The sequence below is a fragment of the Streptomyces sp. NPDC058086 genome, assembly GCF_042885015.1.
GTDB lineage: Bacteria > Actinomycetota > Actinomycetes > Streptomycetales > Streptomycetaceae > Streptomyces.
Map to the genome: position 1 here is coordinate 1 of NZ_JBHVST010000094.1, position 43899 is coordinate 43899.

General features: G+C 69.0%; 41 protein-coding genes. 19 read left to right on the plus strand and 22 right to left on the minus strand.

The features are described 5' to 3' along the window. On the plus strand, positions 1 to 1644 hold a 1644-nt coding region (locus ACFVWD_RS44355; protein WP_389603736.1), incomplete at its 5' end, for a S8 family serine peptidase. Between the two features lie 540 nt (positions 1645 to 2184). Here the strand turns inward: ACFVWD_RS44355 and ACFVWD_RS44360 are convergent. Both ACFVWD_RS44360 and ACFVWD_RS44365 read right to left on the minus strand, forming a co-directional pair. Next, positions 2185 to 2679 (minus strand): DUF4291 domain-containing protein, encoded by a 495-nt coding sequence (locus ACFVWD_RS44360; RefSeq protein ID WP_389603738.1) that lies wholly within the window; start codon positions 2677 to 2679, stop codon positions 2185 to 2187. 250 nt (positions 2680 to 2929) lie between these two features. Continuing rightward, the gene (locus ACFVWD_RS44365; RefSeq protein ID WP_389603739.1) at positions 2930 to 5707 is read right to left on the minus strand and encodes an ATP-binding protein; all 2778 of its coding nucleotides are present in this window, start codon (positions 5705 to 5707) and stop codon (positions 2930 to 2932) included. Between the two features lie 535 nt (positions 5708 to 6242). Between ACFVWD_RS44365 and ACFVWD_RS44370 the strand changes: the two genes are divergently transcribed. Together ACFVWD_RS44370 and ACFVWD_RS44375 are read left to right on the plus strand one after the other, a co-directional pair. Beyond that, positions 6243 to 7439 carry an epoxide hydrolase family protein gene (locus tag ACFVWD_RS44370; RefSeq protein ID WP_389603740.1) on the plus strand — a complete coding sequence of 399 codons (1197 nt, stop codon included), beginning with the start codon at positions 6243 to 6245 and terminating at the stop codon, positions 7437 to 7439. Further along, on the plus strand, positions 7440 to 7691 hold the full coding sequence (locus tag ACFVWD_RS44375) for a hypothetical protein (RefSeq protein ID WP_389603742.1): 252 nt from the start codon (positions 7440 to 7442) through the stop codon (positions 7689 to 7691). Positions 7692 to 8382: 691 nt separating this feature from the next. Here the strand turns inward: ACFVWD_RS44375 and ACFVWD_RS44380 are convergent. Then, a complete protein-coding gene (locus tag ACFVWD_RS44380; RefSeq protein WP_389603744.1) occupies positions 8383 to 8880 on the minus strand; it encodes a hypothetical protein in 498 nt (165 codons plus the stop codon). Between the two features lie 292 nt (positions 8881 to 9172). After that, complete coding sequence (locus ACFVWD_RS44385) at positions 9173 to 9538, minus strand: hypothetical protein (protein ID WP_389603745.1); 366 nt, start codon at positions 9536 to 9538, stop codon at positions 9173 to 9175. Between the two features lie 325 nt (positions 9539 to 9863). Here ACFVWD_RS44385 and ACFVWD_RS44390 point away from each other — a divergent pair, with 325 nt between their 5' ends. Beyond that, positions 9864 to 10457 (plus strand): DUF4291 domain-containing protein, encoded by a 594-nt coding sequence (locus tag ACFVWD_RS44390; RefSeq protein ID WP_389603747.1) that lies wholly within the window; start codon positions 9864 to 9866, stop codon positions 10455 to 10457. A 38-nt stretch (positions 10458 to 10495) separates the two neighbouring features. On the opposite strand, the gene ACFVWD_RS44395 is transcribed toward ACFVWD_RS44390, so the two are convergent. Continuing rightward, positions 10496 to 10714 (minus strand): DUF4291 family protein, encoded by a 219-nt coding sequence (locus tag ACFVWD_RS44395; protein ID WP_389603749.1) that lies wholly within the window; start codon positions 10712 to 10714, stop codon positions 10496 to 10498. Positions 10715 to 11004: 290 nt separating this feature from the next. On the opposite strand from ACFVWD_RS44395, the gene ACFVWD_RS44400 reads away from it, so the two are divergent. The 4 genes from ACFVWD_RS44400 (at position 11005) to ACFVWD_RS44415 (ending at position 14890) form a co-directional block, all read left to right on the plus strand. Then, positions 11005 to 12456: an amidase gene (locus ACFVWD_RS44400; protein WP_389603751.1), complete on the plus strand. Its 1452-nt coding sequence runs from the start codon at positions 11005 to 11007 to the stop codon at positions 12454 to 12456. 532 nt (positions 12457 to 12988) lie between these two features. Beyond that, positions 12989 to 13831, plus strand: a complete 843-nt coding sequence (locus tag ACFVWD_RS44405; protein WP_389603753.1) for a PhzF family phenazine biosynthesis protein — start codon at positions 12989 to 12991, stop codon at positions 13829 to 13831. 143 nt (positions 13832 to 13974) lie between these two features. Then, positions 13975 to 14358 carry an amidohydrolase family protein gene (locus tag ACFVWD_RS44410; RefSeq protein WP_389603754.1) on the plus strand — a complete coding sequence of 128 codons (384 nt, stop codon included), beginning with the start codon at positions 13975 to 13977 and terminating at the stop codon, positions 14356 to 14358. Positions 14359 to 14422: 64 nt separating this feature from the next. After that, positions 14423 to 14890, plus strand: a complete 468-nt coding sequence (locus tag ACFVWD_RS44415; protein WP_389603756.1) for a fumarylacetoacetate hydrolase family protein — start codon at positions 14423 to 14425, stop codon at positions 14888 to 14890. 164 nt (positions 14891 to 15054) lie between these two features. Here ACFVWD_RS44415 and ACFVWD_RS44420 read toward each other — a convergent pair whose 3' ends face one another. After that, a complete protein-coding gene (locus ACFVWD_RS44420) occupies positions 15055 to 15423 on the minus strand; it encodes a hypothetical protein (protein WP_389603758.1) in 369 nt (122 codons plus the stop codon). A gap of 148 nt (positions 15424 to 15571) precedes the next feature. Further along, complete coding sequence (locus ACFVWD_RS44425) at positions 15572 to 16231, minus strand: LysE family translocator (protein WP_389603759.1); 660 nt, start codon at positions 16229 to 16231, stop codon at positions 15572 to 15574. Between the two features lie 229 nt (positions 16232 to 16460). On the opposite strand from ACFVWD_RS44425, the gene ACFVWD_RS44430 reads away from it, so the two are divergent. After that, positions 16461 to 17342, plus strand: coding sequence for an alpha/beta fold hydrolase (locus ACFVWD_RS44430; protein WP_389603761.1), 882 nt, complete (start codon positions 16461 to 16463; stop codon positions 17340 to 17342). Positions 17343 to 17461: 119 nt separating this feature from the next. Here ACFVWD_RS44430 and ACFVWD_RS44435 read toward each other — a convergent pair whose 3' ends face one another. Further along, positions 17462 to 17602, minus strand: coding sequence for a hypothetical protein (locus tag ACFVWD_RS44435; protein WP_389603763.1), 141 nt, complete (start codon positions 17600 to 17602; stop codon positions 17462 to 17464). Positions 17603 to 17958: 356 nt separating this feature from the next. Between ACFVWD_RS44435 and ACFVWD_RS44440 the strand changes: the two genes are divergently transcribed. The 4 genes from ACFVWD_RS44440 to ACFVWD_RS44455 all read left to right on the plus strand — a co-directional run bounded on the left by ACFVWD_RS44440 (position 17959) and on the right by ACFVWD_RS44455 (position 22600). Further along, complete coding sequence (locus ACFVWD_RS44440) at positions 17959 to 18741, plus strand: hypothetical protein (RefSeq protein WP_389603764.1); 783 nt, start codon at positions 17959 to 17961, stop codon at positions 18739 to 18741. A gap of 1004 nt (positions 18742 to 19745) precedes the next feature. Next, a complete protein-coding gene (locus tag ACFVWD_RS44445) occupies positions 19746 to 20720 on the plus strand; it encodes a zinc-dependent alcohol dehydrogenase family protein (RefSeq protein ID WP_389603765.1) in 975 nt (324 codons plus the stop codon). Positions 20721 to 20927: 207 nt separating this feature from the next. Beyond that, entirely contained in the window at positions 20928 to 21560 is a 633-nt protein-coding gene (locus tag ACFVWD_RS44450; RefSeq protein ID WP_389603767.1) for an NADPH-dependent F420 reductase, read from the plus strand. A 35-nt stretch (positions 21561 to 21595) separates the two neighbouring features. Beyond that, the gene (locus ACFVWD_RS44455; protein WP_389603768.1) at positions 21596 to 22600 is read left to right on the plus strand and encodes a zinc-binding dehydrogenase; all 1005 of its coding nucleotides are present in this window, start codon (positions 21596 to 21598) and stop codon (positions 22598 to 22600) included. A gap of 232 nt (positions 22601 to 22832) precedes the next feature. On the opposite strand, the gene ACFVWD_RS44460 is transcribed toward ACFVWD_RS44455, so the two are convergent. Continuing rightward, positions 22833 to 23465 (minus strand): TetR/AcrR family transcriptional regulator, encoded by a 633-nt coding sequence (locus ACFVWD_RS44460; protein ID WP_389603770.1) that lies wholly within the window; start codon positions 23463 to 23465, stop codon positions 22833 to 22835. A 432-nt stretch (positions 23466 to 23897) separates the two neighbouring features. On the opposite strand from ACFVWD_RS44460, the gene ACFVWD_RS44465 reads away from it, so the two are divergent. The 6 genes from ACFVWD_RS44465 (at position 23898) to ACFVWD_RS44490 (ending at position 27259) form a co-directional block, all read left to right on the plus strand. Continuing rightward, on the plus strand, positions 23898 to 24077 hold the full coding sequence (locus ACFVWD_RS44465; protein ID WP_389603772.1) for a hypothetical protein: 180 nt from the start codon (positions 23898 to 23900) through the stop codon (positions 24075 to 24077). Positions 24078 to 24339: 262 nt separating this feature from the next. After that, positions 24340 to 24897, plus strand: coding sequence for a TetR/AcrR family transcriptional regulator (locus ACFVWD_RS44470; protein ID WP_389603773.1), 558 nt, complete (start codon positions 24340 to 24342; stop codon positions 24895 to 24897). Then, entirely contained in the window at positions 24894 to 25787 is an 894-nt protein-coding gene (locus tag ACFVWD_RS44475) for an aldo/keto reductase (RefSeq protein WP_389603774.1), read from the plus strand. The genes ACFVWD_RS44470 and ACFVWD_RS44475 overlap by 4 nt, the downstream gene beginning before the upstream one ends. A 35-nt stretch (positions 25788 to 25822) precedes the next feature. After that, complete coding sequence (locus ACFVWD_RS44480) at positions 25823 to 26383, plus strand: alcohol dehydrogenase catalytic domain-containing protein (RefSeq protein ID WP_389603776.1); 561 nt, start codon at positions 25823 to 25825, stop codon at positions 26381 to 26383. Positions 26384 to 26427: 44 nt separating this feature from the next. Next, positions 26428 to 26646, plus strand: coding sequence for a hypothetical protein (locus ACFVWD_RS44485; protein WP_389603778.1), 219 nt, complete (start codon positions 26428 to 26430; stop codon positions 26644 to 26646). 16 nt (positions 26647 to 26662) lie between these two features. Further along, on the plus strand, positions 26663 to 27259 hold the full coding sequence (locus ACFVWD_RS44490; RefSeq protein ID WP_389603780.1) for a DJ-1/PfpI family protein: 597 nt from the start codon (positions 26663 to 26665) through the stop codon (positions 27257 to 27259). Between the two features lie 7 nt (positions 27260 to 27266). On the opposite strand, the gene ACFVWD_RS44495 is transcribed toward ACFVWD_RS44490, so the two are convergent. The 13 genes from ACFVWD_RS44495 to ACFVWD_RS44555 all read right to left on the minus strand — a co-directional run bounded on the left by ACFVWD_RS44495 (position 27267) and on the right by ACFVWD_RS44555 (position 43493). Then, on the minus strand, positions 27267 to 28073 hold the full coding sequence (locus ACFVWD_RS44495; RefSeq protein WP_389603781.1) for an ABC transporter ATP-binding protein: 807 nt from the start codon (positions 28071 to 28073) through the stop codon (positions 27267 to 27269). A gap of 55 nt (positions 28074 to 28128) precedes the next feature. Continuing rightward, positions 28129 to 29103: a FecCD family ABC transporter permease gene (locus ACFVWD_RS44500; protein WP_389603783.1), complete on the minus strand. Its 975-nt coding sequence runs from the start codon at positions 29101 to 29103 to the stop codon at positions 28129 to 28131. A 74-nt stretch (positions 29104 to 29177) separates the two neighbouring features. Then, positions 29178 to 30221, minus strand: coding sequence for an ABC transporter substrate-binding protein (locus tag ACFVWD_RS44505; RefSeq protein ID WP_389603785.1), 1044 nt, complete (start codon positions 30219 to 30221; stop codon positions 29178 to 29180). Positions 30222 to 30311: 90 nt separating this feature from the next. Continuing rightward, positions 30312 to 34748, minus strand: a complete 4437-nt coding sequence (locus tag ACFVWD_RS44510; protein ID WP_389603787.1) for an amino acid adenylation domain-containing protein — start codon at positions 34746 to 34748, stop codon at positions 30312 to 30314. Further along, positions 34735 to 34992 carry a phosphopantetheine-binding protein gene (locus ACFVWD_RS44515; RefSeq protein ID WP_389603789.1) on the minus strand — a complete coding sequence of 86 codons (258 nt, stop codon included), beginning with the start codon at positions 34990 to 34992 and terminating at the stop codon, positions 34735 to 34737. Before ACFVWD_RS44515 ends, ACFVWD_RS44510 begins: the two co-directional genes overlap by 14 nt. A 32-nt stretch (positions 34993 to 35024) precedes the next feature. Then, positions 35025 to 36587, minus strand: a complete 1563-nt coding sequence (locus ACFVWD_RS44520; RefSeq protein WP_389603790.1) for a fatty acid--CoA ligase — start codon at positions 36585 to 36587, stop codon at positions 35025 to 35027. Between the two features lie 48 nt (positions 36588 to 36635). Continuing rightward, positions 36636 to 37163 (minus strand): FcoT family thioesterase, encoded by a 528-nt coding sequence (locus ACFVWD_RS44525; RefSeq protein WP_389603792.1) that lies wholly within the window; start codon positions 37161 to 37163, stop codon positions 36636 to 36638. Next, on the minus strand, positions 37160 to 38050 hold the full coding sequence (locus tag ACFVWD_RS44530; protein ID WP_389603794.1) for a TauD/TfdA dioxygenase family protein: 891 nt from the start codon (positions 38048 to 38050) through the stop codon (positions 37160 to 37162). Before ACFVWD_RS44530 ends, ACFVWD_RS44525 begins: the two co-directional genes overlap by 4 nt. 53 nt (positions 38051 to 38103) lie before the next feature. After that, positions 38104 to 38343 (minus strand): acyl carrier protein, encoded by a 240-nt coding sequence (locus ACFVWD_RS44535; protein ID WP_389603796.1) that lies wholly within the window; start codon positions 38341 to 38343, stop codon positions 38104 to 38106. Beyond that, positions 38340 to 39467 carry a beta-ketoacyl-ACP synthase III gene (locus tag ACFVWD_RS44540; protein ID WP_389603797.1) on the minus strand — a complete coding sequence of 376 codons (1128 nt, stop codon included), beginning with the start codon at positions 39465 to 39467 and terminating at the stop codon, positions 38340 to 38342. The genes ACFVWD_RS44535 and ACFVWD_RS44540 overlap by 4 nt, the downstream gene beginning before the upstream one ends. Positions 39468 to 39538: 71 nt before the next feature. Then, positions 39539 to 40951 (minus strand): MFS transporter, encoded by a 1413-nt coding sequence (locus ACFVWD_RS44545; protein WP_389603799.1) that lies wholly within the window; start codon positions 40949 to 40951, stop codon positions 39539 to 39541. A 229-nt stretch (positions 40952 to 41180) separates the two neighbouring features. Then, entirely contained in the window at positions 41181 to 41933 is a 753-nt protein-coding gene (locus tag ACFVWD_RS44550) for an aspartyl/asparaginyl beta-hydroxylase domain-containing protein (protein WP_389603800.1), read from the minus strand. A 906-nt stretch (positions 41934 to 42839) separates the two neighbouring features. After that, the gene (locus tag ACFVWD_RS44555) at positions 42840 to 43493 is read right to left on the minus strand and encodes a sigma-70 family RNA polymerase sigma factor (RefSeq protein WP_389603801.1); all 654 of its coding nucleotides are present in this window, start codon (positions 43491 to 43493) and stop codon (positions 42840 to 42842) included. Between the last annotated feature and the right edge of the window lie 406 nt (positions 43494 to 43899).

Here is a 43899-nt window from a genome sequence, read left to right on the forward strand (position 1 = left end):
AGCAAGAAGGGCGCGCAGTCACCGCTCCCCGTGCAGCCGCGCCGGGAGCGGTACATGGTGACACCGCTGCCGCAGCATCTGCTCCCGCCGGGAGTGCCCGAACTCGGCATGGACGCAATGTGTGACCGACTGGACCGGATGCCCGAGGTCAAAGTGGTCCGCAGACTCCGGCCGTCGGAGAAGGCCCAATCGGGCGAATTGCCTCCCTCCTGCCCGGAAATCGCTGTCGTCGAGGCAGCCGAGGCTCAAGTACCGGCGATGCGGTCGCTGCACGTGCACATCGAGCCGGACCTGCCGCTCTCCGGAACCGGCCCCGCCGCCGGGCCGACCACGGGGGTCCTGCCGCTCCGTGATCCGGGGCTGGTCTCACCGCTGGAAGAACCGGTGGCGATCTCGCTGCGCATCTGCGGCCCGGAGGGCGAACCGCTGGCCGGCGCCGGGGTGTTCCTGATCGGGGCGTCATGGCCGGGCCAGGGCCTCACCGGGGCCGACGGGACGACCACCGTCATGATGGCCACGGAGACCCCGCAGTCCATTCAGTCCCTGTACGTCCGGCCCGCGAGCGGCTATGCGGACCGCTGGATCCATCGCCCGGACCTGTCGGTGACCCGGGAGAACCTGGTCACCCTCACACCGCTGGCCAAGGTTTACCCAGGGCTGGAAGAGAGACAGCAGTACGGCTGGGGTCAGCAGGCCATGCGGTTGGACCGGCTGCCTCCCACATTCCGTGCCTTCGGGGTCAAGATCGCGGTCATCGGTTCGGGTGTCGCCGCCGAGCACCCCGATCTCAAACAACGGGTGCGCTCCGGGGCCGATCTCGTACGCGGCACGGAAGAGGGCTGGGCCCACGACACGGTGGGCACCGGTACCCACGCAGCGGGCATCATCGCCGGGGCGGACACCGGCACGGGCGTCATCGGCATCGCGGTCGACGCGGAGATCGATGTCTGTCAGGTCGTGCCCGACGGCTGCTTCAGCGACGTGATTGCCGCTCTGGACCACTGCATCGAACACGAGGTCGACATCGCCCATATCGCGGTGGCGACCCCGTACTCGTCAGCGCTGCTCTCACGCAAACTTGCCGATGCCAACGCGGCGGGTATCGCCTGCGTCGCCCCGGCGGGCGACACGGCTGGACCGGTCGCCTTCCCGGGCTCGTTGCCCACCGTGTTCACCGTGGGCGCCCTGGGAGTCTTCGGGTCCTATCCACCGGACACATCCCAAGCCACCCATTCGGGCCCGCAACTGACACCGGAAGGGCTGTTCGCCGCGCCGTTCAGCTGCTACGGCCCCGGGGTCGACGCGGCTGCCCCCGGCGTGGCAGTTCTGTCCTGCTCGCCGCTCGGCGGATACACGGCTCTCGACGGCACCGGCACGGCGTCGGCCCACGTCGCCGGTCTTGCCGCACTCGTTCTCGCCCACCACGAGGACTTCCACGGCCAACTGCTGCCACGCGGACCTGGCCGGGTGCAGCACCTGTTCGACATCATCGCCGGCAGCTGCCGGCCGCTGGCTGTCCCTGGCACGGTGGAGGCGGCCCGCGTCGGACGCGGCCTCCCCGACGCTCTCGTCGCCCTCGGCCTGGCCGTCCAAGTGCAACTCGCTCCGGCCTTGTCCCCGTACGCCTCGTCCATGGCCGGTTAGGCCCACGCCCACTACAGCAAGCGCACGCAATGGCGCCCGCCTTGAGGGGACGGGCGCCGTTGCGCTTGCCACGCGTCCCGGCAGACCCGCAGTACCGGGCCGGAATCCTGCTGATGTCGAGGCACTGCTGACCACTGATCGGCTCGCTGGAGGCCGAGTAGATCTCCAGGAGCGAGAGGTGTCCGTCCTTCGTGAAGACCATCACTCCGGCATCCTCCGGTTCGGCGTACCAGGCATCCGCGGCCGGATTGCCGTAAGCGGGAGCCGGTGGGACCGCGGTGTGGTCCACCGCGACGTCGACCGTCGCGCAGCCGCAGCCGCGCCTGCCGACGACCCGGGCGTACGGAAGCTGAGCACGCAGCGCGCTGCTCACCGGATCGGAGCCGGTCAGCAGCACGTTCAACGTCGCCGCGACTTCCAGCGGGAGGGGTTCAGCCATCCGCCTCGGCCACGCCGATCGGGCACGAAACGCCCGTTCCGGCGAGCCTGTGCTGCCATGTGACCCGTAGGCGGCAGCCGGCCGCTCGGTGAACTTGCCTGTCACGGCCTCAGGGCGGCCAGTCGTTCGTCCCCGGCGGGGTATGGGTGTTCCTGGGGCAGCAGTGCGGCCGCGGCATCCAGCTCGCTGCGGCATACGAGCTCGTGGACCTCTCGGGCGAGCGGAGTCACGTCACTGATGACCACGGTCCACTCGTCCGCGTAACGCTTAAGGGCCTCACCGGAGAGGCCGAGTTGGAGTGAGCGGTACGTCAGGGGGCGCAGGTGCAGGTCACGCTCTGGGTCCCACTGGATGCGGGCCGGTGCGCGCTTGAGTTGACCTTGCCAGGTGCTGCGGTCGGGGTGCAGGCCGCGCACGTAGCTGGACAGGCAGGCGTGGCGCAGTGCCCATTCGAAGCCGTCTCGGGTGATCTCGATGGCCAGGACAGTCTCCTGCCCGGCCTTCGTCGACCAGCCGCAGCGGTACATCATCCACAGGAAGGACGGCTTGATCCACGTCAAGGCGTGTTCACAGTCCTCTTCGGCGGGCTCATCCACGCTGCTGATTGCCGATGCACCGCGCATTACGGGGCCCCAGGCCCTCGGGTGCCGGCGCACGTGTCACGCGGCATGGACATGGATCGTCGAGCAAGACTGCGATCCCCGGCCGCGAGCGGCGGGTTTCTGCTGCTCACGGGATGGGTGGCTTTCGGTACGGCTCGCTGCGTTCAGGAGTCGATCAACGGGGTGCCCGGCGAGCTGCGGGCTCTGGGGCGTCCGCTGCTGGATACGCCATCGTTGTCGCCGGTTACGGAGGAGAGAGCGCTGAGCGGAGGTGTCTGCGAGAGCTGACTCCGAGCTTGGTGAATACGTTGCCGAGGTGCCACTCCACCGTGCGTGGGCTGATGAACAGCTGGGCGGCGATCTCGGAGTTGGTGTGGCCGTCTCTGGCCAGGCCGGCGATCTGTGCCTCCTGGCCGGAGAGTTCGGCGACGGCGTCGACCGACCGCCTGCGTACGGTTTCTCCGGTCGCCAGAAGCTCCCTGCGGGCCCGCTCGGCAAAGGCGTCGGCTCCGACCCGGCTGAACGCCTCGTAGGCTGAGCGCAGTTGAGCACGGCTTTCCTGACGACGGTTCTGGCGACGCAGCCACTCGCCGTACAGCAGACGGGCGCGGAACAGCTGGACGACGACTCGGCAGCGTCCGAGATGCTCGATCCCCTCCCGGTAGAGCGCATCGGCAGCTTCGCCATCGCTCAGTAGCGCGCGTGAGCAGGCCTCCATGCCCAGTGCCCACTCCGTTCCGCTGGTGTGTGTGCGTTCGGTGAGCTTCTCCAGCGCCGACGCGGCGGCCGCCGGCTGTCCACTGCGGGCGGCCGCCTCGATCAGTTCGACAAGCGCCCAGCCGAAGAAGCCCAGGTCCTCGTATTGGCATGCGCGCGTCGCCGCTGCCAGGGCTTCCTCGTAGTGGCCGAGGCTGTTGTCCAGCACTGCGGTCGCGTACTCGGCCAGGCTGAGAACACGCCCCTCGCCCCGGGCACGCACCTCTTCGATGGTGGTCTCGATGAGGCCCCGTGCCTGGGATTCCTGTCCTCGCCAGGCGGCGAGCACCAGGGACGTGTACATCATGGGCACGCCGCCCGCCGCCTCCGAGATCGCCGTCGCCTCGTTGATCAGAGCCGCCGCGGTGTTGAATTCGCCGGCGTGCACGTGGCAGTACGCCTGGTAGGTCAGCGCCATCGGCAGGATGGCGAGCGCGCCCGCTTCGCGGGCGATTCTGACGGCGCCGGTCGCCAACTCGTGCCACGCGTCGTCGTCCCACAGCTCCGGGGCGAGAGGCTCGGGTGTCACCCGGAACGCCAGCCACAGCCAGCGCTTGTCCGCATCCGTCGTGCCGGAGCTCTGCTCCTGCCGGACGGCGCGCAGGGCGCGCCTGAGAGCGTCGACGCTGGCGGCGTGGCCGTCGATGATCAGGTCGGCCATGCTGTCCAGCAGGACGTCGACCATCCGCGGCGGCGTCGACGGTGGCGGTCCGGCGCGGGCGGCCTCGGCCACCTCGCGCTGCCCGGGGCCCGCGCTCAGGCGGCCGGCGAAGAGCGCCGCGCCGACCGCTTCCAGCAGGGTGTCACGGGCAAGGGTGCTGTCGAGAGGCGCAAGCCGGTGTGCCGCGTCGAGCAGAAGCCGGGGCGCGTCGCTCCCGCGCTGCTGGGAGAAGACCAGCCGGGCTCGCAGCCGATCCAGCCGGGCGCGCTGCAGGTCGTCCAATGGGCCGGCCTCCGCGGCCGCCAGCAGGTTGTGAGCATGGTCGGCCCCGCCGGCGTCGATCTCGGCCTGAGCGGCGGCCAGTGCACGGGTGACGCGGTGCGCGGGATCGGGTGTCAGCTCCGCCGCCCGCCGCAGGAACGATGCTGCCGCGACGGCTCCTCCCCGGCCTTGTGCCCTGTCGGCCGAGCGCTCCAGGTCGACGGCGACGCTTTCGTCGGGCCGGGTGGCGGCGTGAGCGCGATGCCACGCTCTGCGATCAGGATCAAGGCGGGGATCGGTGGCTTCCGCCAGTGCTCGGTGCACCGCCCGGCGGTCCGGCGCGGATGTCCTCTGGTAGACGGCCGAGCGCACCAGAGGGTGATGGAACCGCACCCTGGTGCCGAACTCGACCAGTCCTGCCGCCTCGGCCGGCGCTGCGGCGTCCGCCGGTATCCCCTGCAGATCGGCCGCCCGCCACAACAGATCCACGTCTCCGGTCGGCTCGGCCGCGGCGGTCAGCAGAAGCCGCCGACTGTCCTGCGGAAGTGATCGGAACTGCCGGTGGTAGGCGGTCTCGATACAGCTCGCCACGGAGCGTCTGCCGGGAAGTCCGAAGCCGCCCGCCAGCTCGGCAGGGGCGAGCGCGTGCGTCACCTGCAGCAAGGCCATCGGGTTGCCGTGCGCCTCCGACACGATCCGGTTCCGTACAAGCGGGTCGAGCGGCACGCGGACGGCCGAAGCCAGTAGGGCACGTGCGTCGGGCTCGCTGAGGCTCTCGACGATCAGCTCCGGCAGACCTGCCAGCTCACGATTGCCATCGGGCTCCCGCAGGGCGAAGATCAAAGCCACCGGCTCGGCCGTCAATCGCCTGGCGACAAACGCCAGCACCTGCCGGGACCCGTCGTCGAGCCACTGCGCATCATCGACGAGGCAGGCTAGCGGCTGATCCTCGGCGGCGCCGGCCAGCAGACTGAGCACGGCCAGGCCCACCAGGAACCGGTTTGGCGCATCGCCCTCCCGCAGTCCAAACGCGACGGACAACGCATTGCGCTGCGGTCCAGGCAGCTCATGAAGCCGACCCAGCATGGGCGCGCAGAGTTGGTGAAGGCCCGCGAACGGAAGCTCCATCTCCGACTCGATGCCTGCGACGCCGACCGTACGAAATCCGACGGCCCGGCCGGCTGCGTAGTCCAGCAGTGCGGTCTTGCCGATCCCTGTCTCACCACGAAGAACCAGGACCGCGCTGCTGCCCGCCCGCGCTGTGGCCAGTACCGCCTCCAGCGCGGCCAGCTCCTGGCCCCGGCCCCGCAGTGCGACCTGCGCTTCGCCGGCGGGCACGCCCATGGGTCGATCTCCCTGGTCCGCTGCTTGGTGCGTTACGCAGCCAATGCGGTCATTTTTGGTCAGGTCGAGCCAGTTGGCTTTCCGGTGCCAGCCTCACCGCACGACTCGGCCTCGCAGGGGCTCACGACCGACCGCTCGCAGGGCTCACAGCCCACCCAAGCGGCTGAAACGACCAGGCATGCTGCCTTCGGACACCACTTGACGTCTGCGCTATCACTTTAGTGCGCTTTAGGGGTTTTCGGCAGCTATGCAGAGTCCAGGCGCGCACGGCGCTTGGTGCGCTCCGAACACCGCTCGGCCCGCCGACAACCCTCCGCCATTGGTGCACTGCTTTCAACAGGCCGTTGCAGGCTACGACTGCCCCAGACCGTACGTGGCCCAAAGGTCCGTCGTTTCCGGCGTGAACGCCATGCCCCCGGGTTCAGCCACGGGTCCGACCCCGGGGTTTCTACGGGCGCGAGGAACGAACGGCGATGTCAGCGTGGAGGAGTCAGTGGCACGAGGCCGCTGATGTTGACAAGGAGACCCCCCACGCATGTCTGCAACACCCGAAGAGATAGCGATCCGTCCGTTCACGTTCGAGTTCCCCGAGGCAGAACTCGAGGACCTGCGTGCACGTATCGAGGCGGCGCGGTGGCCTGAGAAGGAGACCGTCACGGATCAGTCGCAGGGCCCGCAGCTGGAGACGATGAAGGAGCTCGCGCGGTACTGGGCGTCGGAGTACGACTGGCGCAAGGCCGAGGCGAAGCTGAAGGCCCTGCCGCATTTCATCACCGAGATCGACGGGCTGGACATCCACTTCGTTCACGTCCGCTCGAAGCATGAGAACGCTCTGCCGATCATCGTGACGCACGGATGGCCGGGCTCGGTCATCGAGCAGCTGAAGATCATCGAGCCGCTCACCAACCCCACCGCCCACGGCGGGAGCGTGTCGGACGCGTTCCACGTGATCATCCCGTCGATGCCCGGCTACGGGTTCTCGGGCAAGCCGACCTCGACCGGCTGGGGTCCCGAGCGTATCGCCCGTACCTGGGGCGAGCTGATGAAGCGCCTGGGCTACACGAAATACGTCGCCCAGGGCGGCGACTGGGGCGCGATCGTCACGGACCTCATGGGGGCGCAGCAGCCCGAGGGCCTGATCGGCATCCACACCAACATGCCCAAGGTGATTCCGGCCGCCATCGACGCCGCGCTCATCGCGGGCAACCCGCTGCCTGCGGGCCTGTCGCTCTCCGACGAGGAGAAGGCGGCGGTCGAGCAGTTGGACTTCGTGTACCGGCACGTCTACTACGCCTACATGATGGCGTCGCGTCCGCAGACGCTGACCGGGCTGGTGGACTCCCCCGTCGGGCTGGCGGCCTTCCTGCTCGACCACGACAAGGCCAGCCTGGCCCTGATCTCCCGGGCCTTCGCCGGGCACACCGAAGGCCTCACCCGGGACGACGTCCTGGACAACATAACGTTCTTCTGGCTGACCAACACGGCGATCTCCGCGGCTCGCCTCTACGCGGAGAACAAGACCTCCTTCTTCGGTATCAATGGCGTCACCCTGCCGGTTGCCGTGAGCGTCTTCCCCGATGAGCTCTACCAAGCCCCGAAGAGCTGGGCGGAGCAGGCGTACCCGAACCTCGTCCACTACAACAGGCTTCCCAAGGGCGGCCACTTCGCCGCCTGGGAGCAGCCGGAGCTGCTCGTTGAGGAGATTCGCGCGGGCCTTCGGTCGCTTCGCTAGATGTCCGCGCCCGACCGAGGGCACAAGCCTTCGCTCGGCGGGGCGGCCGAGTGGCTCATCTCCGAGCCGCTCGGCCGCCCCGAGCCGCGCGGCCACGTCGTCCTTGTACTTCTGGACGAGGACGTGCATCAACCGGCTGCGCGCGCAGCCGTACATTCGTGTGTGGTCAACCAATACTGGCTGGCGCCCTACTTTGTCGACGCGGACGACATCATCCGCGTCAACCACTTCGGCGAGGGACGCCAGGAGTAATCGGAGCCCTTCAGCCAGCAGCTGCTCCGCGTCGAGCGCGCGTTCGTCTCTGTCAACCACTGTGCCTTCGTCGGCCCGTGGACGATCGAGCGTGAGAACGTCGTGCTCAGCCAGGCCGGCGGGAGCATCGCCTGCCGGGTTGGTATGGCTTCACAGTCCTACCGAACGATGTCCGGACAGCGCATCAGATCCTACGAGCTGTGGGCTGTCGATCACACTCCGGGAGTCGTCTGTACGTGACCGCGGGAGGCATCTTGTCCATGTCCTCCGGCCCCGATGAAGCGCCCACTGCGACCTCGTAGAAGCCTCGCGGGTAGCGGATCACGCTGCACTCTCTCACGTTCATGCCGATGCCCCGTCGGGCCATGGACGATCACATCTCCCCGGTCACAGCAGCATGGATGGGGGTTGTGAACGCGGCTTGATGACCCACGTCAAGCCTCGCTCACAGACCTTTGGGCTCAGCCCCCCGCAGACCATCGGTCCGCTGTATGCCCGGCAAACTCAGAGATCTCCCGGGACTGCGCGCAACACCTTGACGAACGTAATTTTCCAGCACGTATGAAGGCCTGGGGTGTTACCGCCCCCGGGTGGCAAACGACCATCGGTGGGCCGACCCAGCTGCGTTACGTGGCGTAAAGAGTCGGGCACACGTTGGGGCGCCCGCTGGGCTGGGTCCGTGCGGCCGTCGTTACTGCGAGGCAGCTTTGAGCTGAGCGGTGATTTTGCCCAGAGCCTTTTCGGCGGGGTGCTGCTTGATGAGCCCCTCACGACCTGCGGCGCGGAGCTCCACCACCGCTACACCTTCGGGGCCTGCGGCCACAACAGCGGTCACAACGGTGGGGTTCAGGCCACCAATCCCTACACCGACCATCGCTCGTACGGCGATGTCCCCGTTGTCTCGGGCTTCCACGCCTAGCAGAGTCCCTGTGTCGGCCAGAGTCGTGTGGACCAGCTGGAAGACTGCCGTCACCGTTCCGGACAACTCGACAAGAGTGGTACTGACGTCCTTCTTTGTCCATTTGAAGCCTCGCGCGGCTCCACGAGCACCGCCCCGTGCCCCTGCTCTGCCCAAACCGTGCGTTCCGGTGGCCGCCCCTCCAGCGGCAGCTCCTATCGAGCCGCCCTTCGCACCGAGTTGCATCAGTGCGGCGAGCAGGAACTCGTCCTCGCTGGCCTCATCGAACATGACCGCCTCCTCAGCACCGACAACACATGGCTCTACAACCAAAGTCACCCAGTCTTACCACTGGCCAGCAGCCTCCTCTAGATCGGCTGACGTATGTGGCTTCTCCGTGTGGTCCATGCATTCCTTGTGGGCGCGCGACCTCGACCCGGAAGCCGGCGAGGACGACGAACATGCGGTCTCCGACGGAGTCTCGGTGGCGCCGTATACCTCCTACGCTGAAGAGTAGGGAGCGGCCGGGAAGTGGCGAGCCTGCCCGGAAGGCTAACGCACTTTGGTGCCACCCCTCCGTAGCTCACCCGGTATGCCGGTCGGTGGAGAGTAGCCACTGCCAGCGTTGACGTTCCGTGACGAGGGTGGCGGCCGCGAGGAGAGACACGAGGACTGCCGCATAGACGGGCCATGCCAACCATGCGGCGATCGCGGCAGCAGCGAGCTGGAGCAGCACGAGCAGGATCGTGACCGTACCCGAGACAGGGATGATCACCTGCGCCTTGTCTCCCGGAGTGGAGAAGACGGCCGGGAGGCCGATCAGTACCACCACCGCCAAGACGGCAAGCAGCCATGAGTACTTGGACAAGGCCCAGGGAGTGGCCACCCAGGCGCCGAGTTCCGCGGCGAAGCGCAGGACGGATGCGATGCGGTCCTCCGGTCTCTCCATGTTCGCCCCCGCGCAAGCTGTGTCGACCACCAGCGGGAGATCTTACGACCACGGATGGGGCTGTGAACGCGCCTTGGTGATCCAAGTCAAGCCGTGTTCACGGACCATTGGATGACTCCGGGGAACCTGACCGGCCACACGAGACTGATCGCCCCAGCCGGACGGACCGAGGGCGTCTTGTCCCGACGGGGATCGACCCGGCACCGTAGGCCACCATAGCCATCCTGCGTGAGACGTTCGGTGCTGCGGCCGACATGCGCCGTCGCCACTTGTGGCAGTCGAAAATCGGTGGTCACCTGACCTGGCCGAGCCCACGCTGTACGCCATGGAAGAACCGCACCGCAGGATCCGCGCGCTCCACACGGCATCCACGATCACCGTCTACCAGGCGTACTCGCTTGAGATCGGACTGCCAGCCATCCGCGACGGCCGATTTCCCGCCGCGTGGAAGCCTGGCCGCATGACGTGGATCAAACCCAGTTTCACGTGGATGATGTACCGCTCAAACTGGGGCACGAACACCGGGCAGGAGACCGTCCTGGCCGTCGAGATCACTCGCGACGGCTTCGACTGGGCGCTGCGCCATGCCTGCCTGTCGAGTTACGTTCGCGGACTGCATCCTGATCGCAGCGCCTGGCAGCGCGACCTCAAGCGCGCACCGGCCCGTGTCCAGTGGGATCCCGAACGCGATCTGCACCTGCGTCCCCTGCCGTACCGCTCGCTACAACTGGGGCTCTCGGGTGAGGCATCGTCGCGTTACGCGGACGACTGGATCGTGTCCATCAGTGACGTGACCCCGCTCACCAACGAGATCCACGCACTCGTCAGGGACGGCGAACTGGACTCAGCGACCCGACTGCTCCCCCAGGAGCAGGGATACCCCGCCGGTGAAGAACTACTGGCCCACCTGCGTCCCTGACCGGCAGTCCGGGCACAACCGCCTGCATCACCCATGGGTCACATGGCAGCACAGGTCTGTGAACGCTGCTTGGTGATCCACGTCATCCGATCTCGCTGCCAGGCCGCCTGGAAGCGGCTCTCCCGGGCTGCGGGCAGGCCGATCTCCGGTGGATACGCTTGATAGACGATGACCGTGGAGTCGGCGTAGCGGGCGCGGATCTGGTGCTTGAGTTCTGCCACGGTGACAGCGTGTGGAACCTGTTCGATGCGTGCCATCGAATTACCTGAGCGACCAGTTCAGGTCTCCGCGGGCGCCGAGTTCATCCAGCGGGAAGGATCGCTGGGATGGTGCGGCTACAGGGGCGCCTGCATGCGCTCGGGTGGGTGACTGATTGTCGCTGACGACCTCCTCCGCGGTGTGGGCCGGCATTGGGGCAAGGCGGCCATGACGTGGGGCGGGCGAACCGTCTGTGGCCGGAGAGAAACATCATGAGCATTGAGACATCAACTCCGTTGTGCGAAGCGGCATTTCATGACCTCTCCGAGTGGCCGATACGGTCGGATCCATGGAGTGGAATTTTCAGACGGCCGAAAGCCTCGCGGATGCCTTGCGTGCCGGTGAAGTGTCCTCGGCGGAACTGACCGACGAGGCGATCGCCCGTATCGAGCGGGACGACAAGACGATCAACGCGATCTGTGTGCCGGACTTCGACCGTGCGCGGTCTGCCGCGCGCGGTGCTGACCAGGCGCGCGCCCGCGGCGAGGTCCGGCCGCTGCTCGGTATTCCGGTGACGGTCAAAGAGTCCTACAACATGGCTGGGCTGCCCACGACCTGGGGCATGCCGCAACACCGGGACTATGTGCCGGCCGAGGACGCGGTACAGGTGTCGCGGCTCAAGGCCGCGGGCGCGGTGGTGCTGGGTAAGACCAATGTGCCCTTGGGGCTGCAAGATATCCAGAGCTTCAACGAGATCTACGGCACCACTAACAATCCGTGGGATCACGATCGCACGCCGGGCGGATCCTCCGGCGGATCAGCGGCGGCCCTGGCGTCCGGATTCTGCGCGCTGTCCATCGGCTCCGACCTCGCCGGTTCGCTGCGCACCCCCGCGCATTTCTGCGGCGTCTATGCGCACAAGCCGACACTCGGACTGGCGGCAACCCGCGGCATGGTCGCGCCGCCGGCGCCGCCGTTGCCGGTCGACCTCGATCTGGCCGTCGTCGGTCCGATGGCGCGCACTGCCCGCGACCTCGCGCTCCTGCTCGACGTCATGGCCGGACCGGACCCGCTGACGCACGGTGTGGCGTACGACGTGACGCTGCCGCCCGCGCGCCACGAGCGGCTCGGCGACTTCCGGGTCTTGGTCGTCGAGGAGCATCCGCTCATTCCGACCGGATCCGCTGTGCGGGCGGGCGTGAACCGGGTGGCCGACGCCCTTGTCGACGGCGGCGCCCGCGTCGAACGGCACACTCCGCTGCTGCCCGATCTGACCGAAGCCGCCACGATCTACACGCAGTTGCTGTTTTCGGGCTCCGTTGCGCGTTTTCCCGTCGAAGCGTACGAGCAGCTGCGGACCCGCGCCGCCGGACTGAGCGCAGACGACCAGAGCCTCGACGCGACGCGGCTGCGTGGCATGGTGTTCAGTCACCGCGACTGGGTCGAGACGAACAACTGTCGCGAGCTCCATCGCCACGGCTGGCGGCAGCTCTTTACCGAGTTCGACGCCGTGGTGTGTCCCATCACGCCCACTCCCGCGTTCCCGCACGACCACAACCCCAATGTGTTGGAACGCCGGATCGACATCGACGGCGTCGGGTACCCGTACTTCGACCAGCTCGTCTGGGCCGGTGTGGCCACTATGCCCGGCCTGCCCGCCACCGCCGTACCAGCGGGCTTTTCCCCCGAGGGTCTGCCGGTGGGAGTGCAGCTCATCGGTCCGCTGTTCGAGGACCGCACCCCGCTGCGGTTGGCCGAACTGCTCGAGCAGGAGATCGGCGGCTTCCAGGCACCGAAGTAGGGCGCACTACCTGGATGTCCGTCGAGGACGAGGTGCGGATCACGACGAGATCCTCCGAATGCGCACAGTCGCTGCCCGGCACGCAAATGTCACCCGTCTCCCGCAACACGAGAGGAGGTTGTCGCCGCAGGTCAGCGACGTGCACTTTCATCGGTGGCCTGGCGAACCACGGGGAAGTGCAGTGGCGTTGAGACGGCCTCGCTCCACCTGGCGCGAGTCGTCCTTCACCACTGTTCCCAGGCCGGCGAAGAACAGCCGGACCATACCGACGGCGGCCTCCACGAGCAGACTCGGTTGCGGCGTCAGCGCTACGCGAGGAGAGGGCTTCCGGCGCGTGGTGAGCACGGCCTCGACACCGTCCAGGCAGCGGTAGCCTCACCGATAACTCATTGTGAAGTCCCGGCCGGCCAGTCCACTTTGTCGTAACTGGCCATGTCCCAACCACCCGGGCGCCCGTTGGGATGGAGCTGCTTCCCCAGACGCGTGGACACGCAGAATCCACCGCAGCCGCTACCGAAAGGCCGTCATGACCATGCCGTGCACACGCTCGTTCGTACAGGTCGACGTGTTTTCCACGAGCCCCTATCGCGGCAACCCGGTCGCGGTCGTCCTCGACGGGGCGGACTTGACCGATGAGGAGATGCAACGCCTGGCGCGTTGGACGAATCTGTCCGAGACCACGTTCGTGCTGACCCCTACCGTCGCGGAGGCGGACTACCGGCTACGGATCTTCACGCCTGAGAGTGAGCTGCCGTTTGCCGGACACCCCACCCTCGGCTCCGCTCGCGCCTGGCTGGACGGCGGTGGCATGCCGCGGCACGCCGACCGCATCGTGCAGCAGTGCGCCGCCGGCCTGGTCACCGTGAGGCGCGGCGACGGAGTTCTGTCTTTCGCCGCCCCGCCGCTGATCCGCGACGGCGCGCTCGATGACGCATACCTGAAGCAGATCGTCGCCGCGTTCGGCATCGGCCGTGACCGTGTCCTCGCCCACCAGTGGGTCGACAACGGACCAGGCTGGGCCGTGCTCCAACTGGCCACAGCCGACGAGGTACTCGCCCTCGAACCCGACCTCTCCCTCATCCCGACCGCGATGGTCGGCGCGATCGGGGCCTACCCCCACGGTTCCCCGCACGACTTCGAGATGCGCACCTTCGCCCCACGCTGCGGAGTGGCCGAGGACCCCGCCTGCGGCAGCATGAACGCTGCCGTCGGACAGTGGCTCACCACAACCGGCGCAGCCCCCTCCGCCTATCGGGTCTCCCAGGGGGCGAGGCTGGGACGGGCCGCGACCATCGAGATCACCACCGGCACGGACGGCACCGTTTGGGTGAGTGGTGCCACGACCGTCTGCATCCGCGGCACCATCGCACTGTGACCGCGCCGCTGCCCGCGCACCGGAGGTGGCGGCCGCGGTGAGAACGAGCGCCCTGCGACCACGGATTCCCCCGGTATTCCAGCCGGCGCACGCGCCGCGGACAGGGGTGCTGCCGACGGGCCGCTCCGGGCGGCGAGTTCGACGTGGTGCAGCGCGGCCTGGACGGCGGCCTGAACTCCCGGGACCTGCTGGAGTTCGCCACCGTTGACGGCGCCCACGCCCTGGGACTCGCGGCCCGGACGGGCAGCCTCACACCCGGCAAGGACGCCGACGTGATCCTGCTGCGCACCGACGACCTGACCGTCTTCCCGGTCACCGACCCGGCCGCCACCATCGTCGCCGCCGGCCACCCCGGACTGGTCGACACGGTCCTCGTCGCCGGCCGCGTGGTCAAGCGCGGCGGCGTACTGGTGGACGCGGACCTGCGGGCGCTCAGGACCCGCCCGCTGGAGTCGCGCGACCGGGTCGCGGCGGCCGCCGGTGTCCCGCTCGACGGCACCTGGCGTCCGCGGCCGAAGGCGGCGTAACCGCACGAGCCGGAGTCCCCGCTCAGTTCATCTCATGTCATCTCATGAAGAAGGAGGTTGACCCGTGAAGCTGGTGACATTCGCCGAATCCGAGCGCGTGGCGCTCGGCCGCGTGGACAACGGCGGCAGGGTGCGCGACCTCAGCGATGTGGTCGGCGCCCGCACGCTCCTCGAAGTCATCGACGCGTGGGAGCACCTCGGACCCGTGATCGCCGCGGCCGCCGGTCTGCCCGCGGTGGACACGCCCCGGCTGCTGGCCTCGATCCCGCAACCGCGCCGCAATCTCTTCGCCGTCGGCAAGAACTACCGTGACCACGTGTGGAGTTCGGTCGCTCCGGCTAGACCGATCCCGGAGCTCATCAGCGTCATCTCCGCAGGGATCACCCTGCGAAGCGGCGACATCATCGCGACCGGCACCCCGGCAGGCGTCGGCTTCGGCTTCCACCCGCCCCGCTTCCTCGCCCCGGGTGACGTCGTCGAGTGCGCCATCACCGGCCTGGGCGCCCTGCGCAACACCGTCAGCGGCGCGTAGCAGGAACACGACTCAGCGGCAGGCAAGATGTGCGGGCGTCGGCGTGTCCGCTGCAGGACGTGCGACGGCCAGGTGGTTGGAGGGCACGCTGCGCAATCGCCTCGTACGGGCCCTCGTGCCGGAGCGCGCGGCCCGCTGCGGCGCCCGCCGGTGAACGCGGGGGCCTACCGTGCGAGGGGCACAGTCACCGTCCTCCATCCAGCCACCAAGGAGCGCCAGGCTGTGAAGGTCGAAATCCAGCCGGCCCAAGCGGGGAGGGCGACGGCACCCCGGGCCAGCTCCTTGCGGACTCTTTCGAGGAGTTCGGCGGCGAGTTCGGCAGCGGCTCCGGGCCGCCCGAAGTAGTCGGCCATGGCCTCTCCTACGTCCTCCACGGTACGACCGATGACCAGCGCCTTCTGTTCGGGACCAAAGCTGTGGCCGTGCGCCGCGAAGACGGCTGCTTCCGCGACACTCCAGCAGACCTCGGTGTTGACCAGCAGGCCGTCGCAGTCGAAGACCACGGACTCCGCGCCGGTGGGGAGCGAACGCATGTATGGGTCCTTTCACTTCGGGTGAACAGGTAGCCCCTTCGACGATTGCCGGGCGCGGTCGGCAGGGGCTCACACCAACCTCATGACTCGATCCTTCGCGCTCTGGAGATCACGGCCACGTCGGCCCGCGTCCGCGCCGACCGATGGCTCACTCCCCCAACGCGAGCCGGAGACCGAAGACGGCGACGGCCGTACCTGTGACGCGGTCGAGCAAGCGCCGCGCCGAAGGCCGTTGCAGGCGGTCACGGAGCACATGCGCGAAGGCGATCAGCACGCAGGCCCAGATGACGGCCAGAAGGATGTGTACACCAGTCAGGAGCACACCTGCAGCGAGGTGCGAGGCACCGGCGGGAACGAACTGCGGCAGCACCGCGACATAGAAGGCGCCCATCTTCGGGTTGAGGAGGTTGGTCGTGATCCCCTGACGCCAGCCGCCAAGCACGGTGTCGTCGGCGCGAGTTCCGCTCCTGACCTCGGCTTCGGTCCCGTCCGTCTTCGGGCGCTCCTCCACCGAGCAACGCCATGAGGTCCACAGCAGCCTGCCACCCATCCACACCAGGTATGCGGCCCCGGCCCAGCGGAGTGTCTCGTACGCGAGGTGAGACGCGGTCAGCAGTGCGGTGACACCGAGCGAGGTGAGCATGCCCCAGACCAGCGTGCCGCTCTGGATGCCGAGGACCACGCCCCAGGCGCGACGGCGGTGCCCGAGTCCGGCAGTGCGCAGAACGAGCGCGGTGTCCAGCCCGGGAGTGAGGGTGAGAAGTCCCACCATCAGGGAGAAAGTCCACAATGCGTTTATGGCGATCACGAACGATCACCCTAGGCCGCGTGTCGCATAACCTCTACTTTTCTGCCCGGAATCGGGCAGGAGTTGAGGTTTTCGTCCGCTCGTCGTCGCGCATCACACCTCACGATGGCGAGCCCAGGAGGACCTCGAACCAGCCGTGGCGGACATCCCGCCGGCCCCCTCCCCCGCCCTTGACATCCCGCGTCCGCAACTGAAGGCTGACCGACCAGTTGGTATGAAGGAGTGGGTCGTGACCGAGTTGAACATCTCCACTGCCGCCGGCGTATTCGACGCCATCGTGGCAGGTCCGCCCGAGGGTCGCCCGGTACTACTGCTGCACGGTTTCCCACAGACGGGGTTGGCGTGGCAACGGCAGATCGCAGCGTTGGCCGCGCACGGCTACCGCGTACTGGCACCCAACCAGCGTGGCTACTCCCCCGGCGTCCGCCCCGAGCGGCCCGAGGGCTACCACATCAGCATCCTGGTCGACGATGTCGTCGCGATGACGGAGGAACTGGGCTGGGCGACATTCGACCTGGTCGGCCATGACTGGGGAGGCGCTGTGGCGTGGTGGACCGCCGATGCCCATCCCGGCCGCGTACGCACTCTCACGGTTGTCTCGACCCCGCACCCCGGCGCTCTCGCCGACTCCCTGCGTACCGACGAGAACCAGCGCGACCGGTCGCGCTACATGATCGACTGGCGCGAAACCCCCGCGACCGAGGACGACATGCTCGCCAATGACGCCGAGAAGCTACGCTCCATCTACGCCGGTAGGATCCCGCAGGCCGGCGTCGACGCCTACATACGGCACCTGTCCCAGCCGGGCGCTCTCACCGCGGCGCTGAACTGGTACCGGGCCGGCCGCCCCGAACGCGCGATCGGCGTCATCGAGGTGCCGACGCTGTACGTCTGGAGCACGCAGGACACCGCGTTCGGCCCGGCAGCCGCGCAGGAGACCGGGCAGTGGGTCAACGGGCCGTACAGATTCGAGGCCCTCCAGGGCGTCAGCCACTGGATCCCCGAAGAGGCACCCGAGACACTGAACCACCTGCTGCTCGAACATCTGCATGCGCACGGCGAGTACGGAACCACAGCGATTACCCCGCCGACCGACTCTCGTATCCGCTGAGTTGGTCGTCCGGGCCTTCCAGCCACACCATGCAGAAGAGGCGCCTCGCACTCCCCGTCGGCCGTTTCACCGCACGGCAAGGCAGCCCCGCCGGCTGCGAGCCACCGGGCAACAGCGGCTCATCCGGTCGGTGTGGAGGTGCCCTTCGAGGTGGCGATCTCGTGCTGGACCAGACGAGCAAGGCCAGGCTCGTAGACGGTCGTCACTGTTGTGCCGTCGAGAGCCATGGTCTCGACGGCGATCAGGAACCCTTCATGCATGCCAGTCGTCGACCTTCGCCCAGAAGGCGGCTTTCCGGATCTCCTCGGTCGTCAGCTCCCCTGCGATCGTCTTGCCGTAGCCCGGCCGTCACGGTCACCGAGTTCCGCCATCTTCAGGGAGCTGCCCAGCGCTTTGACCTTGTCGACAGGGCCGCCAAGGCCCTCACAGCACATGATGGCGAGGTTCTCCGCCGATCGGGATGGCACATCACCTCCGGGAACGATGCGTTCGAGAATTCCTCTTGCTCATGCTGGGTTGGCCAGGACGCGGAAGCCGGACCCTCTCACAGACTGCCGTGCGACCTGGGTGTATTCCTGTCTCTCGGTGATGGAAGCTGGGGCAGAGGGGGTAGGCGATGACAACAGCGCGGGCGAGGGCTCACAGCACGGGCAGACTGCCGAGCAAGAACGGTGCCGACCGGCGGTCGCCGGGTCGGGCGCGGTTCATGGGCGTGCTGCTGATCCTGATGTCCGTGATATCTGCGGCAGCCTGCTACTTGGTGTTCTCCTGGTGGTTGCCCTCCGACAGCGAGCGTTACCAGGACTACCGCGCGGCCCAGGCGTGCTCCTCCCGCGCGATGGAGCACGGGCAGACGGACTGCCTGAGTACCTGGCATCTCACCGTGGAGAAGACGGTGAACAAGACCTCGGGGAAGAGCTCCACCTACGAGGCAACCCTGAAGTATCGGGACTCCTGGCGGGCAACCGTGTCCTTCGGCAACCCGGGGCCGCTCCTGGAGCGGCTCGCGCCCGGCGACCAGGTCACGGCCACCGCCTGGCGGCGCGACATCGTGGTACTCAGCAAGAACGGCGTACGGCAGAACACCTCGGAGGCGCCCCGTGACGAGCTCCAGATGAACGCTGCCATCGGTGTGCTCGCCGCGCTCGTCGCGGTTCAGACTTTCGTGTTCGGTGCGGTGCGTCTTGCCCGGCCCCGTGGCTACGAGCCCTTCACCTGGAATCCGTACGGCATGCGGCTGCTCATCACCATCACCGCGGTCTGTCTCGGGGTGGGCCTGCCGGCGGTGTGGCTCGGCATCCCGTGGTGGACCGTGCCCGCCGTCGCCGTACCCGTGGTGGTGTGCGCGGCGGGGTTGATGCATCACCGCCTACGGCCCCGAGCCGCAGGCGGAGTGTGACGGCCCTGGTGAATGTCGTTGGGTTCGTGTGAGGGGCGTGCGAGCCGGACAAGATCACCCCTGGGTATTCAGCGGAATTGGGTCACCTGACGCTCCGACAGCGGAAAGGTGCCGTTGACCTGCAAGGATGCGAGTGTCTAGGGAGGAACGTACTGCCGTCCGGCACGGCGGCCGGCTGGTGTGAACGCGCGGGGTGCTGGTCCGACTGGCAGTCGCGATCGTGCTCGGGGCCCCAGGCGAGGGCCGCCGGATCGGGCCCGCGCTCGGCGGTCGCCACCACCCGGTCGCCACCACCCGGACGGCGATCACCGGGAGGGGGAGAACCTGCGAGAGGAACACCACCCCATAAGCCCGTACGTTCCGAGACGCCCTGGCACCGCAGTAGTCGGCCGCTCCCCAGCCCACCGCCGCCACCGTGACCAGCAGTGCGGTGATCATGCGGCACCCGGCCGGTGCAGCAGAACATCACGCCTGGCATCGGTCAGATGACGCGCCGCCCGGCGGGACGTGCAGACCGCGTCCTGGGCCAGCCGGGGAGTCTCGGTCACCAGGGCACGCAGCGCTCCCCGTACCTGGGCCAGGGACGACGCCGCGTCCGGTGCGACATCGCCGTAGAGTACCCACCACGACCAGGCGCCGTTCGCCTCGGGCGGGGCATACGACAGGTGCGCGCCCTCGCCGGTTGCGGTACCCCAGATCCGAGTTATTTACTAGTAGGTACAAAACCGTATATACGCAGTAGCCGGGATGGACGTGCTGTGACTCCCGTTGCCGAGGGTGTCGGCAGACCTGAGTCTGCTCCGGCATTCGTGATGGGTGACACTCGGCCTCGCCGCGGCTGCCGCTCCTGCTCCCTTCGCTTTGGCCCGAGCACAAGGCGGTCACTTCAGGCGCCCGGGACAGACCACGCCTCGGGACCCTCCAACGGCAAGGGCCTGCGGCGCCGAGGCCGAGGATGCCGATCTCCCGTCCTTCGTCCGCACCACTGCAAGGAGACGAGTTCCATGCTCGCCATTCACCTCACGCAGTTCGGGGAGCCGGAGCGGAGCCTGAAGGTCGTGGACGTTCCCGAGCCTCCGGCTCCTGCCGCCGGGCAGGCGCTGATCCAGGTCGAATACGCCCCGCTCGACCACCACGATCTACTCCTGGCGAAGGGCGTCTATCCGGTCCGCCCCGAACTGCCGAGCGCCATCGGCAACGAGGGAGCCGGCACGGTCTTGGCGGTCGGGCCGGGCGTCACCCGCATCCGCCCCGGCGACACGGTCCTGCTTCCCTTCGGCACCTTCGCCTGGTCCGAACAGGTCCTGGCGGAAGCCGCGAAGCTGACCGCCGTGGACAGGTCCATCAGCCTCGAACAAGCGGCGATGCTCACCATCAACCCCACCACCGCGGGCCTGCTGGTGGAGTCGCGTGACCTTCCGGCCGGTTCTTGGGTGGTGCAGAACGCGGCGAACAGCGGGGTCGGCCGCTCCGTCATCGCCTTCGCCAAGGAGCGCGGGCTCCGCACGATCAACATCGTGCGCCGCGAGGAGCTCGTGACCGAACTGGAGGAACTCGGCGCCGACATCGTGCTGATCGACTCTCCCGACGTAGCCGTGCGCGTGCGTGCGGCCATCGGCAACGATCCCGTGCTGCTGGGACTGGACGGCATCAGTGGAAAGGCCACCTCGCTCCTGCTGGACGTGCTGACCGACGGCGCCCTGCTGGTGGTCTACGGCTACATGAGCGGCGAGCCCTTCACGCCCGACCGGAATGCACTGAAGGCGAAGGACATCACCACAACGGAGTTCTGGATGTACCAGGACGAGTACCTGCCCCGTCATCCGGACCTCGGCGCGGAGTCGGCACGGCTGGTCGCGGCGGGAAAGCTCACATTGCCCTCCGCCCCCGTCTACAAGGCCAAGGACTTCACCGAGGCTCTCGCGTTCGGGGAGAAGAACGGCAAGGTCCTCCTGGACTTCAACCCTCACCGCGCGTAAACGTCGGCACGGCACGGCACCGAAGACCCCAGGAAACGGAATCGCCGAAGACTCCCGCCACCAGCGAGAGCAAGGGAGGGGCGGTGGATCACTTGACAGGCGGAGGCGCACGGTCCCCTCTCCAGGCTGAACACCCCGCCGGGTCGGCTGCACGAGCCAATGCCGGGCAGCCCACGCGGTCGCTGCACACGATCAAGGACGTGCACCATGAGCACACACGGCACCATTGGCCACGGCACCATTGGCGTACTCGGCGCAGGAGAAGTGGGACAGGCGGTCGCCGACAAGGCCGTCCGCCACGGTCATGACGTACTCATCGGCAACAGCCGGGGCCCCAGGACTCTCGAAGCCCTCGTGGGCAGGCTGGGGCCGAAGGCTCACGCGGTAACGGCCGAGGAGGCGGCGAAGCCGGAGATCGTCTTCCTCTCGGTGCCGTTCTTCGCCGTGCCGGAACTGACAGGCCTCACCACCTGGGCCGGGAAGACCGTCGTCGACACGACGAATCAGTTCGCAGCGGCCAACCCCTGGCGGGGGCGGTACGACGTCGGTGACCTTACAGGCAGCGAGTGGGTTGCCCGCCACCTTCCCGGAGCCCGGATCGTGAAGGCTCTCAACACCCTGTACGCCCCGTTCATCGCCGCGGACCCCCGGCATGCCGAAGGACGACAAGTGGCCTTCTACGCGGGCGACGACGCCGACGCGAAGGCGGCCGTGGCCGGCTTGCTGGACGAATTCGGATTCGCCGCCCTGGACCTTGGCGGTCTGCGGGAGGGCGGGCGCCTGATGCAGCTGGATGGTGCGCTCAGTGCAAAGCACCTGCTGCTGCAGGACGTGGGCTGACGCCCCCACACACTCCAGCGCGCAGGAGGAGCATCATGAACCGTCGTGTCGTCTACACCCGTGGCGGGTCGCCGGCCAGCGTCCTGACCGTCATCGAGGAGCCGGAGCCGACGCCCGGCACCGGTCAGGTCCTCATCCGCACCACAGCCTTCCCGGTGCACCCTGGTGATCTCCAGGCCGTTGAGGCCTACCCCGAGGAGGCGGCGGAGCCGGTTCCCGCCGGCGTGGAGGCCACCGGCGTGCTGGAGGCCATCGGTCCGGGAACACGCGTGGCGCCGGGCGTCACGGTCGGCGGCCGTGTAACGGTCTTCCCCCAGCCGGGGGCCTGGTCCCAGTGGGTCGTGGCGGATGCCGGGGCCGTCGTCGCCGTACCGGACGAGCTGTCGGACGAGGTCGCGGCGCAGATGCTGGTGAACCCGCTCACCACGGTGATGCTGCGCCGTGAGGCGCAGGAGCATCCGGCCTTCGGATACGACGGTCTTCTGGTGCAGACCGCCGCGGGCTCGTCGGTCGGGCGGCTGCTGACGGGCGTGTCCCTGGTGCACAAGCTGGCGCTCGTCAACATCGTCCGCAGCGACCGCGGTGCTGCCGAACTGCGCAAGCGATTCCCGGGCGTGCCGGTCGTGGCGACAGAGCATCCTGGCTGGGCGGACGAGATACGCCAAGCAGCCGACGGGCGCCCGGTCAGTGTGGCCCTTGACCCGATCGGCGGGAAGCTGTCGGAGAGCCTTCTGGACCTGTTGGCGCCCGGCGGGAAGCTGGTCAACTACGGGCAGATCGCCGAGGAGCCGATCTCGGTACATGCGTCGACGCTGCTGCACAAGTCGCTCACGCTACGGAGCAAGAGCATCGGCCGGTGGTTGTCCGAGGTCTCCGCGGAGAGGCGGGCATCCGACGTCGCCACCGCAAAGCTGATCGCGCTCGCGCTCAAGGACCAGTTCGACGTGGCCGCAACGTACGGCCTTGACGAGCTGGGCAGCGCCCTGGAGCATGCGGTACGGCCCGGCAAGATCGGCACCGTCCTCGTCCGCCCCTGGTAGCCGCCACTGCCTGTACAGGAGTCCTGGCGGCAGTCGGCAAGCCGCCGGCCAGAGCAGGGCGTTGATGCCCCGACGCCACACATGTCGTGCGCCTTCAGGGCCACCAGCCGTCGTCAGCGAGGCAGCGCAGAGGCGACCGATGGGGCTTCGCTGTTGTGACCCTCTGTGAACCTATGTGACACCTGGTCGGCTGCGCGCCGGTGACAGCCGTCTTGTGGCGCCGCAGCGACGATCAGGCACCGGTCGAGGACCTGGCACCCGGCGCATGCCCGTCCGTCGAAACGCGAGGAAGGAGCACCAAGGCCTGCTCTGCGGCCCCCTTGACGACCTCGGGAGTGGCTCCCGCCTTGCCCAGGGCCTCAAGCCCCCGGAGCACGGCAAGCAGGAGGCTGGCGAGGCTGTCCGCATCCGCCTCAGCGTCCAGAGAGCCTTCCGCTTGGGCCCGCGCGATGCAGTCCCGCAGCGCGCCATGCAGCCCGCGGACAACCGCGGCGATTCGCTCGGCAACGCCCTCATCAACGGCCGACAGTTCCGCTGCGATCTTGGCCATCATGCAGCCGCGCCGTTCCACGTCCCAGACGATGCCTTGGGCGATATTGCGTACATGCCGCTCCAGTACGGGCAGGGCCGGTCCGGGGCCGCCCAGAGCTGAGCGCCAGGCCTCCAGGGCGTCACTGTTGTAGCTGTCGAGAGCCCGCAGGAACAACGCGTGCTTGTCCCCGAACGCTCCATACAGACTTCCCCGGCCCAAGCCTGTTACAGCGCTCAGGTCGTCGATGGAGGTGCCGTTGTAGCCCACGGACCAGAACTGATCACGGGCAGCCCGCACAACCTCTTCTTCGTCAAACTGTCGAGGCCGAGCCATGGGGCAACTGTACGCCGCGCACAACAGCCGAGATCGCCGTCGGCGGCCTGCTCCAGTTCGACGGTGCGGTGGGCCGCGGGCCGGCGGCAGTACTCATGCCCGTGCTCCCGTGGACAGCCATGGCCAAGGGGACGGCGAGGGCGCTGCCGACATCGGGGACAGCGCGGCCGGGCCTCGAACGTGCGGGGCATGACGTTGTCGACGCGGCGTCCTGCCTCCGCTCCGGTCAACCGGCCTTCGGCCTGGAGCAAGGCGACGCGCCAGACACCCCAGGATCGCAGGGGGCAACGAGTGAAACGGTGGCAAGCAGGGGGCGCGTACGTGATCATCCCCGGCACCGGGGGCGTGGCGAACCCGGACTGGAGGGATTGCATTGCCCCTCCTCGCCGCACGAATGGCCCACCGCGCCACGCCTCCGAGGTGCTCGAAGTCATGAAGAAGCTGCACCGCGGCCACAGGTGGTCGGCAGCCCGGATCACGTTCGACCTGCCCCAGGCCGGAACGTCGATCAGCCGAAGGACCGTGAGCAGGCACCTGGCCAAGACCGGCGAAAGTCGAGGCGCATCCACCCTCGACGCCCCGGCCACGTCGGACGTCCGGCGTCGCAACTGATCCGGCGTCAAGATACGTCGGCCACCTCGTCATCACCCGGGAAGTCATCGACGGACAGGCCGGCGAGTAGCCCCGGAAGCCCGATCGCCAAAGGAGCCGGCACGTTGTGACAACAACCCTGCTTCCCAACACGACTGTCGCACCTCGGCTCACGTTGATCACGTGTGACCTGTTCGTATGTACCGCACCCCCCACAAAAAGAATGGCTGTTCTGTTAGTGTGCTTCACAAGCAGAATCTCGACTCGCTTTGTGGGGGGCGTGGTGCCGCGACTCACCGACGCGCGCAAGGAACTCCGGCGCGCCCAGATCACCGAGGCCGCCGTACGCTGCTTCGGGCGAAACGGCCTGGAGCGGACCTCGATCGCCGACATCACCGCCGAGTCCGGCCTCTCGACCGGCTCGATCTACGCCCACTACCAAAACAAGGCCGACCTGGTCCAAGCCGCCGCCCGCGAGGTGCTCGCCCGGCGCGCCGAGGTCCTCGGCCAGTACGCCGCCGACGACACCCCGCCCGACCCCGAGGAACTGCTGGCCCGGCTGATCGCCGACATCGACCTCGTCGACGCCCGGGTCGGCGTGCAGACCTGGGGCGAGGCGACCACCGACCCGGCCATCCGCGACATCGTCGTCGACATGACGGACGGGATGCGTGCGTTGCTGCACGACTGCGTCACCGCCTGGCTGGTCAAGGTCGAGCGCCACGAGCCGGCCGAGGCCCGGGAGCGCGCCACCCCGTTGGCCCACCGGATCTTGGCGCTCTACCTGGCCGAACTGCTGTACGCCGCCTTGCAATCACCGACCGAGGAGACAGCTTCATGACCGCCCTGACCGCTTCGTTCGCCGGCCGCACCGTTTTACGGGTCGGCTATGGCGCCTTACAGCTCGAACGTCTGCACGAGCGCCGCGGCGAGGCGGTCGAACTGCTGCGCCGCGCCGTCGAGTTGGGCGTCGACCACGTGGACACCGCCGAGTTCTACGGTTTCGGATTCGCCAACGACGTGATCCGCGAGGCGCTGCGCCCCGAGGACGGCGTCCTGGTGGTCACGAAGGTCGGCGCCGACCCCAACCCGGGCGGCCGGTTGCCACTGCGTCTGGCGCAGCGGCCCGAGCAGTTGCGCGCCAGCGTCGAGGACAACCTGCGCAGCCTCGGCGTCGACCAGCTCCCGGTGGTCAACCTCCGCCGCCTCGACTCCGGCCCCGGCCTGCGTCCCGAGGGCGACCAAGTGGTCGGGCTCGACGACCAGCTCGCGGTGATGACCGCCCTGCGCGACGAGGGCAAGCTCGGCGCGATCGGCCTGAGCAGCGTCACCCTCGACGGCCTGCGCCGTGCCCTGCCTGCGGGCATCGCCTGCGTGCAGAACGCGTACGGTCTCCTCTCCCGCGGCGACGAGGACATGCTGCAGCTGTGCGTGGCCGAGGGCATCGCCTGGGTGCCGTTCTTCCCGCTCGGCGGGGCCTTCCCGGGCCTGCCCAAGGTCACCGAGGAGCCGGTGGTGCACGCCGTGGCTGAGTCCCTGGGCGTCACACCCTCCCAGGTCGGCCTCGCCTGGCTACTGCACCACGCCCCAAACGTGCTGCTCATCCCCGGCACCGCCGACGCCGCCCATCTCGAGGACAACATGGCGGCCGGCAAGATCACCTTCGACGCCTCGACTCTCGCCACCCTCGATGCCATCGAGTCCCGATCCAACGAGGCCCCCATCGGCTGACGGGAACCAACGGCGGCCCCGACATTCTTCGATTCGTGGACCGTGACCTGACCGCGCCCGGCCCCGGCGAGGTTCGCGTCCGGGTTGCCGTGTCCGGGGTCAACCCGACGCGCGGGCAGGCCCGTTCCGGCGCCGCCCACCCCAAGCACTTCTCCGAGGTCACCCCGCACCTCGACGGCGCCGGCACGATCGACGCGGTCGGTGAGGGGATCGACCAGAGCCGGGTCGGCCGGCGGGTCCGGCTGTTCATGGCCACTGCCGGGCAGCCCACCGGCACCGCCGCCGAATTCACCGTCGTGCCCGCCGAGCGGGCCGTGCCGCTGCCCGACGGGGCCGGTTTCGACGTCGGCGCCTCACTCGGCGTCCCCGCGCTCACCGCGCACCGCGCACCGCGCGCTCACCGTCGTCGCGGGCGGGGCCGGGGCGGTCGGGCACGCGGTGATCCAGCTCGCCCGACGGGCCGACGCCACCGTGATCAGCACGATCAGCGTCCCTACGTGAGTCGTTCGGCAGTCGCGGCCAGTTCCCGCCAACTGGCGTGGCTTTTATCATGTGTTGAGGCCGTTTTTCGTCGACCGTGTGCCGGGCATCGTTGACGTGCCGGACCGTCCGGCGCGGCGGAAGCGACGAGGTGGCACAGATGGCTGACGTGAACCCGGAACCGATCGCGACCTTCTGCGGCGACTGCAACTGCGGTTGTCCCCAGCTCTTCCTGGACCCGGATGCTGCCGAGGACCGGCGAGTACGCATCACCGACGACTTCGAACAGCAGGTGCAGATGAGCGAGGAGCAGTTCGCCGACCTCGTCGCTCAGGCCAAGGTCGGCGCCCTGGACCGGCTCACCGTGGCGTCGGCCTGACGCCGGCACGACTCCCGTGAACGGCGACACCCTCACCGTCGGCGTCCTCCTCTTCGAGGGCGCCGAGGAACTCGACGTCGCCGGTCCTTGGGAGGTACTGGGTTTCTGGGCCGCCCACATCGCGTCGTCTCCGGTGCGGGTCCTGACCCTCGGGCACCGGGCGGGTGTGGTGCGGTGTGCCAAGGGGCTCGGCCTCGTCGCGGATCACGACCTGACCACGGCGCCAGCGCTCGATCTGCTGGTCCATCCCGGAGGTGACGGCACCCGCTCCCTGGTGAAGGACGAGCCGCACCTGGCCTGGCTGAGCGAACTGCACCGGCAGGGAACGGTCCTGGCGAGCGTGTGCACCGGCTCGCTCGTCCTTGCGGCCGCCGGTCTGCTGGCGGGCCGGTCGGCCACCACCCATCGCGACTACCTCGACAAGCTCGCGAGGATCGACAGCTCGGTCGACCTACGCGCCGGGCAGCGGTACGTCGACGACGTCGACATCGTGACCTCCGCCGGTGTGTCGGCCGGAATTGACATGGCGCTGCACCTCGTCGGCCGTTTCGGCGGGGCCGAGGAGAGCGAGCTGACCCGGAACGGAATCCAGTACGAGCCACACGGCGGGTGACGGCGCGTCACCGCTCCGCGGGCGCGGGCTCGGGCTCCTCGTCGAGGGCGAGTGGCTGGGCGGCAAATGTGATGCGGACGACGCCGTCGAGGTGTCGTTCCGTGGCGCCCCGTACGCCGAAGACGTCGCAGAGGAGGTCCGGTGTCAGGACCTCCAGTACGGGTCCCGCCGCCACCACCGCGCCCTCGTGGAGCACGACGAGATGGTCGCAGAGCCGGGCGGCCAGGTCGAGGTCGTGCAGGACCGCCAGCGTGGTGATCCCTGTACTACGGATCAGATCCAGGAGTTCGAACCGGGCGCGGATGTCGAGGTGGTTGGTGAGTTCGTCCAGGACCAGGAGCCGGGGTCGTTGGGCGAGGGCGCGGGCCAGCAGGACGCGCTGGCGTTCGCCGCCGGAGAGGGTGGCATAGTCGCGGTCCGCGAAAAGGCCGACTCCGCAGCGCTCGACCGCCTCGGCCACGGCCTCACGGTCCTCGGCGCCGTCCCGGCCCATCAGCCCGTGGTGGGGCGTACGTCCCAGGGCGACGATCTCGGTCACCGTGAGCCCGGTCGTGGTGCCGGCGTCCTGAAGGACGGCCGCCGTGCGGCGGGCGGCGGTGCGCGCGGACAGCTCCCAAACGTCGTCGCCGCCCACCCTCACCACGCCGTCGGCCGGGCGTAGCGAGCGGTAGACCGTGCGGAGCAGGGTGGACTTGCCGCTGCCGTTGGGACCCACGAGCCCGACGATGTCGCCCTTGGCGGCCTCCAGGTGGACATCGCGGAGGATCTGCTTGCGGTCCAGGGTGATGTGGAGCTGGTCCACGGTCAGTTTCATACGCCGTCCAGGCTCCTCATACGGTGTCCAGGCCCTCCATGCGGTGACCAGCCCTTCATACGGTGTCCAGGCCCTTGTTGCGGCGCAGCAGCCACAGAAAGAACGGGGCGCCGAGCAGAGCGGTGAGGATGCCCAGCGGCAGTTCGTTGGGGCGACTGACGGTGCGGGAGAGCAGGTCGACGAGGACGAGGTAAATGGCGCCCAGGAGTGCGGTCAGGGGCAGCAGTCTGCGGTGGTCCGCGCCCGTGGTGAGGCGGACCAGGTGGGGAATCATCAGGCCGACGAAGCCGACGCCGCCGGCGACTGCGATGACCGTTCCGGTGAGCAGCGCGCTGATCACCAGCAGGACGGCGCGCAGCCGGTTGACGTCCACACCGAGCGCGGTCGCGGACTCGTCGCCGGCCAGCAGGGCGTTGAGCCGCCGTCCGAACAGGGTCAGTACGACTGTGCTCGTCAGAACCACCACCGTGACCGTGGGGAGTTGGCTCCACTGGGCGCCGGCCACGCTGCCGAGCATCCAGAACATCACCGTCCGCAGCTCGGTGGGCGTCGCCAGCAGCTGGACGAAGCTCGTCACCGACAGCAGTACATAGCCGACCGCGACCCCCGCCAGCACCAGCCGGGTCGGGGCCAGCCGGCCCTGGCGTTGTCCCAGGGCGAAGACCAGGGCCCCGGCCGCGAGGGCGCCGACGAACGCCGCGCCGGACACGCCGAGACCACCCAGCCCGCCGAGCGCCACACCGCCCAGGGTGATGACCAGCACGGCGCCCAGGGAGGCACCGTAGGAGAAGCCCAGGACGACCGGATCGGCGAGCGGGTTGGAGACCAGGGTCTGGAGCACCGCCCCGGCGACGGCCAGGCCCGCGCCGACCAGGGCGGCCAGGGCGACGCGGGGTGCCCGGAAGGTCCACACGATCTGGTCCAGCGCCGGGTCTGCGGTGGCTGCCCGGCCGGTGACGTGGCGCAGGAGGACTCCCCACACATCCGCCACCGGGATGTTCACCGCACCGATGCTCACCGCCGCCACCATCACGGCGACGAGGACGACCAGCAGGCCGGCGACCGCCAGCGGCAGCCGCAGGCGGCTCGGGATCGGACTCGGGCTCAGAACTTGTCGGGGTGAAGCATCCTGGCGACCTTCTCGACGGCCAGGTCGTTGCTGGGGCCGAGGTACATCGAGTCGGACAGGGCCACGTACTTGTTGTTCTTCGCGGCCGGCCACTGGGGGAACTCCTTCAGCAGTTTCTTGGCGTAGGCCGCCGGGTTCGGGTCGTTGTAGCCGATGACGACCAGCGCGTCGACGTCGGTGGCGGCCACCTTCTCCTTGCTCAGGTCGGCGAAGGAGGTCTTGGACGCCGACGCGAAGGCGTTGTTGCCGCCGGCCTTGGCGAGGATGTCGTTGTAGATGCCCTTGGCGACGACCGAGCTGAAGTCGTTGCCGCCCATGGCCATGTTGGAGAACAGGATCATGACCTTGGGCTGCTTCTCGCCCTTCACCTTCGCGGAGACGTCGGCGATGTTCTTCTCCGACGCGGCGATCAGCTTCTCCGCGCGGTCACTGACGTCGAAGATCTTGCCCATGTCGCGCAGCAGCGTGTAGCTGTCGGCGATGGTCATCTTGGAGGTGTCCTGATCGCAGCCCTGCGGGGAGACGTAGGTGCCCGCGCCCACCTGCTTGAGCTGGTCGCGGGTCGCGAAGCCGTTCTTCTCGTCGAAGCCGTACGAAGTCGTGGACAGCACCAGGTCCGGCCGCAGCCCGATCATCGCCTCGCGCGGGATGTCGTAGGCGTCATTGAGCTTGACGTTGCCGGTCGGCAGGGCCTTGATGGCCTTGGCGCGGCCCGCCAGCTCGGACATCCCGTAGCTCTGCTGGTTGGCGGCGATGCGGTCGCCGACGCCGAGGGAGAGCAGCGTGGAGACCTCGGCCACCGAGGCGCCGTTCATCACGACCACCCGGCTGGGCTCCTTGGTGAACTTCTCGGACACCCCGCAGTTCTGGAGGGTCGCCGGGTAGCCGGACTTCGCGGCGGCGGCGGACGCCTTGCCGCCGGTGTCGGCGCCCTTGTCGGTCGACGAGTCGGCGCATGCCGTCGTGACGAGACAGAGGGCGCCGGCCAGGGCGACGGCGACCGGCCGTTTCTTCGACATGCTGGCTCCTTGTTGCGCGGTGCTCGTGAGGCGACGGGTTCTGTTGCAGTAGTCGGGGGGTGGAGGCCCTGAGTTCCCGGGCATGCCCAACTACCTTGCGGGAGTGGCGGGATGAATCCGCTTTCCGGCCGGGGCGGGCAGGGTTCCGGTGGTGACGCAGTGGTCGAGGTAGCGAAAGACGAGGTCGCGGTCGACGGGCGGGCAGGTGATGCCGCTGCCGCGCAGACCGTTCACGACGTTGTCGGCGCGGACGTGACCCAGGCGCAGATCGGGCCCGGTGGCGTCGTCGGTGTCCGCGTCCCAGGAGTCGAAGAAGGCGAGCGTCGTCGCCGCCACACCGGAGGCACCGCAGTCACCGCAGTCACCGCAGTCATTGGAGTGAGTGGAGTGACTGGAGTCATCGAAGGAGCACGGCAGTTCGGCACGCCACTGGGCCAGCGGCATACGCCGCAGCGAGTAGCCGTACTCCTCCAGCCAGTCGTAGACGTCATCCAGCCTCACCAGGCCGGCGGCGGCGTGGTTGAAGACGGTCACGCCCGACGGGCGCTGTCCGAGGCAGAGGTGGACGAGGGCCCGGGCGACGTGGTCGACGGGTGTCCAGGTCTCCTCCTCGAACAGGTCGGGGACGATGCCCGCGGGAACCCCCGCGCGCAGCACGCTCCAAAGGAAGTCCCGCTCGTTCACGTAACCGGTGGCGTACGGGCCGACGATCCGGCCGAGCCGGTGCACGGTGACCGGCAGGCCCCTCTCCGCGGCCTGTTCCAGCAGGCACTCGGCCGCCCACTTCGACTGCTGGTAGCCGTAGCGCAGTCCGGGGTGAGGGGGGAGGAACGCCTCCGGTACCTCCGGGGCGAGGCCGAGGGGCGGGGCGACGGAGAGGGTCGACACGAAGTGCAGGGGAATCGAGCGCACAGCCGCCATGCGCAGCAGGTCGCGGGTGGACTCGGTGTTGGCGGCGCGGAGGGTGGCGTACTCGCGCATGATGCTCACGGTCGCCGCGTTGTGGAAGATCGCGCCGCAGGTGCGGGTGAGTTCGGCGAAGAGCGCCTCGTCCAGGCCGAGGAGGGGGCGGGCGAGGTCCGCGGGGACTGCCGTGACGCGTCGGCGCGCCGCGTCCGGGAGGTGGATCAGGTGGGTTTCCAGTGCCTGGTGGATGCGGACGGTGGCCTCGGCGGGGCTCGCGGCGCGGACCGGGCAGACGACCGCCGCGCCCGTGCTCTTCAGAAGCTCGGCCAGCAGGTGTACGCCCACGAAGCCGGTGGCGCCGGTGAGCAGGATTCTGTCCGGTGTGCCGGTCACCCGGGGACCGTCGCCGGGGCGGACGTCCGGATCGAGGACGGTGTCGGCGAACAGGACCGCCGGAAGGCCGGAAGCGGCCGGGCGAGGCCGTTCCTTCTGTTCCTGCTGCTCCTTCTGCTCCTGTTGCTCCTGTTGCTCCTGTTGCTCCAGGAAAATCGCCAGTTCGGCGGCGGTCGGGTGCTGGAAGAGCCAGGCGACCTTCACGTCACGGTGCAGTTCGACGCCGAGGCGGTTGGCGACCTGGATGGCCTGGAGCGAGTGGGCCCCCAGGTCGAACACGTCGTCCCGCGAGGAGACGGCGGCCACGCCGAGCGCCTGTTGCCAGACGGCGGCGATGGTGCGCTCCAGGGTGCTGTCGGAAGAGGCCGCCTGCACATCGGGGGCGGGTGCCGTCGTGGCGAGCGCGTTCCTGTCGATCTTCCCTGAGCTCGTCCGGGGCAGGCGGTCACGGAACTCGACGGCCGACGGGATCATCGCCGCGGGCAGCGTCCTGCGGAGGTGGTCCCTGAGCAGGGCCACGGCCGGGGCGGGCCCGTCCGGGACGACGTACGCGACCAGGCGCCGCGTCCCGTCTGCCAGCACCTGCCCGACGACAGCCGCGCCACGGACTCCTGGGTGACCGAGGAGGGCGCCCTCGACCTCGGCCGGGTGCACACGGTGTCCGCTGATCTTGAACTCGGTGTCCGACCGGCCCAGGTAGCGGAGTTGCCCGTCGTCGCCGATCCGTACCAGGTCGCCTGTGCGGTAGGCGCGGGGCGCTCCAGGGAGCCGGACGAGAGGGGCGAAGCGGGAGGTGTCCGGTGGCCGGTCTCCGCGGTAGCCGAGGGCCAGGTTGTCGCCCAGGAGGTGGAGTTCGCCGTCGACGACCGCGGCTCGGGTGCCGGGCAGGGGCAGCCCGATCGGGACGTCGCCCGGGGCGAGCGAGGGGTTGTGGAGGTCGGCGACGGTGGCGACCACGGTGGCCTCGGTCGGCCCGTAGGTGTTGAGCAGCCGGACCGACGTGCCGACGGCCCTGCGCCAGCGGTCGACCCGTTCGGGGAGGGCCGCCTCACCGCCGATGACGACGGTGTGTACGTCGGCGGGCAGAGTGACGGCGCCGGTCGAGAGGGCGTAGGCCAGTTCGTGCCAGTAGGCCGTGGGCAGGTCGAGGAAGCTGATCCGCAGCCGTGCGCAGGCGTCCAGGAACCCGGGGACCGATTCGGTCATGTCGTCACTGCGGACGACGAGCGTGGCGCCCCTGCACAGCGTGAGGAAGATTTCCTCGACGCTGGTGTCGAAGTGCAGGGGGGCGAAATGCAGGAGGCGGTCCCGATGGTGAAGGCCGTAGCGGTGCGTGGCGCCGGCGACGAAGTGCGCGAGGGCGCGGTGGCCGATCTCGACGCCCTTGGGGCGCCCCGTGGAGCCCGAGGTGTGGAGGACGTAGGCGAGGTCCTCCGGCGTCGTCGGTGCCGCCGGACGGGCCGCCGCAAACTCGGGCTCCGGCCGGTCGTATCGCAGAACGACCCGGTCCCCGAAGCCGTCGGCGTCGGCGTCGGCGCTGGTGGTGACGACCAGGACCGGTCGGGCGTCGTCCAGCAGTTCCGCCCTGCGGGCCTGGGGCGCCGCCGCGTCGAGCGGGCAGTAGGCGGCACCGGAGAGCAGGACGCCAAGGACGGCGGTGATCGCGTCGATGCCGCGCGGCAGGGCGACGGCCACCAGGTCGCCGTGGCCGACCCGGCGGGCGGCCAGTCGGCGGGCGAGCGCACGTGCCGACCCGAAGAGTTGGGCATACGTGATGCTGTTGCCGTCGTGCTCGACGGCGACGGATCCGCCGCGCCGGGCGGCGTGGCCGGCGATCAGATCGAGAACGGGGCGCACGGGGCCGGGCAGCGGTCCACCGTCCAGGACCGGGACGGGCTCGCGCGCACGCGGATCGCCGAGCGCCCGGTCGGGGGCGGCGACGGCCTCCCTGAGCAGGGACAGCAGTCCCTCCTGGAGTGCGGCGACATCCGCCTCGTCGTAGAGGTCGGGATTGGCGTCCACGGCGATCCGCAGTCCCCCGCCCTCGGAACGGTCGTAGACGTTGACCGACAGGTCGTCGACGGGGCCCGCGGAGACGTTGTGCACCGTGCTGCGGTGGCCGGCGAACCGCAGGTCGTACTCGAAGGGCATGATGTTGACGCCAGGACCGGACAGTCTGCGCTGTCCGCCGACGAGCTTGAGGTCGCGCCGCAGTTGTTCGTAGCGGTAGCGCTGGTGCGGCAGTCCGGCGCGGAGCTCGCGGGAGATCCGGGTGGCGAGGTCGCGCAGGCTGTCCGAAGCGGTGACCGCGACGCGCAGGGGCAGGATGTTGCGCACCATGCAGGGAACGCGCAGCGATACGGAGCCCAGGCGTCCCATCGCCGGCAGGCTGAGGACGATCTCAGGTGCGCCGGTCACGTGGTGCAGCTGGGCCACGGTCACGGCCAACAGCACCTCGGACCAGGTGAGTTCGAGGTCCCGGGCGACGGCGCGCAGGGCCTTCGTCTGCGTCGCGTCGAGGTCCGCCACGCGCCGGTGGAACGTGCGCGCGGGCAGCGCCGTACGGCCGGCGGGTGTCGCCACGGGCGGCCGGTCCGCGAACCGGTCCGCCCAGTAGGCGCGGGCCTTGGCGAAGCGCGGCGACTCCCGGTAGGCGCGTTCCTCGTCCCGCACCGAGGCCAGGGTGCCGAAACCGCTGTCCTCCACCTGCTCGCCCGCCGTCAGGGCCGTGTAGACCTGGGCGACCCGACGGGCGACCAGCGAAAGGCCGAAGCCGTCGAGGGCGATGTGGTGCACGCGGTGGTACCAGAGGTACTGCTCCGGTGCGGTGCGCAGCAGGGCGTGGCCGAAGACGGGGCCGCGCGTGAGGTCGACGGGACGGCCCATGTCCTCGTCCATCCAGGCTCGGGCCGCCGCGTGCGGATCGGGCTCGGCGGTGAGGTCTGCCGTGTGCAGGCGCCATTCGCCGGCCGGGGCGTCCGTCTGCCAGGGGCGGCCCTGGCCGTCGACGACGAAGGCGACGTTCAGGGCCTCCGTCTCCGCGACCACGTGGTGCAGGGCCGTGTCGAAGACGGCCATGTCCACCGGTCCGTCGATGAGCACATACTCGGCCGTGTTGTACGCGGGACTGTCCGGGTCGAGCTGCTGGCCGGTCCAGATGCCTTCCTGGGCGGCCAGCAACGGATGACGCCGCGCTGTGTCATTCAGGTCGCTGTCATGCGTCGGCATGGTCCGCTCCCCTCTGGCCTGCGGAGACCAACTGCCACCACTGGGCGAACGAGGTGCACTCGGCGAGTTCGACGAAGGTCACCTCCGCGCCGGTCTCCCGCCACCGTTCGAGGAGGGTGACGATCCGCAGGGAGTCCAGTCCGGCGTCCATGGGGTTCTCTTCGAGGTCGACTTCGTCGGGCCGCTGGTACAGGAACTCCGCCAGGTCCGCGCGGAAGCCCTCCAGCGTGAGGGGAGCAGGCATGTCGTTCTCTCTCGATCGGGCCTGGTGGAAGGTCAGTTGACCTTGCGTGCGGAGTCGCCCCAGAAGCGGTCGCGCAGCTCTCGGCGCAGGATCTTTCCGCTGGGGTTGCGCGGGACGGTGTCGATGAACTCGTAGCGGGCGGGCAGCTTGAAGCTCGCGAGCCGCGGGACGAGGAAGGTGTGCAGGTCCCGGGGGCTGGGCGGCTGCCCGGGCGCGGGGACGACGAAGGCGTGCACGTACTCGCCCCAGCGTTCGTCGGGGGCGCCGACGACGACGGCCTCCGCCACGCCGGGGTGGTGCTCCAGTGCGTTCTCGATCTCGGCGGGGTAGACGTTCTCGCCTGCGACGAGGATGGCGTCCTTGATGCGGTCGCGGATGAAGATGTAGCCGTCCTCGTCGATGTATCCGGCGTCCCCGGTGTGGATCCAGCCGTCGACGAGGGTCTCGGCGGTCTTGTCGGGCAGTCCCCAGTACTCGACCATGTGGGCCGGCGTGGCCAGGCAGACCTCCCCGACGGCGCCCGGCGGAAGTTCGCGCCCCTCGCCGTCGATCACCTTGCTGCCCACCCCCGGATACGGCCGCCCGGCCGCCTGCATGAGGGAACCGCCGGGGACATGGGCGGCCGGGGGCAGGCAGACGGCGGTGTTGCCGGTCTCGGTGAGGCCGTAGATCTGGGCGAACTCGCAGTCGAGAACGGCGAGGCTCTCCTCCAGCAGTGCCTCGGAGATGGGGGAGCCGCCGTAGACGGTCTTGCGCAGGGTGGTGAAGTCCTTGGCGCCGACGCCGGGTTCGGTCAGCATCATGCGGAGCATGGCCGGGACGACGCAGGCGGTGGTGATGCCGAGGTCGCGGATGAGGTCGACGGCCTGGCGGGCGGCGAAGGTTCGCATCGCGACGATCGTGGTTCCGGCGTTGAAGTTCTGCGTGGCCCACCACAGTCCGCCGATGTGGAATCCAGGGATACCGATCAGCGCGATGTCACCGGCGCGCCAGTCGATCCAGTCCAGCCCCTCGCTCGCCAGCGCGTCGCGGATCGCGAACAAGCTGCGGTGGGCGAGCACGACGCCCTTCGGCAGTCCGGTGGTGCCGCTGGTGTAGAGCTGGGCGACGGGGGTGTCGGGGGTGACGTGCAGCGTCGGGTCGGTGTCGGGGTGGGATGCCTTCCAGACGGCGAACGGCTCTCCGAGCTCGACGACCGTTTCGGGGGGAGCGGTCGGCATCTTCTCGACGATCGGCCCGAACTCCCCCTCCAGGAAGAGCAGTCGGGTCCCGGAGTCCCCCAGGATGTGGCTGACCTCGGGCGCGGTGAGTCGCCAGTTGACGGGTACGAGCACGGTCCCGCTCTTGGCACAGCCGAAGAGGATCTCGTAGTAGTGCTCGGACTCCTTGCCGAGGTACGCGACCCGGTCACCCGGCGTGAGTCCGGCGGCCTGGATGGCGTGGGCGATGCGGTTGCTCTCGCGGTGCAGTTGCTCGTACGTCACCGTGAGGCCCTCGAAGAGAACCGCGGGGGTCGTGGGCTGGTGGTGTGCGTGGAAGCTCGTGGTCTGGACGAGCGTCTGGAGCTCCGGGTGGTGGAGCCTGTCCATGGGCATGGGGGTCTCCGTCCTCTCTTGCCGCTGGGTGGGGTGGCAGGGGGCGCGTCAGGGGACGTCGACGAACGCCAGGATCGCCTCGCCGTCGCACCGGCCCGAGTCGGCGTCCCAGTAGCGGAAGGCGGTCTCGGCATGGAGGAACGGGCTGCCGCCTGCCGGGGCGCGCCGGGTGACGGACCGGAATTCCATCTCCCCGGAGAATGCACGGGGGTTGACGGGCCGCCGGAAGTTGGAGGCGAAGCGGGCGATCAGGATGTCCGGGAGCTGGTGCTTCCAGAAGTCGTCCAGCGTCCAGGATTCGAACCCTGTCCCCAGCCCTTCCTTCACGGACTTGGCGACCAGGTAATACATCATCTGGTTGTAGCAGATGTTCACCTCGACGGAATTCAGATGGCCAGTGTCGTCGATGTAGCACGACTCCGGAATCGCGAATTGGCAGCGGGCGACGGCTCGTCCGGCGTCGCTCTCGGTCACGACCGCCGAGCGCAGGTATTTGCAGTGGTCCTTGTAGGGCACCAGAACCTGCGCCAACAGGACCTCGTCCGTGGGGTGCTGGGCCATGGAGGGGGCCGTCATGCCGCCTTGATCCCGTCATGGAGCCTGCGCTCGTCGTGCACGGTGACGCGGTAGGAGACGGTCGGCTCGGGGGTGGTCGTGTGCCGGGCGCGGTGGATGAGGCTGCGGTTGTCCCAGACCAGCAGGTCACCCTGTTCGAAGCTCTGCAAATGGATGCTGTCGTGCTGGAAGGTCTGGTCGAGCTGGCCGGTGGCCTCGAACAGGCGCGCAAGCAGCTCGTCGTCGAGCGGCTTGCCGTCCTGGTCCTCGATGCCGACGGTGAAGCCCTCGCTGATGTAGAGGACCGTCTCTCCGGTCATGGGGTGCGTGAACGTGGTCGGCTGGAGGACGGCCGGGGTCTTCCGCTCCACCTCTTCGATGATCTCGGAGATGGGCCGGTAGACGTCGTGGGGCCGGATCTTGAAGTATTTGCGCACCGAGTGCCGGCAGTACGTTCCGCCGATCTCCTTCTTGAGTTCCTCGGGCAGCCTGTTGTAGGCCCGCCCCATGTCGATGAAGTACGTGCCCCGGCTCTTCTCGGGAATGACCTGGGGGTAGATCAGGGTGATTCCGAAGGGATCCGGCATGAACTGGTAGTCGGCGTGCCAGAACTTACCGGTCTTCGGTACGCCTATCTGCTTTCCGTTCTCCGGCACGTTCGAGGAGACGAATATCTCCGTGACCTCCGGGTGGTGGTACATCGGCTCGTAGTAGGTCTCCGGACGTCCCAGCCGCTTGCCGAGTTCAAGGAACTCCTGGGGAGAGAGGTCCTGGCCCTTCAGGACGGCGATCTTCTTGGTGTAGACGGTGCTCTTGAGCGCGTCGATGTCGGCGGCCGAGGCGGTGGTGTGGTCGAAGCCCTCGACCGTCGCGCCGATGGCGGTGCCGGGCTGTTCCTTGATGTACATGGGAGCTGCCTTTCGTGGAGTGGGGAGGGGAGGGGAGGGGAGAGCGGAGGAGGTCAGACGGCCGCTCGACGGGCGTCGACGAGTCCGGCGAGTTCGCCGAGGGTGAGGTCGGGCCGGAGTTCGTCGTCGCCGACGGCCACACCGAGGTCGCGCTCGATGCGGATGCTGATCTCGACCATCGTCAGCGAGTCGACGTCCAGTTCGGCGAAGGTCGCCTCGGGGCTGATCCGGTCGGCCGGGGCGCCATGCAGCCTCGCGAGGATCTCGACCAACTGGTCGTAGGTGGTGCTCATGACGTCGTCCGTTCTCCTTGGTCGTACGGATGGGCCGGTTCGTCGTACGGATGGGCCGGTTGGTCATGCAGATGGGACGGTCGGTCGTACAGATGGGCCGACGCGGGGAGCGTGGGCCAGGTCAGGAGGCAGGAGCCCCAGGTGAGGCCGCCTCCGAAGGCGGTGAGGAGCAGCCGGTCGCCGGGGCGGAGCGCCTGGCGGGCAGCCGCGTCGGCGAGGGCGAGCGGGATGGACGCGGCGCCCGTGTTGCCGACGGACTCGACATGGGTCACACACCGCTCGCGAGGGAGACCGAGGTCGTCGGCCACCGAGTGCAGGATCCGCAGATTGGCCTGGTGGGGTACGAAGTGGTCGACGTCGTCGATCTTCCAGCCGGCCCGGAACAGCGTGGCGCGCGCCGACTCGGCCATGCGCGTCACGGCGTGGCGGTAGACCTCCTTGCCCCGCATGGCGAAGTGCCGGTCCTGGCGGCAGGGTTCGCCCGGTCGGGAGCGCTGTCGGGAGCCGCCGGCCGCGACCGTGATCAGGTCCTCGTGGGCGCCGTCGCTGCCGAGGTCGAAGTGGCCGACCGCGCCGGGCTCGTCGGGGTGTCCGGCGCGCAGGACGACGGCTCCCGCGCCGTCGCCGAAGAGGATCGCGTTGGCCCGGTCGAGGGGATCGACGATCGTGGAGTAGGTGTCCGCCCCGATGAGCAGGACCCGTTCGGCCACGCCGGCCGCGATGAGCCCGGCGGCCGAGGCGAGGCCGTAGACGAACCCGGTGCACACGGCGCTGATGTCGAAGGCGGCCGCCCCCGTCAGACCGAGCCGTGCGGCGACCGCGGGCGCAGTGGCCGGGCAGCTGTGGTCCGGGGTCGTCGTGGCGACGACGACGGCGTCGACCCTGTCCGTCGCGGCGCAGGCGAGCGCTCTGCGGCCGGCTTCGACGGCCAGGTCGGACGTCGACTGTCCGGGGTCGACGACGTGCCGTCGGCGGATCCCGGTACGGGTGCGGATCCATGCGTCGTCGGTGTCGAGCCGTCGCGCGAGGTGCTCGTTGGTCACCAATCGGGACGGCACCCATCCGGCCAGCCCGCACAGGACGGCGGCCGGAGGAGCGTAAGAACCGGCGGCGGTAGGGGACATGGGGATTCTCCTGGCATGACGGAGGACGGGCCCAAGGGCCCGGACACGGAAACGGGAGGCGAAGGGAGTGTCTAAGGACTGGTGCTGGTGGTCCTGCGAAGGGCGAGGAGGGCGAGCGCGCCGCAGCCGATGCCGCCCGCTATCGCGAACACGGCGGTACGGATGCCGGCGAGGAGCCCGGGCCCGGAGGCGTTCTGCCCGACGCCACCCGCGACCGCGACCAGTACGGCGAGGCCCACCGCACCGCCCACCTGCAGGGTGGTCGAAGCCAGTCCAGAGGCGATGCCCTGGTCACCGGGGGCCACCCCGGCGGACGCGGCGATCCACATCCCCGTCCACGCGGCTCCCTGGCCGAGGCCCAGCAGCACGATTCCCGGCAGAAGGCTGGGATACGAGCCGTCCGAGGTGAGGGCCAGGCCGAGTGCCGCGGCTCCGGCGGCGCCCAGCGTCATGCCGCCCACCAGCATGCGGCGCATGCCGAAGGCGGACACGGCCCGTTCGCCGGCCTGCGTACCGACGGCCACCACCACGGCGGGCACGAGGAACGCGAGCCCGGTCGCGACCGCGCGGTACCCGTGGACCGTCTGGAAGTAGAGCGTCAGGAAGTACGGCACCGAGCTGAACGTCGCGCTGAACAGGGCGGTCACCCCCATCGCCGCGAGCAGGCCGCGGTGGGCGAACAGCCGTGCCGGTACGAGCGGATCACGGGACCGCCTCTCCACGACGGCGAAGAGCGTCAGCAGGCAGACCGACAGCACCGCGCTCGCGAGGGCCGCGGACGTGTCCCAGCCCTCCGCGGGTGCCTGCACCAGCAGAAACACCAGGAGCGTGATCCCGCCCGTCGCAGTCAGCGCACCCGCCACGTCGAAGTGCCGTGAGCGGTCCCACGGACCGTCCGCGGGGAAGAGCAACCGCCCTGCCACCGCGAGGGCTCCCGCCACGGGCACGTTGACGAAGAACACCGACGGCCAGCCGAACGCCTCCACCAGGACCCCGCCGAGGAGGGACCCGAAGCAGAGCCCGCCGGCTCCCGCTGCACCCCACACCGCCAAGGCCCGGTTCCGGTCGGGCCCTTCGTCGTACAGGGTGGTGATCAGGGACAGCGTCGCAGGAAACAGCAGGGAGCCGCCGATGCCCTGGACCGCCCTGACGGCGACCAGGATGCCGGGCGCCTGGGCCAGGCCGCCCACGAGGGACGACCCCGCGTACAGCAGCGCCGCGACGACGAACATCCGACGCCGGCCGAGCAGGTCGGCGGCCCGGCCTCCCAGCAGCAGGAAGCCTCCACTGGCCACGACGTAGGCGCTCACCACCCACTGCAGGTCGTGGTCGGAGAATCCCAGCCCGGCGCCGATGTCGGGCAGGGCGACGTACACGATGTTGTAGTCGAGCGAGATGACGAGCTGCCCCAACGCCAGAACAAGCAGAGGGAGTCCGATCGACTTTCGGAGCGGAGCCTTTGCCGACTCTGCCGTGGACATCATCGATCACCTCCCTCGGGATCACAGTATTTGGAATTCCCGCGGAATGAATTTCCGGCAGACCGACGGTTTTCCGTCACCGTAGCAGCCCGATTCGGACTTGGGAATGGGCAACTTCTCGACGCTCATTGCGTATTCATGGAATATCAGGGCAGCACTGGGAACCGGCAGTCGGAAGCTGCCGGGTCGACGAGAACAGGTAATTCTCCAAAACGAATTCTTTACCCCCGCGTCAGTCCTCCCCCATGAGCCGACGGATCTCGGTGATGAGGGCGACCAGCGCCCGGCGCTCCGGAACGGTGGTCTCCGGATGCCAGAGGTCGATGAGCAGGCAAGTCCGAGGGCCTGTGCCCGCGTTGCGGGCCTCGTGCTCGAAGGAGTAGTCGAAGAGCAGGCACTTGCCCTCTTGCCAGGAACGCGTCTCCCCGGCGACCGTGATGCTGCACCCGTCGGGGATGTCCACCGCGAGATGCAGGTTGATACTGAAGTTCCACAGGTCACAATGGGGTTCGATGACTGCGCCCGGCAACAGAGTGGAGAAATGACATTCCAGGAGAGGGCATATCTTTCCCGTGGCAACGGCGACGTCTTTCAGCACCCGATAAGCGGTGGGAGTCGAGGCGGCCGCATCTTCGACGAGACTTCCGTCACGGAAGAGGTAGAGGGCCTGCCAGTTCTCCTGGCGTGTCAGATAGTGCTCGTAGTCCGAGAACACCTCCCGCCGTACCGCCCATGCGGTATTCAACTCCTTCTTGATCGCGTGATGACCGGCCTCCAGTTCATGGACGACGGGGGCCAGTTCGGGGTAGGCGTACGGGTCGTGCCAGGGAGTGGCAGAGAGCCCCGGCATGATCCACTTGGCTGCTCTCTGCAGCGGATGTCGTTCACTCCCACCCGGCTCCAGCATCTGCTCGACCCGAGCGATCGATTCCGTACCGAACTCGCCTCTGATCGCGGCGAAGGCGCTCTCTATCTCTGGCGTCATGCGGTTCTCCGGAGTTCGCCGGCCGGGTCACGGGGATGCGGTCGACGTCCGCAGACCGTTCCCCGGCGCTCGAACGTCACGATCGCCGCCGTGTACATGGCGGCAGCGCTTCGCAACTCGCCTTCCAGCAGACGTCTGCGTTCCACGTGTGCCGAACCACCTTCGCCCGAAGTTCCGCGCTTCGACCTGCCGACCTCACGCGGTGGTCAGCGGGTGTCGAGCTGCGCTGTCGAACTAGTAGTCGGTCGCGGGTGGGCTCGAGTTCCCGCGTTCTCCGGGCCGATTTCCCTTGCTCCGGTGACACTTGACGACCCCTCAAGAGCCCCCGGGGCGGATTGACGAACGGCTAGTCGCGCCGACGGGCCTCCGCCGCACCGCGGCCTCCGCGGTGCGGCGGCCGTGGGCCCGAGACCGCCGAATTCACCAACAGGTGGAGCAACCCGCTCAGCACCAGCCCCGCGGCACAGCCCACCAGGGCTCCTGGGACACCCTTCACGACGAAACCCAGCCAGGCGTAACCGCCCGCCAGCACGGCCAGGGTGGCAACGCCCAGGGGCCAGGCCCCGCCGATCCTCGTCCAGCGGTGTTCAAACCGGGTGGTCTCCTGTTCCCAAGGCCAACCCCGCGGCGCCCCTTCCCTCGGCTCTCGCGCGAGACCCCGCACGTGATCACCCCTCCCCCACCGCGGTTTGCGCAGTTCCGCAACCACGTTCGATCCGGGCTCCGGAGGGGTCCTTCCCTGTCGCCAAAGGGCGGAACCGGTCAGCTCGATGGGAGCCGGGAACCAGCGGGGAGCGCGCCCCGACCTCTGACGTATGGAGCCGAGAAGCCAGAGGTCAGGGCCGCCCTGATGCCGGGACGGGTGCCGGTGTCCCCCGCTCGCGGTGGACACCGGCACCCATTTCGTCACGCGGCGACGACGGCAGGGACGCGCGGCTCCTCGGCCTCGACCAGGAGTTCGACGAGGGTCGCCCGGGCTCGTGCCACCCGCGAGCGGATCGTCCCGATGGGACAGCCGCTGGCCTCGGCGGCCTCCTCGTAAGGAAGTCCCGTCAGCTGGGTGAGGACGAACGCCTCACGGCGCTCGGGGGGCAGCGCGTCCAGCAGGTCGAGCAGCGCCACACCGTCGTCGAACCCGGGCAGACCGCTCGGCTGGGCCCGCTCGGCCCACATCGTCCAGTCGTCCGTGTCGGCCAGCCGGGGCCGCGTGGCGGCGTACCGCCAGTTGTCGACCACCGTGCGACGCGCGATGGACAGCAGCCACGTACGCGCCGAAGAGCGCCCCTCGAACCGGTGCAGGCTGCCGAGCGCCCGCAGGAACGTGTCCTGCGTCAGATCGTCGGCGAGCTGGCGGTCGGAGGAGAGGTACGTGATGTAGCGGACGACGTCGGGGTGCAGGGCCCGCACGAAGCGGTCGACGGCGTCGGGGTCACCGGCGCGGGCGGCAAGGGCCCAGGCGGTGGCCGGATCGTCGGGCGATGCCGTCGCGCCGGGCTGATCCGCCGCCTTGTGCCCCGCGTCGCGCTTCTCTCGCGACGCGGGGACGACAGGAGTGATCACCTGATGTCCTTCTCGGTTGTCCGGGATCCGGCACCGCGACACGGCGGCACGCGCGACCGCGCGCTGGTACGCCGCCGGGCGTGAGTTCGCCGCTGCGGAAACGCCCCGGGACGGGAGGTGGGATGGGGCCGTACGACGTGAACGGCCCGTGCCCGAAGCCCTGGCACCGGCAACGCGGCACCTATGGGGACGGCTTCGGGAAACCAGCTGTCTCAGGCGACAGCGATCCCGGCCGGAGGCCCCCGAGAAATGATCGTGTGCGCGAGCGGCAGCCGCGGCACTCGCTCCGAACGTTCGCGCGTCGGCCGCAGGCGCGGCCCACGCGGCGGGGCGGGCCGCGCGGGCGACAGCCGCCCCGCGGGGAGTTATAAACATAAGAACCTGGCGCCCGAGTGGTGAGGGTAGG

Excerpts from the sequence above, each read along its gene's own strand:
- ACFVWD_RS44365 (WP_389603739.1), bottom strand. The coding sequence starts at position 5,707 with ATGGGCGTGCCCGCCGGCGAAGCGCAGGTCGCACTGCGGGGCCGGGGC.
- ACFVWD_RS44370 (WP_389603740.1), top strand. The coding sequence starts at position 6,243 with ATGTCTGCAACACCCGAAGAGATAGCGATCCGTCCGTTCACGTTCGAG.
- ACFVWD_RS44375 (WP_389603742.1), top strand. The coding sequence starts at position 7,440 with ATGTCCGCGCCCGACCGAGGGCACAAGCCTTCGCTCGGCGGGGCGGCC.
- ACFVWD_RS44380 (WP_389603744.1), bottom strand. The coding sequence starts at position 8,880 with ATGTTCGATGAGGCCAGCGAGGACGAGTTCCTGCTCGCCGCACTGATG.
- ACFVWD_RS44385 (WP_389603745.1), bottom strand. The coding sequence starts at position 9,538 with ATGGAGAGACCGGAGGACCGCATCGCATCCGTCCTGCGCTTCGCCGCG.
- ACFVWD_RS44390 (WP_389603747.1), top strand. The coding sequence starts at position 9,864 with ATGGAAGAACCGCACCGCAGGATCCGCGCGCTCCACACGGCATCCACG.
- ACFVWD_RS44395 (WP_389603749.1), bottom strand. The coding sequence starts at position 10,714 with ATGGCACGCATCGAACAGGTTCCACACGCTGTCACCGTGGCAGAACTC.
- ACFVWD_RS44400 (WP_389603751.1), top strand. The coding sequence starts at position 11,005 with ATGGAGTGGAATTTTCAGACGGCCGAAAGCCTCGCGGATGCCTTGCGT.
- ACFVWD_RS44405 (WP_389603753.1), top strand. The coding sequence starts at position 12,989 with ATGCCGTGCACACGCTCGTTCGTACAGGTCGACGTGTTTTCCACGAGC.
- ACFVWD_RS44420 (WP_389603758.1), bottom strand. The coding sequence starts at position 15,423 with ATGCGTTCGCTCCCCACCGGCGCGGAGTCCGTGGTCTTCGACTGCGAC.
- ACFVWD_RS44435 (WP_389603763.1), bottom strand. The coding sequence starts at position 17,602 with ATGCATGAAGGGTTCCTGATCGCCGTCGAGACCATGGCTCTCGACGGC.
- ACFVWD_RS44440 (WP_389603764.1), top strand. The coding sequence starts at position 17,959 with ATGACAACAGCGCGGGCGAGGGCTCACAGCACGGGCAGACTGCCGAGC.
- ACFVWD_RS44445 (WP_389603765.1), top strand. The coding sequence starts at position 19,746 with ATGCTCGCCATTCACCTCACGCAGTTCGGGGAGCCGGAGCGGAGCCTG.
- ACFVWD_RS44450 (WP_389603767.1), top strand. The coding sequence starts at position 20,928 with ATGAGCACACACGGCACCATTGGCCACGGCACCATTGGCGTACTCGGC.
- ACFVWD_RS44455 (WP_389603768.1), top strand. The coding sequence starts at position 21,596 with ATGAACCGTCGTGTCGTCTACACCCGTGGCGGGTCGCCGGCCAGCGTC.
- ACFVWD_RS44460 (WP_389603770.1), bottom strand. The coding sequence starts at position 23,465 with ATGGCTCGGCCTCGACAGTTTGACGAAGAAGAGGTTGTGCGGGCTGCC.
- ACFVWD_RS44465 (WP_389603772.1), top strand. The coding sequence starts at position 23,898 with ATGAAGAAGCTGCACCGCGGCCACAGGTGGTCGGCAGCCCGGATCACG.
- ACFVWD_RS44475 (WP_389603774.1), top strand. The coding sequence starts at position 24,894 with ATGACCGCCCTGACCGCTTCGTTCGCCGGCCGCACCGTTTTACGGGTC.
- ACFVWD_RS44485 (WP_389603778.1), top strand. The coding sequence starts at position 26,428 with ATGGCTGACGTGAACCCGGAACCGATCGCGACCTTCTGCGGCGACTGC.
- ACFVWD_RS44495 (WP_389603781.1), bottom strand. The coding sequence starts at position 28,073 with ATGAAACTGACCGTGGACCAGCTCCACATCACCCTGGACCGCAAGCAG.
- ACFVWD_RS44500 (WP_389603783.1), bottom strand. The coding sequence starts at position 29,103 with ATGGTGGCGGCGGTGAGCATCGGTGCGGTGAACATCCCGGTGGCGGAT.
- ACFVWD_RS44505 (WP_389603785.1), bottom strand. The coding sequence starts at position 30,221 with ATGTCGAAGAAACGGCCGGTCGCCGTCGCCCTGGCCGGCGCCCTCTGT.
- ACFVWD_RS44510 (WP_389603787.1), bottom strand. The coding sequence starts at position 34,748 with ATGCCGACGCATGACAGCGACCTGAATGACACAGCGCGGCGTCATCCG.
- ACFVWD_RS44515 (WP_389603789.1), bottom strand. The coding sequence starts at position 34,992 with ATGCCTGCTCCCCTCACGCTGGAGGGCTTCCGCGCGGACCTGGCGGAG.
- ACFVWD_RS44520 (WP_389603790.1), bottom strand. The coding sequence starts at position 36,587 with ATGCCCATGGACAGGCTCCACCACCCGGAGCTCCAGACGCTCGTCCAG.
- ACFVWD_RS44525 (WP_389603792.1), bottom strand. The coding sequence starts at position 37,163 with ATGACGGCCCCCTCCATGGCCCAGCACCCCACGGACGAGGTCCTGTTG.
- ACFVWD_RS44530 (WP_389603794.1), bottom strand. The coding sequence starts at position 38,050 with ATGTACATCAAGGAACAGCCCGGCACCGCCATCGGCGCGACGGTCGAG.
- ACFVWD_RS44535 (WP_389603796.1), bottom strand. The coding sequence starts at position 38,343 with ATGAGCACCACCTACGACCAGTTGGTCGAGATCCTCGCGAGGCTGCAT.
- ACFVWD_RS44540 (WP_389603797.1), bottom strand. The coding sequence starts at position 39,467 with ATGTCCCCTACCGCCGCCGGTTCTTACGCTCCTCCGGCCGCCGTCCTG.
- ACFVWD_RS44545 (WP_389603799.1), bottom strand. The coding sequence starts at position 40,951 with ATGATGTCCACGGCAGAGTCGGCAAAGGCTCCGCTCCGAAAGTCGATC.
- ACFVWD_RS44550 (WP_389603800.1), bottom strand. The coding sequence starts at position 41,933 with ATGACGCCAGAGATAGAGAGCGCCTTCGCCGCGATCAGAGGCGAGTTC.